The organism is Bradyrhizobium sp. UFLA06-24, from assembly GCF_054967145.1.
In genome coordinates this window covers 1-57671 of sequence record NZ_JADFUE010000034.1, presented here as the reverse complement: position 1 = coordinate 57671, position 57671 = coordinate 1, and the positions used below count along the sequence as shown (strand labels likewise).

At 64.6% G+C, this 57671-nt stretch carries 47 protein-coding genes, 3 tRNA genes and 1 pseudogene (1 of these 51 running past the window's edge); 14 read left to right on the top strand and 37 right to left on the bottom strand.

The features are described 5' to 3' along the window. On the top strand, positions 1–213 hold the 3' portion of the coding sequence (locus tag IF809_RS24645) for a b(o/a)3-type cytochrome-c oxidase subunit 1 (protein WP_453978946.1). 1410 nt of this gene lie to the left of the window's left edge; only the last 213 of its 1623 coding nucleotides appear in the window; the start codon falls outside the window, past its left edge; the stop codon is at positions 211–213. Next, positions 213–1028, top strand: coding sequence for a c-type cytochrome (locus tag IF809_RS24640; RefSeq protein ID WP_462838793.1), 816 nt, complete (start codon positions 213–215; stop codon positions 1026–1028). The genes IF809_RS24645 and IF809_RS24640 overlap by 1 nt, the downstream gene beginning before the upstream one ends. 115 nt (positions 1029–1143) lie before the next feature. Here IF809_RS24640 and IF809_RS24635 read toward each other — a convergent pair whose 3' ends face one another. After that, complete coding sequence (locus IF809_RS24635; protein ID WP_128966192.1) at positions 1144–1614, bottom strand: type II toxin-antitoxin system RatA family toxin; 471 nt, start codon at positions 1612–1614, stop codon at positions 1144–1146. Positions 1615–1620: 6 nt separating this feature from the next. Further along, positions 1621–2577 (bottom strand): lipoyl synthase, encoded by a 957-nt coding sequence (lipA, locus tag IF809_RS24630; protein ID WP_453978949.1) that lies wholly within the window; start codon positions 2575–2577, stop codon positions 1621–1623. Between the two features lie 130 nt (positions 2578–2707). Between lipA and IF809_RS24625 the strand changes: the two genes are divergently transcribed. Further along, positions 2708–3310 carry a DNA-3-methyladenine glycosylase gene (locus IF809_RS24625; RefSeq protein WP_462838792.1) on the top strand — a complete coding sequence of 201 codons (603 nt, stop codon included), beginning with the start codon at positions 2708–2710 and terminating at the stop codon, positions 3308–3310. 2 nt (positions 3311–3312) lie between these two features. Here the strand turns inward: IF809_RS24625 and IF809_RS24620 are convergent, their stop codons facing one another. The 11 genes and pseudogenes from IF809_RS24620 to IF809_RS24570 form a co-directional block, all read right to left on the bottom strand. Next, positions 3313–6189, bottom strand: coding sequence for a valine--tRNA ligase (locus IF809_RS24620; RefSeq protein ID WP_462838791.1), 2877 nt, complete (start codon positions 6187–6189; stop codon positions 3313–3315). Positions 6190–6316: 127 nt separating this feature from the next. After that, the gene (locus IF809_RS24615) at positions 6317–7078 is read right to left on the bottom strand and encodes a PopZ family protein (RefSeq protein ID WP_462838790.1); all 762 of its coding nucleotides are present in this window, start codon (positions 7076–7078) and stop codon (positions 6317–6319) included. Between the two features lie 303 nt (positions 7079–7381). Continuing rightward, a complete protein-coding gene (locus tag IF809_RS24610; RefSeq protein WP_128966187.1) occupies positions 7382–8773 on the bottom strand; it encodes a TolC family outer membrane protein in 1392 nt (463 codons plus the stop codon). A gap of 205 nt (positions 8774–8978) precedes the next feature. Continuing rightward, positions 8979–9641, bottom strand: a complete 663-nt coding sequence (locus tag IF809_RS24605) for a protein-L-isoaspartate O-methyltransferase family protein (protein WP_462838789.1) — start codon at positions 9639–9641, stop codon at positions 8979–8981. A 137-nt stretch (positions 9642–9778) separates the two neighbouring features. Further along, positions 9779–9958, bottom strand: coding sequence for a hypothetical protein (locus IF809_RS24600; protein ID WP_128966186.1), 180 nt, complete (start codon positions 9956–9958; stop codon positions 9779–9781). Positions 9959–10151: 193 nt separating this feature from the next. Further along, positions 10152–10226: transfer RNA gene (locus IF809_RS24595), tRNA-Asn, on the bottom strand. Between the two features lie 135 nt (positions 10227–10361). Continuing rightward, a complete protein-coding gene (locus IF809_RS24590) occupies positions 10362–10550 on the bottom strand; it encodes a hypothetical protein (RefSeq protein WP_462838788.1) in 189 nt (62 codons plus the stop codon). 390 nt (positions 10551–10940) lie between these two features. Continuing rightward, on the bottom strand, positions 10941–12644 hold the full coding sequence (locus IF809_RS24585) for a flotillin family protein (protein WP_462838787.1): 1704 nt from the start codon (positions 12642–12644) through the stop codon (positions 10941–10943). Between the two features lie 11 nt (positions 12645–12655). Then, a complete protein-coding gene (locus IF809_RS24580; protein WP_128966183.1) occupies positions 12656–13324 on the bottom strand; it encodes an OB-fold-containig protein in 669 nt (222 codons plus the stop codon). Between the two features lie 10 nt (positions 13325–13334). Then, positions 13335–14498: a PspA/IM30 family protein gene (locus IF809_RS24575; protein WP_462838786.1), complete on the bottom strand. Its 1164-nt coding sequence runs from the start codon at positions 14496–14498 to the stop codon at positions 13335–13337. A 400-nt stretch (positions 14499–14898) separates the two neighbouring features. Next, a pseudogene (locus IF809_RS24570) lies at positions 14899–15153 on the bottom strand (hypothetical protein); the annotation flags it as partial. Between the two features lie 256 nt (positions 15154–15409). On the opposite strand from IF809_RS24570, the gene IF809_RS24565 reads away from it, so the two are divergent. After that, positions 15410–15601: a hypothetical protein gene (locus IF809_RS24565; RefSeq protein ID WP_462838785.1), complete on the top strand. Its 192-nt coding sequence runs from the start codon at positions 15410–15412 to the stop codon at positions 15599–15601. A 50-nt stretch (positions 15602–15651) separates the two neighbouring features. Here the strand turns inward: IF809_RS24565 and IF809_RS24560 are convergent, their stop codons facing one another. From IF809_RS24560 to IF809_RS24530, 7 genes are all read right to left on the bottom strand, one after another. Next, on the bottom strand, positions 15652–15798 hold the full coding sequence (locus IF809_RS24560; protein WP_462838784.1) for a hypothetical protein: 147 nt from the start codon (positions 15796–15798) through the stop codon (positions 15652–15654). A gap of 187 nt (positions 15799–15985) precedes the next feature. Further along, positions 15986–16059, bottom strand: a tRNA-Cys gene (locus tag IF809_RS24555). 483 nt (positions 16060–16542) lie between these two features. Continuing rightward, positions 16543–17283: a tRNA-uridine aminocarboxypropyltransferase gene (locus IF809_RS24550; RefSeq protein ID WP_462838783.1), complete on the bottom strand. Its 741-nt coding sequence runs from the start codon at positions 17281–17283 to the stop codon at positions 16543–16545. A gap of 37 nt (positions 17284–17320) precedes the next feature. Beyond that, positions 17321–20425: an efflux RND transporter permease subunit gene (locus IF809_RS24545; RefSeq protein ID WP_128966179.1), complete on the bottom strand. Its 3105-nt coding sequence runs from the start codon at positions 20423–20425 to the stop codon at positions 17321–17323. Then, the gene (locus tag IF809_RS24540; RefSeq protein ID WP_462838782.1) at positions 20425–23571 is read right to left on the bottom strand and encodes an efflux RND transporter permease subunit; all 3147 of its coding nucleotides are present in this window, start codon (positions 23569–23571) and stop codon (positions 20425–20427) included. Before IF809_RS24540 ends, IF809_RS24545 begins: the two co-directional genes overlap by 1 nt. A 37-nt stretch (positions 23572–23608) precedes the next feature. Further along, the gene (locus tag IF809_RS24535; RefSeq protein WP_462838781.1) at positions 23609–25018 is read right to left on the bottom strand and encodes an efflux RND transporter periplasmic adaptor subunit; all 1410 of its coding nucleotides are present in this window, start codon (positions 25016–25018) and stop codon (positions 23609–23611) included. Beyond that, positions 25008–26450 carry an efflux transporter outer membrane subunit gene (locus IF809_RS24530; RefSeq protein WP_453978962.1) on the bottom strand — a complete coding sequence of 481 codons (1443 nt, stop codon included), beginning with the start codon at positions 26448–26450 and terminating at the stop codon, positions 25008–25010. The genes IF809_RS24535 and IF809_RS24530 overlap by 11 nt, the downstream gene beginning before the upstream one ends. Before the next feature lie 631 nt (positions 26451–27081). Here IF809_RS24530 and IF809_RS24525 point away from each other — a divergent pair. Continuing rightward, positions 27082–28311: a class I SAM-dependent methyltransferase gene (locus tag IF809_RS24525; protein WP_453990968.1), complete on the top strand. Its 1230-nt coding sequence runs from the start codon at positions 27082–27084 to the stop codon at positions 28309–28311. An 83-nt stretch (positions 28312–28394) separates the two neighbouring features. Next, positions 28395–29429: a cysteine synthase A gene (locus tag IF809_RS24520; RefSeq protein WP_462838780.1), complete on the top strand. Its 1035-nt coding sequence runs from the start codon at positions 28395–28397 to the stop codon at positions 29427–29429. Positions 29430–29483: 54 nt separating this feature from the next. On the opposite strand, the gene IF809_RS24515 is transcribed toward IF809_RS24520, so the two are convergent. The 4 genes from IF809_RS24515 to IF809_RS24500 are packed head-to-tail and all read right to left on the bottom strand — an operon-like array spanning position 29484 to position 33999. Continuing rightward, entirely contained in the window at positions 29484–30221 is a 738-nt protein-coding gene (locus IF809_RS24515; RefSeq protein WP_128966173.1) for an amino acid ABC transporter ATP-binding protein, read from the bottom strand. An 11-nt stretch (positions 30222–30232) separates the two neighbouring features. After that, complete coding sequence (locus IF809_RS24510) at positions 30233–31756, bottom strand: amino acid ABC transporter permease (RefSeq protein WP_462838779.1); 1524 nt, start codon at positions 31754–31756, stop codon at positions 30233–30235. Continuing rightward, positions 31753–32958 (bottom strand): amino acid ABC transporter permease, encoded by a 1206-nt coding sequence (locus IF809_RS24505; RefSeq protein WP_462838778.1) that lies wholly within the window; start codon positions 32956–32958, stop codon positions 31753–31755. Before IF809_RS24505 ends, IF809_RS24510 begins: the two co-directional genes overlap by 4 nt. 24 nt (positions 32959–32982) lie before the next feature. After that, on the bottom strand, positions 32983–33999 hold the full coding sequence (locus tag IF809_RS24500) for an amino acid ABC transporter substrate-binding protein (RefSeq protein ID WP_453978967.1): 1017 nt from the start codon (positions 33997–33999) through the stop codon (positions 32983–32985). A gap of 396 nt (positions 34000–34395) precedes the next feature. On the opposite strand from IF809_RS24500, the gene metC reads away from it, so the two are divergent. After that, entirely contained in the window at positions 34396–35580 is a 1185-nt protein-coding gene (gene metC / locus IF809_RS24495; protein WP_462838777.1) for a cystathionine beta-lyase, read from the top strand. A gap of 133 nt (positions 35581–35713) precedes the next feature. Continuing rightward, positions 35714–37402, top strand: a complete 1689-nt coding sequence (locus IF809_RS24490; protein ID WP_462838776.1) for a Na/Pi cotransporter family protein — start codon at positions 35714–35716, stop codon at positions 37400–37402. A gap of 9 nt (positions 37403–37411) precedes the next feature. Here the strand turns inward: IF809_RS24490 and IF809_RS24485 are convergent, their stop codons facing one another. From IF809_RS24485 to IF809_RS24460, 6 genes are all read right to left on the bottom strand, one after another. Next, the gene (locus IF809_RS24485) at positions 37412–37750 is read right to left on the bottom strand and encodes a lipid-A-disaccharide synthase N-terminal domain-containing protein (protein ID WP_128966167.1); all 339 of its coding nucleotides are present in this window, start codon (positions 37748–37750) and stop codon (positions 37412–37414) included. Then, positions 37747–38481, bottom strand: a complete 735-nt coding sequence (locus IF809_RS24480) for a glycosyltransferase family 2 protein (protein WP_128966166.1) — start codon at positions 38479–38481, stop codon at positions 37747–37749. The genes IF809_RS24485 and IF809_RS24480 overlap by 4 nt, the downstream gene beginning before the upstream one ends. 65 nt (positions 38482–38546) lie before the next feature. Next, entirely contained in the window at positions 38547–39380 is an 834-nt protein-coding gene (locus IF809_RS24475) for a phosphatase PAP2 family protein (RefSeq protein WP_462838775.1), read from the bottom strand. 1 nt (position 39381) lies between these two features. Then, positions 39382–41124 (bottom strand): ArnT family glycosyltransferase, encoded by a 1743-nt coding sequence (locus IF809_RS24470; RefSeq protein WP_462838774.1) that lies wholly within the window; start codon positions 41122–41124, stop codon positions 39382–39384. 50 nt (positions 41125–41174) lie between these two features. Continuing rightward, positions 41175–43307, bottom strand: a complete 2133-nt coding sequence (pbpC, locus tag IF809_RS24465) for a penicillin-binding protein 1C (protein WP_462838773.1) — start codon at positions 43305–43307, stop codon at positions 41175–41177. Between the two features lie 8 nt (positions 43308–43315). Further along, positions 43316–48520: an alpha-2-macroglobulin family protein gene (locus tag IF809_RS24460; protein WP_462838772.1), complete on the bottom strand. Its 5205-nt coding sequence runs from the start codon at positions 48518–48520 to the stop codon at positions 43316–43318. Positions 48521–48924: 404 nt separating this feature from the next. Here IF809_RS24460 and IF809_RS24455 point away from each other — a divergent pair. Both IF809_RS24455 and IF809_RS24450 read left to right on the top strand, forming a co-directional pair. Then, a tRNA-Arg gene (locus IF809_RS24455) sits at positions 48925–49001 on the top strand. Between the two features lie 199 nt (positions 49002–49200). After that, positions 49201–49410 carry a hypothetical protein gene (locus IF809_RS24450; protein ID WP_244659333.1) on the top strand — a complete coding sequence of 70 codons (210 nt, stop codon included), beginning with the start codon at positions 49201–49203 and terminating at the stop codon, positions 49408–49410. A 55-nt stretch (positions 49411–49465) separates the two neighbouring features. Here IF809_RS24450 and IF809_RS24445 read toward each other — a convergent pair whose 3' ends face one another. The 6 genes from IF809_RS24445 to IF809_RS24420 form a co-directional block, all read right to left on the bottom strand. Continuing rightward, the gene (locus IF809_RS24445) at positions 49466–50743 is read right to left on the bottom strand and encodes a hypothetical protein (RefSeq protein WP_462838771.1); all 1278 of its coding nucleotides are present in this window, start codon (positions 50741–50743) and stop codon (positions 49466–49468) included. A 185-nt stretch (positions 50744–50928) separates the two neighbouring features. Continuing rightward, positions 50929–51147, bottom strand: a complete 219-nt coding sequence (locus IF809_RS24440) for a hypothetical protein (protein ID WP_128966160.1) — start codon at positions 51145–51147, stop codon at positions 50929–50931. 237 nt (positions 51148–51384) lie between these two features. Next, positions 51385–51537, bottom strand: coding sequence for a hypothetical protein (locus tag IF809_RS24435; protein WP_209968242.1), 153 nt, complete (start codon positions 51535–51537; stop codon positions 51385–51387). A gap of 249 nt (positions 51538–51786) precedes the next feature. Then, positions 51787–52572 carry a hypothetical protein gene (locus IF809_RS24430; RefSeq protein ID WP_462838770.1) on the bottom strand — a complete coding sequence of 262 codons (786 nt, stop codon included), beginning with the start codon at positions 52570–52572 and terminating at the stop codon, positions 51787–51789. A gap of 198 nt (positions 52573–52770) precedes the next feature. Further along, a complete protein-coding gene (locus tag IF809_RS24425; protein WP_128966159.1) occupies positions 52771–53007 on the bottom strand; it encodes a DUF2273 domain-containing protein in 237 nt (78 codons plus the stop codon). Positions 53008–53075: 68 nt separating this feature from the next. Then, the gene (locus tag IF809_RS24420; RefSeq protein WP_128966158.1) at positions 53076–53312 is read right to left on the bottom strand and encodes a hypothetical protein; all 237 of its coding nucleotides are present in this window, start codon (positions 53310–53312) and stop codon (positions 53076–53078) included. A gap of 265 nt (positions 53313–53577) precedes the next feature. On the opposite strand from IF809_RS24420, the gene IF809_RS24415 reads away from it, so the two are divergent. Then, entirely contained in the window at positions 53578–53925 is a 348-nt protein-coding gene (locus IF809_RS24415; RefSeq protein ID WP_453978979.1) for a DUF6481 family protein, read from the top strand. Positions 53926–54086: 161 nt separating this feature from the next. Here IF809_RS24415 and IF809_RS24410 read toward each other — a convergent pair whose 3' ends face one another. Then, positions 54087–54329, bottom strand: a complete 243-nt coding sequence (locus tag IF809_RS24410) for a pentapeptide MXKDX repeat protein (protein WP_462838769.1) — start codon at positions 54327–54329, stop codon at positions 54087–54089. A gap of 324 nt (positions 54330–54653) precedes the next feature. On the opposite strand from IF809_RS24410, the gene IF809_RS24405 reads away from it, so the two are divergent. From IF809_RS24405 to IF809_RS24395, 3 genes are read left to right on the top strand one after another with little or no spacing between them, the layout of a single operon-like run. Next, complete coding sequence (locus IF809_RS24405; protein ID WP_462838768.1) at positions 54654–55676, top strand: TRAP transporter substrate-binding protein; 1023 nt, start codon at positions 54654–54656, stop codon at positions 55674–55676. Then, a complete protein-coding gene (locus IF809_RS24400; RefSeq protein WP_462838767.1) occupies positions 55673–56227 on the top strand; it encodes a TRAP transporter small permease in 555 nt (184 codons plus the stop codon). The genes IF809_RS24405 and IF809_RS24400 overlap by 4 nt, the downstream gene beginning before the upstream one ends. Then, complete coding sequence (locus IF809_RS24395) at positions 56224–57582, top strand: TRAP transporter large permease (RefSeq protein WP_462838766.1); 1359 nt, start codon at positions 56224–56226, stop codon at positions 57580–57582. The genes IF809_RS24400 and IF809_RS24395 overlap by 4 nt, the downstream gene beginning before the upstream one ends. The last annotated feature ends 89 nt before the right edge of the window (positions 57583–57671 follow it).

The following is a 57671-nucleotide window of genomic DNA, read 5'->3' as shown; positions in this document are numbered from 1 at the left end:
CGCGGCATGCGTGCGCCTCAGGCCGATGCCGGCCCTTATCGTTTTGCGCTGGCCGTGCACCAGCCAACGACCGTGCCGGTCGCACTCAACACGCACGCCCTGTGGGTGGCGCTGATGATCGCGCTGACCATTACCAATTACGGCTATCCGATCCTCAATCTCGCGACCACGGCTGGGACGTCGGTGCCGGCGGTTTACGTGGGAGCGCAGTGATGAGCACCCGCGACCTCTTCACCTTCAGCAACCGCCATTTCAGGATCGGTGTCGGCGTTACTGCCGCTATTCTGATCGTGACGGCCATTGCGGGATTCATCGTGCTGCCGTTCGCGCAGCCCTGGGTCCAGTTCGCCAATGTCTGGGATGCGATCTGCAGCGCGGCCGGCCTGCCGCAGCGCGCGCCAAATGTTGCGACTCCCGAGCAGAGCAAGCATCTGTCCGAGGTCGTGCTTACGTCGCACACGCTCCCGCGCCCGAGCCAGGAGGCGATCGGCCGCGGCGCCACGCTGGCGCAGCGCTGCGCCATCTGCCACGGCCCGACCGGCATCAGCCGCGCCGATTCCCCCAACCTCGCCGGCCAATACGCCGCCGTGATCTACAAGGAGCTGCACGATTTCCGCTCAGGCGCGCGGACCAATGCGGTGATGTCGCCGTTCGCCGTCAACCTGACCGACCAGGAAATCGCGGATCTCTCAAACTATTACGCCTACCTGCCGCGGCTTCCGGCCTATCACCCGACGCCGCAGCTGCCCAAGCCGAACATCGTCATTTACGGCGCCCCCATGCGCGGCATCGCCCCCTGCGGCTCCTGCCATGGCAGCCTCGACAACAAGACCGGCAGCCCGTGGCTCGAGGGGCAATCCGAGGCCTACATGAAGGCGCAACTCCAGGCCTTCGCGTTGGACGAGCGGCGCAATGACATCAGCCAACAGATGCGCAACATCGCCCGTGCCATGACGCCGCAGGAGATCGAGGCGGCGGCGGCGTATTACGCCTCCCAGCCGCCTGACGTGGTGAAGGCGGTGGATTGAAGGAGGTCTCTCCACGTCATTGCGAGCAATCCAGAATCCTTCCGCCGAGGGATTCTGGATTGCTTCGTCGCAAGCGCTCCTCGCAATGACGGTGAGGCTGCCGGTGCCCGCGTAACTACGACGACGCCAGCTTCGGCCGGCCATAGATCGCATCGGCGCGCTTTTCAAACGCGGTGGAGAACCGCGCAAACGCCGCGTCGAACATCGACCCCATCAGCATCGCCAGCATGCGGCTCTTGAACTCGTAGGCGAGGAAGAAACCGACATCGCAGACATCGTCGCCTTTGGGCTCGAAGGTCCAGCGGTTTTCCAGATTGCTGAACGGGCCTTGCAGATATTCGACCAGGATTTTCAGATTGGCACGGTCGAGCGTGACGCGGCTGGTGAAGGATTCCCTCACCAGCTTGAACGACACCGTCATGTCGGCAACCAGCACCTCGGTGCCATCGGGCTTGGCCATGCGCTGGCGGATCTTCAGCGCGCTGCACAGCGGCACGAATTCCGGGTAGCGCTCGACGTCGGCGACCAGATCGAACATCTCGGATGCGCTGTGATTGACACGGCGCTTGCTCGAAAATCGGGGCATATCCGTTCAGCGGGCCGTCGCGGCCCGGGCAGCTTTCAGTCTCGCGAAATCCTCGCCGGCGTGATGCGACGAACGGGTGAGCGGGCTGGCCGACACCATCAGGAAGCCCTTGGTGTAGGCGACCTTTTCATAGGAGCTGAACTCGTCCGGCGGCACGTAACGCATCACGGCGTGATGCTTGCGCGTCGGCTGGAGGTATTGGCCGATGGTCAGGAAATCGACGTCAGCGGAGCGCAGATCGTCCATCACCTGCTGCACCTCGTGGCGCTCCTCGCCGAGGCCGACCATGATGCCGGACTTGGTGAAGATGGTGGGGTCGAGCTCCTTGACCCGCTGCAGCAGCCGGATCGAGTGGAAATAGCGCGCGCCGGGCCGCACCGTGAGATAGCGCGACGGCACGGTCTCGAGATTATGGTTGAAGACATCAGGCTTTGCCGCAACGACGACCTCGAGCGCCCCCTCCTTGCGCAGGAAGTCGGGCGTCAGGATCTCGATCGTGGTCGAGGGACACGCGGCCCTGATCGCACGGATGGTCTGGGCAAAGTGCTCGGCGCCGCCGTCAGCGAGATCGTCCCGGTCCACGGAAGTGATGACGACGTGGGCGAGGCCCAGCTTGGCTGTCGCCTCGGCAACATGCTGCGGCTCAGCCGCATCGAGGGCATTCGGCAGCCCGGTCTTGACGTTGCAGAAGGCGCAGGCCCGGGTGCAGGTGTCACCCATGATCATGAAGGTCGCGTGCTTCTTGTCCCAGCACTCGCCGATATTCGGGCAGCCCGCCTCCTCGCACACCGTGTGCAGCCCGTTGGACTTCACGATGTTGCGGGTATCGGCGTAGCCGCGGGTGTTGGGCGCGCGGACGCGGATCCAGTCCGGCTTCGGCGGCGAAGCGGAATCGGGGCGGTTCACCTTTTCGGGGTGGCGCGGGCGCAGCGGGTTCGTGACGGTATCGACAATAACGACCATGATCTGTCCGGTCTGTTCAGGTCCTACCTAGTCGGTCTGGCTCCCTGCCGCAACCCGGCTCGCGCCGCTTCAGGGAACATGGCAGATATGGGCAATATCTTGCTCAGTTCTCAGGCGATTCTCACCTCGAATGGCTCCAGTGTCGAAACCTTCCACGCCGCGGCTGGGCAAAGCTCTGAAGCGGGCCTTTTTCGACCGCGACGTCCGCGACGTCGCCCACGATCTGATCGGTGCCACCATGCTGGTCGACGGCGTTGGCGGGATCATTGTCGAGGTCGAGGCCTATCATCATACCGAACCCGCCGCACACTCCTACAACGGCCCGACGCCGAGGAACCGGATCATGTTCGGTCCGCCCGGCTTTGCCTATGTCTACCGTTCCTACGGCATCCACTGGTGCGTGAACTTCGTCTGCGAGGAGGAAGGCTCGGCCAGCGCTGTCTTGATCCGCGCGCTGGAGCCGACCCATGGCCTCGCCACCATGCGGCGCCGCCGCCATCTCCAGGATGTGCACGCGCTGTGCTCGGGCCCGGGCAAGCTGACCGAGGCGCTCGGCATCACCATCGCGCACAACACCCTGCCCCTGGACCGACCGCCGATTGCGCTGCATGCACGGACGGAAGATGTCGAGGTGGCGACCGGCATCCGGATCGGCATCACCAAGGCCGTCGAGCTACCCTGGCGCTATGGCGTCAGGGGCTCGAAATTCCTCAGCAAGCCGTTTCCGAGATAGGCCTACGAGGCCTGCTTGAGCCGCTCCAGCGCCTCGAGCAGCTTGGCCTTGCGGGCCAGCGCCGCCTCGCGCTTTTCGCGCTCCTCCTCGACGACCTCTTCGGCCGCGTTGGCGACGAATTTCTCGTTCGCCAGCTTCGACTCGGCACGCTTGATGTCGGCGTCGGCCTTCGCGATCTCCTTGTCGAGACGCGTGCGCTCGGCGGCGACGTCGATCACGCCCTTGAGCGGCAGTGCAGCCACCTCGCCGCGTACGAGGAGCTGGACTGCGCCGTCAGGCGCACGATCGGCAAACGATATCTCGGATAGACGCGCCATGCGCTTGATGACGTCGGTCCAGCGCGGCGCACGCTCCTTGGTCTCGGCGGAAACGCCCGCGAGGACCAGTGCCGTCAGCGTTGCCGGCGGGATGTTCATCTCGGCGCGCACCGAGCGTATCTGCGTGACGAGGTCGATCACCCAGCCGATCTCGGCTTCCGCTCTGGGATCGGTGAAGTCGGCATGGTCGAAGATCGGCATCACGAACGCCGGCGAGACCAGCGGATCGGTCGGGCCTGCCGCGGCGGCCAGCATCGCGAGTTGCTCCGCGGTCGGCCCAGCCGGCTTCAGCGGCCATGGTGCCAGTGCGAGCAGGCCCTCGCGCTTGCCCGTCACCTCCCAAAGCTCTTCGGTAATGAAGGGCATGAAGGGGTGCAGCAGCTTCAGGATCTCGTCGCGCGCCCAGGCGACCATGGCGCGGGTCTCGTCCTTGGCCGGACCGTCCGGCCCAAGCAGCACGGGCTTGGCGAGCTCGACATACCAGTCGCAATAGACGTTCCAGACGAAGCGGTAGATCGCGCCGGCCGCGTCGTTGAAGCGATAGGCCTCGATCGCCTCCGTCACCTCACGGGTGGTGTGCGCGGTCTCATGCGCGATCCAGCGGCTCAGCGTCTCCTTTGCCTTCGCCGGTTCGAAACCATCGGGCACGATGCACTGGTTCATCTCGGCGAAGCGGCAGGCGTTCCAGAGCTTGGTCGCGAAATTGCGGTAGCCCTCGACACGGCTGGTGGCGAGCTTGATGTCGCGCCCCTGCGCCGCCATGGCGGCCAGGGTGAAGCGCAGCGCGTCCGCACCGTATTCGTCGATCAGGTGCAAGGGGTCGATGACGTTGCCCTTGGACTTCGACATCTTGGCGCCCTTCTCGTCGCGGACGAGGGCGTGGATATAGACGGTCGAGAACGGCACCTCCTTCATGAAGTGCAGGCCCATCATCATCATGCGGGCGACCCAGAAGAAGATGATGTCGAAGCCGGTGACCAGCGCGTTGGTCGGGTAATAGCGCTGCACCTCGGGGGCATCTTCGGGCCAGCCGAGCGTCGAGAACGGCCACAGCGCCGAGGAGAACCAGGTGTCGAGCACGTCCTCGTCGCGCGTGATGAAGCCTTCGCGCTTGTTGCGGTCGAGCGCCATCTCGCGGCCCTGCTCGGCCGTGATGACTTCCTGCTCGACGTAGTAGCCGAGCGCGTGGCTGATCGCCTCCTCCTCGGTTTCCGCGACGAAAACCTTGCCGTCCGGGCCGTACCAAGCCGGGATCTGATGGCCCCACCAGAGCTGGCGCGAGATGCACCAGGGCTGGATGTTCTCCATCCACTCGAAATAGGTCTTTTCCCAGTTCTTCGGCACGAAGCTGGTCTCACCCGAACGCACCGCTGCGATCGCGGGTTTTGCGAGCGTCTTGGCGTCGACGTACCACTGGTCGGTCAGGTATGGCTCGATCACGCTGTTCGAGCGATCGCCGTGCGGGACCATGTGAGTGTGCGGCTCGATCCGCTCGACGAAGCCGAACGCTTCCAGCCGCTCAACGATGAGCTTGCGCGCCGCGAAGCGATCGACCTTGTGAAACTCCTCGGCGAATTGCGAGGCACCTTCCGGCAGGTCGTGCAGATAGTCCTCGTTATCGACGAGGTCGAGGCAGCCTTCCTTGTCGAGCACGCTGATCCGTCGCAGGCCGTGGCGATTGCCGACCTCGAAGTCGTTGAAGTCGTGCGCCGGCGTCACCTTGACCGCGCCCGAGCCCTTCTCCGGATCGGAATATTCGTCGGCGACGATCCTGATCTTGCGGCCGACCAGCGGCAACACGACGTTCTTGCCGACCAGCTTGCGATAGCGCTCGTCCTCGGGATGCACGGCAACGCCGGTGTCGCCGAGCATGGTCTCCGGCCGCGTCGTGGCGACCACGATGAAGCTCGACGGATCCTCGGGGCTGAAGGTCTTCCCTTCGATCGGATAGCGCAGATACCAGAGGTGGCCCTTCACCTCGGTCTGCTGCACTTCGAGATCGGAGATCGCGGTGAGCAGCTTGGTGTCCCAATTCACCAGCCGCTTGTCCTTGTAGATCAGGCCGTCGCGATGCAGCTCGACGAACACCTTGACCACGGCCTTCGACAGACCCTCGTCCATGGTGAAGCGCTCGCGCGACCAGTCGCAGGAGGCGCCCAGGCGTTTGAGCTGGTTGATGATGGTGTCGCCGCTCTCGGCCTTCCACTGCCAGACCCGCTCCAGAAACTTGTCGCGGCCCATCTCCCGGCGGCCGGGCTGCTGGCGCTCCATCAGCTGCCGCTCGACGACCATCTGGGTGGCGATGCCGGCATGATCGGTACCGGGCTGCCACAGCACGTCGCGGCCGCGCATGCGCTCGAACCGGCACAGGATGTCCTGGAGCGTGTTGTTGAGCGCGTGGCCCATGTGGAGCGAGCCCGTCACGTTTGGCGGCGGGATCACGATGGTAAAGGGCACTGCGTCGCGGCGATCGGGACGACCGGCCTTGAAGGCAAGGCTGTCCTCCCACACCACGGACATGCGGGCTTCGATATCGGCGGGCTGGTAGTTTTTCTCGATCATGGGCTGTTAGAAAGCCGCGCGCGGGGTTCAAGTCAACGGAAAGCTCAGCGGCAAAGGAGCCTTCCGGCCCGACCAGCAGGTCAAGTAGGGCACAGGAGCAGGGCTTTATCGGGGCTGCGGCGCCTGTTCAGCGGCCGCCGCGCGAAACCCGCTCAATCTCGGCCTTTACGATGCGTTCGACGAGGCCTGGCAAATTATCGTCGAGCCAGGATTTCAGCATCGGGCGCAGCATCTCCTTGACCAGATCCTCCAGCGTCCGCGCATTGCTGCTGAGCACGGTATGGGCCAGGGAGTTGAAGGCGGATTCGACGGCCGAGACCGTCGATTGCGCCAGGATCGGTTGTTGCGGGGGCAGCGGCGGCGCATCGAAGTCCACCGGCGCATAGGAGGGTGCCGGACGCGGGGGCGGCGATTCGGCGAATTCCAGATCGTCGCGCGGCTCGACCTTTCGGAAGCTTGGCGGCGGCGGCGCCGGTGTCGGCTCCGGATCCATCGCCATCTCGTCGGTCAGCTCGAGCACGTCGGGTTCGGGCTCAGGCTCGGGTTCCGGCGCACGCACCTCGGGCGCGGGCGTGGCCTCGTCGAGCCCCGCCAGCAGCGCGTCGATGTCGTCCTGGCTGTTGGGGCCGGCGTCCGCTGCAGGCGCAGGAGCTGGCGCGGGCTTTGCGGCCGGCGGTGGCACAGGCTTTGCCGCGGCAGGTTTTGCAGGCGCGACCTTGGATGCTGGAGCGTCGGCCATCTGTGGCTTCGCTGCGGGTGCGGCGGGCGCCGGTGCGGGCTTGGCGGCTTCCGCCGGCGGCGGCTTGGCCTCATCGTCGGCAATGATGCGCCGGATCGAGGCCAGAATCTCCTCCATGGAGGGTTCTGTGACCTTTGCAGGCTGCGTCATCTCCGACTCCACATCATCAACGCCCTCGCATGCGTTGTTTTACACCAAGCACGGCAGGATTGGCCGGTTCCGGATATGCGCCCCGACATTTTCGTCGCGACAGCCAGACTTGTCCCCAGATCACAGCTCTACGTGAGGCGGTGCGCCCCTGCCCCGTCACTCAAGCATTACGCATGCAACATCGGATGCGGAGCGAATCGACCCGCAGCTTCTTGGCAAGGCTATGTCAGGGATTTTGACGATTGCAAGCAAAGCCCCGGTCGGCCTCGGCTATTAGCCAGGTCGACCGGAGAACAACGGGACTCAGCGTCCGTCAGGCGTGCGCACGCCGGCCCAGCTGTCGCGGACCTGCTGATAGTGCACGCTCGGATCGTAGACGGTGGTGCTGAGGCCGAGCACTTGCGGTGCGAGACGACCGACCGCGTTCAACACGGAATAGGACGCCACCACCCGGTCGTGCTGTGCAGTGACGAGCGCAACGCGCGCGTTGACCAGTGCCTGCTGCGCATTGAGCACGTCCAGCGTGGTGCGCTGACCTGCCTTGGCCTCTTCACGCACACCATTCAGCGCGATCTCGGAGGCCGTCACCTGCGCCTGAGCGGACTGCACCTGCGCCTTGCCGGCTTCCAGCTGGCCCCAGGCCTGCACGACATTGGCTCGGGTCTGATCGCGGGTGGTTTCGAGGTTGAGGCGCTGTTGCGCCAGATTTTCCTTGGATTGGCGGATCAGCGCATATTCAGCGCCGCCCTGAAAGATCGGCACGGAGGCCGTCGCGATCGCGGAGGCGGTATTGGTGCGGAAAACCGTTAGGGTCTGCTGGTAGGCCGTGCTGACACCAGCCTGGACCGTGACGGTCGGCAGCAACGCGCCCTCGTTAATCTTGACCTGGAGATAGTTGACGTCGATGCCGTACATCGCGGCCGTGACGTTGGGGTTCTCCACCAAGCTGAGGTTGACGGCGGAGGCGATCGAATTAGGCAGGAAGCGATCGACCGGCGAGCCCGGAGCAAGATTCGACGGCTCATTCCCGATGATCCGGCGGAAGTTCGCGCGGGTCGTCGTCAGATTTGATTCGGCGGTCAGGGCCTGGGTTCTGCCGGCGGCCAACTGAGCTTCGGATTGCGCCACGTCCGTGCGCGTGACCTCGCCGACGTTGAAACGATCGCGCGTCTGCTTGAGCGTCTGCTCGAGCACACGCACGTTGCTGCGTTGAACCTCGAGCGTTGCCGCGTCGCGCAGGTAGTCCATGTAGGCCGTCGCGGCCTGTAGCAGAACCGTCTGCTCGAGCACGCGCAATGCCTCGCGCGCTCCGGAGACTTGGCTCTCTGCCACACGAGTCTGGTTGGCGGTCCGGTTGCCATTGTAGAGCGTCTGGTTGACGGTCAGACTGGCACTGTTGGGCTGAAGGGGCGGGTCGCTGTGGATCGGCAGGCCCTTCTGGACCGCCTGGATGTCCTGATACTGATATCCGGTGCTGAGGCTCAAATTAACCTTGGGACGATAGCCTGACAGGGCCTGCGGCACGTTCTCGTCGGTCGAGCGCACCTGGGCGCGCTGTGCGTTCAGCTGCGGATTGTTCTGATAGGCGCGCACCAGCGCAGCCTCGATCGTATCCGCCAAGGCGGGCGTCGGCCCGGCAAGCGCCAGCAACAGGACCGAAACCGCTGCTCCGGTGAAGAGCTTCACCCCATGCATCCCTGAAATTCCGTTCATTCTCACGCCAGGCTCGTGCCCGCGAGCCGGGTTACCGTATCCGAGTGGAGTCGTTGCCCCGCAGCAACATAGGACGCGGTCGAGCGCGACGGAACTACCTCCGGGTATTTCTCAGTGGAAACTCTTCACGTGCAGCATCCCGGCCACACTTCTGATTCAGAACGGGATTTTAACGGGGTTTCGGCGGTCAGAAGACGAACGCGGCGGCCCGTTCCAAACCGGGGAGCACCGGGGCTGCCGCATCGAACAGCGGCCGATGGCCGAATTCGCCGTGGGAACGGGTCACGATCATGGCCCGCGCCGGACGGGATTCGGCCGAGACGCCCACAAGGCGCCCGCCTTCCCGCAACTGGCCGAACAGCCGTTCCGGCGTCACTTCAGTCGCGCCGTTGAGCACGATCACATCATAGGGCGCGGCGGAGGGGTCACCTTCGGCACACGCAGCAGCTTTGCAGGTCACGTTGGTGAGCCCGAGTCCGACGAAGGCGTCCTTGGCTTTCGCGACCAGAGCCGAATCGCTTTCCGTTGCGGTGACCTGGCGAGCAAGCTTGGCGGTCAGCGCGGCGAGATAGCCCGTTGCGCAGCCGACGACCAGCACGTTGTCGCCCTCGCCGATCTCGGCGGCTTGGAGCAGCTTGCCGGTCAACTGCGGCTTGAGCAGGCAACGCTTGACGCCACCCTCGCTCACGTCGAGATCGAGGTCGAGATAGGCCAAGGCCTGCCGGCTCGCCGGCACGAATACCTCACGCGGAACCGTGAGCATGGCATCGAGAATGCGGCGATCGGTGACGTCATTGGTGCGCACCTGGCCATCGACCATTTTTTGGCGCGCGGTCGAGAAACCGGACATTTGCGGACCCTGCAAGGCGGACGATGCCGCGGAGGTGAATTGGCGGCATCTTTGGAACAGGCTCCGCGAAAACGCAACACGTCCGTTGGCCAGACAGCCAACCCCAGTGCCAATGCGAAAATCGGGGACGAGATGGCCTATTCGATCGGGACAGCCAGGCGCCCGATCAGGGCCGCTACTTCGTCCAGCCGCGCCGAATCGGGGGTCTCGACCGCACGGGCGAGACAGGCGAGGCACTCGTCATCGCTCAACTCTGGAATATCCGCCGGTAGAATCGAGGGGGCCCCGGGGGCACGGTCGATCTTGATGTCGGGCATGGGAATCAGCTCCGTGAGAGTCCGGCCCTGACAAAGTCGATTTCAATTGAGTCGATTTGGTGCCCTGCCGCGCACATCCGTTTGAACGCGATTCTGGCTCGATTTCGGCCCTGACTGCCCTGAAAAATCGATCGAATAGCCTCGCGCGCCGCTTTAGCGGACACTCACAATCCATTGATTACAAGGCAGAATTTGGCTCCCCGGGCTGGATTCGAACCAGCGACCATCCGATTAACAGTCGGATGCTCTACCGCTGAGCTACCGAGGAAAAAGGCGAACCCGTCGTTCGCGCGCGGCTGCGTATAACAAAGCCGATTGCGCTTGCAAAGGACGAATTCACCGTCATTCGCAAAGCAACGGGGAACGACTTATCGCACCCTCCCCGCGCTCAGGTCAGATCGCGCTACTCGGCGATGAAAGACGTGGTCTTCGTGCCGGGGTCGTAGCGCAGCCGAAGCGCCGTCATCTTGCAGAGATTGACGTTCTTCCAGAGCACGGCCTCGTCATAGTTCTGCCAGTCAACGCGGATGTTCCAGACGCAGCCTTCGTCATCCTCGTCGAACTCGACATAGGTACTGGCCTGATTCTGCAAAACCTTGTCGAGCTCGTTGTCCCTTCGTCCAGACAATCGTCCGGTGCGTTGAAGCCCAGGAACTTGATGGCGTACCGGTCTCGTTGACGACGGTGACGTTGCGGGCGTCGGCGGCGATCGATGGCGCGGCGGCGATCGCAAAACCGATCGCGATCAGTCCAGACAGAAAATACTTCATGTGAAATTCTCCGGATCGAAACAGGCCCGGCGCCTGACGTTGATCGGCGCAGGCGCCGCGGCAACCAACGGCGTTGCCTTGAAGGAATCGTCCGGAGAGCGATCGAGAGGTTCGAAACGCCCTCGATCCAAACTCCGGCTCGTTGCGCGACGCGAGACGCGCAACGAGCCAGTTCATAACGTTTCGAATTCTCCGCAGCAATGAACCGGCATTCATAGATCGGCGGAGTTTGTTTTATCCGGCGGTGTGGGCGCAGGCACCGCGGCCCCATTGCTTTTCCCTGTCACCGCGCCGACCAAAGCTTTCACGGGATCGTCGCCCGGCGCAAAACCGCTCTGGCGCAGGATCTCGTCGATCATCGGGCGCAGGGCGTGCACCTTGAGCAATTCGCCGGCAAGCCCTTCGCCGAAGCCGACGCCGCCGCCCGCGGCTCCGTTGGCGTTGCCGCCAAACGCGCCGCCGGTGTGCAGGATACGAACGTCTTTCAGATTGGCAATCGGCCTCACCATCTCGGCCAGCGCCGACGGCATCGTCTCGATGCGCTTCTTGGCGATCTCGAAATCGATGACGTTGCTGCCGAGCTTGTTCTGCGCCTCGTTTTTCATGGTGATGACGGCGGCTTCTGCCTCACCGATGTTCCTGACGCCGACCGCCTTGATCTTGTTGGACTCGGCTTCCGCCGTGGCCAGCGTCTTGACGGCCTCGGCGCGGTCGAGGGAGGCCCTCTTCTCGGCTTCGGCGGCGACGATCAGCTCGGTCGATTTGCGCTCGGCTTCGGTGCGGGCAGCCAGCACCTGCGTCAGACGAGCACGGTCGGCGACTTCGACGGCGCGTGCGGTCACGACCTTTTCTTCCGCGGAGACGGCGAGCGCTTCGGCGGCCTTGGCCTCGGCAACGGCCTCCGAGGTCTGCTTGCTCTTGGCCGCGATCTGGATTTCGTTCTCCTGCGTCGCGATCTGGATCTCGCGCTGGGCGTCGGTCTTACGTTTGTTGATCGCAAGGTCCGACTCGATGACCGCGGTTTCCTTGACCTGTTTGGCGCCGGCCTCCTTCTCGGCGACGGCACGGTCGGTGTCGATGCGGGCGTTCTCCTCAGTCAGGCGCGCGGTCTGCGTCGCGGTTGCGACTTCGGCGCGGGTGCTCGCGGTCTTGTTGGCAATATCGCGCTCCTGCGACAGCTCCGCTTCCTTCTTGGTCCGTTCGATTCCGAGCGTCTGCTGCCGCGCCTCCAGATCCTTCTGGGCGATCGCGACCTCGTTGTCTCGGACGATGGCATTGCGGTCGCGCCGGCGGGTCTCGGTGATGGTCTTGAGCTGGGTGAGACCTTCGGCGTCGAAGAAGTTTTCGGGGTTGAAGAACTTGACGTCGGTCTGGTCGAGCTTGGTCAGGGACACCGACTCGAGTTCGAGGCCGTTCGATTTGACGTCGGACTCGACCGTGGACTGCACATGCTTGACGAAATCCGAGCGCTTCTCCTGGAGCTCCAGGATGGTCATGGTCGCGGCCACCGAGCGCAGGCCGTCGACGAACTTGGCTTCGACCTGGTTGCGCAGCGCTTCCGCATCGTTGGTCAATGCACCCAGGGTCTGGCTCGCGAGCGCGATGCTCTCCTCATCGGGGCGGACGCGCACGTAGAATTCGGCGACGATATCGACGCGCAAACGATCCTTGGTGATGAGGGATTCCCGCTCCTTGCGTTCGACGGTGAGCCGCAGCGTCTTCAAATTGACGCTGGCGTAGGAGTGGAAGATCGGCAGGATCATGGCGCCGCCGTCGAGGACGACTTTCTTGCCGCCGAGGCCGGTACGGACGAAGGCCTCGTCGCGCGTCGCGCGCTTGTAGAGGATAGTGAAGACGATCCCGAGGACAACGATCAGCGCGACGCCGATCATGGCCGGGACTGCGATGTCGAACATGACTTTCTCCGCTAATGGACTTGCTGGCTTAGACTGGCTTTGGACGGTTTGAGTTCATCATCGGCCTTCACCGCGACGAAACGCGTGTCGACGCGATCGACCAGGAGCACGAGGGTCCCCTGCGGCAATGGCGCGGAGTCGGGCGCAGCCACGGCCAGGACGAAATGCCTGTTGCCGTGGATGTCGGCGACGCTGACGCGGCCCGGCGGCCCCTGGTCGAGCGGGCCGACGACCACCTCCCCGACCCGGCCGACGAGATCGCCGAGGCCGACCGCGTAGCTCTCGTCCTTGGGAATGACCCGCGCGATGCCGCCGCTGGCGGCGCGGACCAGCGGCACCGAGACGACGATCGCCGCGAGCGAGGCGATCGAGGCGGGCAAGGGACCGGCCACCATCCGCGCGACGTCCTGGATCAGGAAGCCGGTGATCGAGAAGGCGCCGAGCGCCAGCAGCAGGAAGATCAGCAGCGGCACGCCGCCGACATTGACCCAGGAGATGGCATTGATCACGCCGTTATCACTGGGATGGCTGAAATCGATGCTGGTCCCGAGCATCTCGCTGAGCGAGGCGCCGACCAGCATCGTGACCACTTCGAGCGTGCCGACGATGAGGATCATGGCCGCCGCGATCGCGAACGGCCGGACCTCCGGCGACATGACGTGTTCGAGCAACGCGCTCATGACACGAACCTCAGGAGCGCGACTTCAACCGCGCGAGCCTCGCCGCAATCTCCTTGTCGCGATGGAGCGCGCTCAGTTCGTCGATGTCGCTCGAATACGGAATGCCCGGTGGCACGCCGGTGACGCGCGCGACCACCCTGCCCGCGCGCAACGCTTTCGCCGCCGCGGAGCCGCCGCTGCGCTTGCGCGGCGAATTCGAAGCCTGGTGGCTCGCGGCCGCCTCGCTTTTTTCCAGATCAACGCGGCGCTGCTCGGCATCCTGGAGCGCCGAGAGCACGGCACGCAGTGAGGTCACGCATTGCTCGATCTTCTCGTTGTTCTCGTCGATGGCTCGGGAAAGCACCTCGAACTGCGCCTCCAGATCCATCTGCCGGGCGATGCCGGCGCGGGCGAGATCGTCGCGGCTGTCGGCGACCGCGCCCTCGATCTTGGCGGCGAGATCGGTCATCTCGCGTTCGATTTCGGTGCGACGCGCGTTGAGGCGGTATTCCTCCGCGCGCGCAGCCGCGAGCGCATCACGCGCCTCGCTCTCGGCGCGCTCGATCTCGCGGATGGCCTGGCCGACCACTTTCAGCTTGTTGTTGCCTTCCGCCTGCTCGATCGCGTCATAGGCGATGCCGGCGATCAGACGTCCGACCCGGGACAGGAAATTCTCGGGAGCGGCTGCGATGGTATCCATGGCGTTCTCCTCCTCTGGCAGACTGTTCGGCGTGACGCCGTAGTGAACCTCGAAACCGTCGTCGGTGCGGATCAGATGCGCGGGCACGCTCTGGCCCCAGCCCTCTGCGTAGCCGGCATAGTCGAAGGGCACGCTGAAACGCCCTTGCACGGTTGCAATCGAAATGGTCGCAGGGCCCTTGATCTTGGCGAGCTTGTCGTCGAGCGGCAGCCGCCGGCCCTGCGCCGCGCGATAATCGGCGCGGTCGCGCAGGCCCAGCGTTACCAGGCGGGACGGCAGTGCGGTTTCTTTCCGGATCGGCTCATACGCATGGGCATGCAGCAGCACGACGTTGGAGCCCACATTATGGGTCCGTGCGACCTCATCCAGGATCTGCATCATACGGTCATACGCCCTGAACGTCGCCTCCATGGCGGCCTTGGCGACCGGGTCAGGGGCAAGCCTGTAGCGAAGCGCCGATGGCGCGTTTCGAGGTGACGGGCTCATGGAAAGCACTAAAGCACCATTTTGGTGCTTTACAAGAGGGAGGCTTGATCACGTTCCACTGATCCTGAGGCACTCCAAGGTTAGTCGCTGTCGCCTGTGGCCGCGTTCAAGGCGGGCCCGTCACTCTGGATCACCGCCGATCAAGATATATTGCACGCAGGGGTTGCAGTTGACCTAGGTGCCGCGGGCGAATTCGGCTTCGCTCATCGCGCGACGGTGGCCCCGACCAGTGAGTTTGGCCGACAGGTTCAACTGGGTCATGACTCTGTCAGATATGATTCTCACGACCACTACATCTGCGTCGGATACGCACAGATCCACAGCTTATCCGCAGCATATCCACATCAGGTGTAAGACGGATTTGCATCAGATCGCAAAGCACTTGCTGCGCACAAATCCACAGGCGGCTTCCCCCGGCCCAGTCGAACACCGCGCGGCGCCCTCAGGCTGGAGAGTTTGCGCCGCAGGCACGCCGTGATGGCCGGACATCAGGGATTTCTCCAGCGCAGAGTCGATAGACGTCAGCCCTGCACGCCCGCCGTGGCTCCGGCGTGCCCTGTTGGCCATGGGCTGTAGGCGAAAACAGCGCCAGGAACAGCCCGACCGTCGAGGCGCGACGCGCCCGGCTTCTCACACCCGCAAACCGCAAGAACCTCGCCTTCATGACCGGTCTCCTGTCTGCCTGCACACAGCCTGCCTTTGGCCGGTGTGGGTACAGACGTAAGAGGAATAAACGTCGGAAGATGTGATCTCTTTCACACTGGCGCGGCCGCGTAGGAACCTAGAGTTCCCCAGGGGATTTTCAGGAATAGCTAACCAATCGGAGCCCGATCGCCCGATCGTTAAAATGCGAACGATCGGGTCAATCGAGAAACAAACCGGCTTTGCGACAGTGCGCCATCCGTGGTCCGGAGGGTGTGATGAGCGAAGCCGAATTCAATTTGATGCTGGATGCGGTCCGTGACGCCATGACTCATGAAGAATTCGCGCCCGCGCTGGAGGAGTTCGTGTCCCATACATGGACCTTCGATGCGACGCCCAAAGCCGCCAACGACAATGAGGGCGCCTGGCCGCTACTGCCCTTCCCGGACGGCTGGTACGCGGCCTCCTGAGTCCTCTGGCCAAGCCTTAAAACCCGGCCGCGCACGACCGGATCCTGCGATCAATTCTTGACGCTTTCCTCGCCGCTCTGGGTCGCCCGATCGTGGGCGGCAGGCGGAAAGATGCTGTCATAGATCGCGCGCGCCTCGCGAATGAGGCGAGCCCTCTCCAGCTCGGACTTCGGGATAAATCGGACGATCTCGCCCACGTGCTCTCCAGCTCGTTGTTGGGACTGCATCACCCAGTTGATGCGAACCCTATGCCAACCGACCTGAATCGGGGGTTTCCAACCACCCCGGGCGAACCCGGTGGGCGCGCTCCGCGCGCAGGCGCCATCGACAAGCGTGACAGCATGTCCGCAAGCCTATTTTTGATTATATATCAATGAGTTGCTATGGAGGCCACGACCAGAATTGAACTGGTGTACACGGTTTTGCAGACCGTTGCGTAACCACTCCGCCACGTGGCCCCATTGTCGAAAGGACGAGTTTGTCAGTGGGTAAGGATGACCTGGGCCATTCTCAACGGTCTGCGCGAAACGCACAAACGCTGACGAAAACGGTACAAGTTCCCCGAGAAGTCCCCACGCCCTCGGAGCGGTCCGAAGGTGCCACTCGAATATAGGGCCGCGTCCGGCCGGTCAACCCAGCGTGCGAAAGTCTGGCCAAGCTGCCGACTTCCGATAGCGTTCCAGTAGTTGACCCGGCATGATCTCTGTCGCCGGTGGCCGTACCCTGCCGGGCATGATGTCCGCCCCGGTCAAAGCCGACCCACCGATTCTGATCTGCTCGCGCTGCCGACGTCCGATGACGTTCTTAGCGACCCTCCCGGCCATCCTCGATCTGCCCGCAGTGCACGCCTTCCAGTGTCGCCCCTGTCTGCGCGTCGAGACGATCCCGCTGTCACCCTAAGGCGTTCGGCGTGCCTCGTTGCCCGCGCGTCCTCGGCGTATTCAGGACCGTTTGCCGCGGCGAAAATCGCCCCGGCGGCCCTTTGCTGCCGGCTTTGGCGCCAGTTCCGGCATCTCGGCCTGAACTTCGCGGTAGCGCGCCAGCATCCGTTCGAAGCTCGCATTCAGCGTCTCGGCGATATCCGGGCGCTTCTCCAGTCCGGCCAGCAGCATGGCCGCGGCTTCGATGGTCGACAGCCCGTCCTTGCGCGGCTCGCGGCGCAAGCGCCCGTAGCGCGACGGATGCGCCGGGTTGAGGATGACGCGCTGGCACTTCAGCATCCACGGATTGCGCCACCACAGCGCCTTGGCCTGGCTCCAGGTGCCATCGAGCAGCACCACGCCTTCGAGCTTTCCCAAGGCGGTGCGCTGGTTGTCTGCGATCTCGCCCTTGCGATTGAGCGCGACGATCTCGCCCTCCGCCTCGAGATCGGCCGCGCGGGCCGAGCCAAGATAGAGCACGGCCCAATGCGAGGCGTTCTCGATCGGATGGCCCAGCGCCTTGGACAGGCTCGGCCAGGACAGTCCAACCCGCAACGTCGCATCCGGGAAATGTCTGGCGAGCAGCCGTGCGGTACCCAGCGCCCTGTCCTGCTCCTGCGGATGCTGAAGGATCAGGAGCGACAGCTTGTTCTCGATCGGCGTGACACTGTCGCAGATGCAGAGCGGCATCGGCTTCTGGCAGTGCGGACATTCGGGGATCGGCTCGGGCGCTGCGGCCGTGATCTCAGCAGGTTTCGACATAACCGCCGCTATACGCTTCGCATGGCGGTTCAACAACCTATTCCGCCGGTGCCGCCAGCGCGCGCGGCTCGGAGCGCCGTCGCAGGCGATCGATCAGCAGGTAGATCACCGGCGTGGTGTAGAGCGTCAGGATCTGCGACACGAACAGGCCGCCGATGATGGTGATACCAAGCGGGCGGCGCAGCTCCGTGCCCGGCCCGGTCGCGACCACCAGCGGAAGGCCGGCGAACAACGCGGCCATGGTCGTCATCAGGATCGGGCGGAAACGTGCCTGGCACGCCTCAAAGATCGCTTCCGCCGAGGACAGGCCGCGCTGGCGCTCGGCATCGAGCGCGAAGTCGACCATCATGATGCCGTTCTTCTTGACGATGCCGATCAACAGGATGATGCCGACGAACGCGATCACCGTCAGCGGCGTGTTGGTGATCTGCAGCGCAAGCAGCGCGCCGAGGCCGGCTGACGGCAACGTCGAGATGATCGTGAGCGGATGGGCGAGGCTCTCGTAGAGCACCCCGAGCACGATATACATCGCCACCAGCGCGCCGAGGATTAGCAGCGGCTGCCGGCCGCTGGTCTTGGCGAAGTCGCCGGCATTGCCGTCAAAGCTGCCGCGAATGCCCTCGGGCATATGCAGCTCGTCGACCGCGCGCTGGATGTTCTGCGTTGCCGCCTGGAGCTGCACATCGGGCAACGTGTTGAACGACACGGTGGTCGAAGGCACCGACTGCGAATGGTAGACCGCGAGCGCGGCAAGCCCGCGCGTCGCATGCACCACCGCGGAGAGCGGCACCTGCACATCGCCCGCGCCCGCGACATAGATGCGATCGAGGTTGGACGGATCGACCTGGAATTTCGGATCGATTTCCAGCACCGTCATGTACTGGTTGCGCTGAGTATAGATGATCGAGATCTGACGCTGCGAGAAGGCGTTGTTCAGCGCATTGTCGATGTCCTGGACCTTGACGCCGAGGCTCGCGGCCTTCTGACGGTCGATGTTCAATGTAAGCTGAAGGCCGCCGGGATCACGGTCGCTGGAAACATCCGTGATGCCCTCGACCGTCTCCATGCGCTTGGCCACGATCGGCGCCCATTTCTGCAGCAGATCGAGATCGGTGCTGGAGAGCGTGTACTGGTAGTTTGAATCGCTCTGCCGGCCGCCGGCGCGAACGTCCTGCGCGGCGAACATGAAGAGGCGGATGCCGGGGACCGGAAACAGTGCCTTCCGCAGCCGATCAATCACCACCTGGGTCGAGACGTGATCCCGCTCCTCCGGCGGCTTCAGGCTGATGAACATGACGCCGCGGTTCGAGGTCGCGCCCCCCGGCCCGCCTCCGCCGCCGACGGTCGACCCGATGCCGGCGACCGCCGGATCCTGCATCACGATGTCGGCGAGGCGCTGCTGGAGCGTCAGCATCGACTGGAACGAGATATCGGCCGAGGCGCGCGTCGCGCCGATGACGAAGCCGGAATCATCCGTCGGGAAATAGCCCTTGGGCACCTTGGCGTAGAGCAGCACCGTCAGGCCGATGGTGGCGAAGAACACCAGCAGCGTCAGCAGCGGGAACTCGAGCACCGCGCGCAAGGTGCGGGCGTAAAAGGAGACGATGCGCGACAGCGAGCCTTCGATCAGGCGGTCGAACAGCGTGGCAGATCCTGAGGGCGTCTGCCTGATGTAATGGGCGCAGATCATCGGCGTGACCGTCAGCGAGACCAGCGTCGAAACGACGATCGCGAAGGTCAGCGTCAGCGAGAACTCGCGCAGCAGCCGACCGACAATGCCGTCCATGAAGATCAGCGGGGTGAACGCGGCGATCAGCGACAGGCTGATCGAGACCACGGTGAAGCCGATCTGCCTGGCCCCTTCCAGCGCGGCCCGCATCGGCCGCATGCCGTGCTCGAGATTGCGGAACATGTTCTCGATCATCACGATGGCGTCGTCGACCACGAAGCCGACCGAGATCGCCAGCGCCATCAGCGACAGATTGTCGATCGAGAAGCCGGCGACCCACATCCCGGCGCAGGTGCCGGCCAGCGCCAGCGGCACCGAGATGCCGGCGGCGATGGTCGGCGTCACGCGGCGCAGGAACACGAACACCACGACCATCACCAGGATGGCGGTTGCGAGCAATGTCCACTGCATGTCCATGACGCTGGCGCGGATCGTCGAAGTGCGGTCGACCAGCGTGGAGACATCGACGCCGGCCGGGATCCACTGCTTCAGCGCGGGGATCAGCGCCTTGACCCGGTCGACGGTGTCGATGACGTTGGCGTCGCCCTGCTTGGTGATCTGGATCAGCACCGCCGGCTGCTTGTTGAACCAGGCGATCGAGCGCGCGTTGCGGACGCTGTCCTCGATGTCGGCGACATCGGAGAGCCGGACGAAATTGCCGTTCGCACTCTTGACGACGATGTCGCGGAATTCTTTCGCCGTGCGCATCTGCCGGTTGAGCGCGAGCGTCTCGCTCTGACGCTCGCCGTTGAAGATGCCGACGGGACCGAGCGGGTTGGCGTTGACGATCGCGGTCCGGACGTCGTCGGTGGCGATGCCCGCATTCGACAGCGCCACCGGGTTGAGCTGGATCCGCACCGCCGGCTGGTCGGCGCCTGACACAGTCACGTCACCGACCCCAGGCACCTGCGAGATGCGCTGCGCCAGCACGGTATCGGCGACGTCGTAGATGGCGCTGGCGGACAACGTCTTCGAGGTCAGCGCCAGCACAAAGACGGGCGCGCCGGCCGTGTTCGCTTTGCGAAAGCGCGGCAGCGCTGGCAGATCGCTTGGCAAATCCACCAGCGCGGCGTTGATGGCGGCCTGCACGTCGCGCGCCGCCTTGTCGATGTTGCGGCCGATGTCGAACTGGAGCTGGATGTTCGACGTGCCGAGCGAGCTCGTCGACGTGATCTGGTTGATCCCTGCGATCTCGCCGAGCCGCCGTTCCAATGGCGCAGCGACGGTTGCGGCCATCACCGACGGATCGGCGCCGGGACGGCTTGCCGAGACGAAGATCGCGGGGAAGTCGACGTTCGGAACGGATGCGACCGGCAGGAACTCGTAGGCGACGCCGCCCAGCAGGAACAGCCCGATCGACAGCAGCGTGGTTGCGACCGGGCGGCGAATGAACGGCTCCGAGATCGATGCCATCACTGCATCCCCTCGGTCGCGCCGGCCGTGGGCGCGTCGGGCTCCGGCGGCGGCAAGGCCTGCTCGAGGCGGCGGTTGATGCGATCGAGCGCGAGGTAGATCACCGGGGTGGTGTAGAGCGTCAGCAGCTGGCTCAGCAGCAGGCCGCCGATGATGGAGATGCCGAGCGGAAAGCGCAGCTCGGCGCCGGTGCCGCTCTCGATCGCCAGCGGCAGTGCGCCGAACAGCGCGGCCAGCGTCGTCATCATGATCGGGCGGAAGCGCAACAGGCACGCCTGCACGATCGCCGCATGCGCCGGCATGCCCTGCCCGCGCTCGGCCTCGAGCGCGAAGTCGATCATCATGATCGCGTTCTTCTTGACGATGCCCATCAACAGGATTATGCCGATCAGGCCGATCACCGAGAGGTCCTGCCCGCACAGGATCAGCGCCAAGATGGCGCCGACGCCGGCCGAGGGCAGCGTCGAGAGGATGGTGATCGGGTGGATGTAGCTCTCATAGAGCACGCCCAGCACGATGTAGATCGTGATCACGGCGGCGAGCAGCAGCCAGGGCTGGCCGGCGAGCGCCTTGGCGAATTCGGCGGCATCGCCTGCGTAGACGCCGACGATGCTGTTGGGCATGCCGATGCGGGTCTCGATCGTCTTTACCGCTTCGACGGCATCGCCGAGCGCCGCGCCCGGCGCGAGATTGAAGCTGAGCGAGATCGCCGGGAATTGCGCCTGGTGCGAAATCGCGAGCGGCGCCGTGGTGCGCTTCAGCGTCGCCACCGCGGAGAGCGGCACCTGGGCGTTCGGCGCGCCGATCGTGGCACTCGCCCCGCCCGGCAGATAGAGTTTCGACAGGATCGAGGGATCGCGCTGGTACATCGGCAGCGCTTCCAGCACCACGCGGTACTGGTTGGCCTGGCCGTAGATGGTCGAGATCTGCCGCTGCGCAAACGCGTCGTTCAGCGTGTCGGTGATGGCCTGCAGGCTGACGCCGAGCTGGCCGGCACGGGTGCGATCGACATCGAGCTGCGCGCGCAGGCCACCTTCCTGCGCCTCAGAAGAGACATCGCGGAACAAGGGCTCGCGCCGCATCTCGTCGACGAGCTTTCGCGCCCATTCGGAAACCAACGTCGCATCGGTGCCGGTCAGCGTGTACTGGTATTGCGAGCGGCTCGACTGGGTCGAAATCTGCACATCCTGCACCGGCTGGAAGTAGACGGTCATGCCGGGAATGCCTGACACACGCTCTTTCAGCCGGGTCACGACTACGGCGACATCGTCACGCCGCTCGCCGCGCGGCTTCAGCGTCATGACGAGGCGCCCGACATTGGTGGTCGGATTGACCGACCCCGCACCGATGACCGAGACCACACCTGTCACGTCGGGATCGGCCTTGATGGCGTCGGCGGCCTCAGCCTGCCGCTTCTGCATCTCCGCGAACGACACATCCGGGCCCGCCTCCGTCACCGCCGTGATCGAGGCCGTGTCTTGAAGCGGCAGGAAACCCTTTGGCGCGACAACGTAGAGGATCAGGGTCGCGACCAGCGTCGCGAAGGTCACGACCAGCGTGGCGCGCTGACGCTCCAGCACCCAGAGCAGCGTGCGGTGGTAGAATTCGACGGTACGGTCGATGAAGCGGCTGATGGCAGCAAGGCCCGGCACCGCAAGCTCCTGATGCGCATGCCGAAGCAGCCGCGAGCACATCATCGGCGTCAGCGTCAACGACACCACCGCAGAGGTCACGACCGCGATAGTCAGCGTCAGCGCGAATTCGCGGAACATGCGTCCGACAAGGCCCGACATGAACAAAAGCGGGATGAACACCGCGATCAGTGATACCGTCAGCGAGATCACGGTGAAGCCGATTTCGCTGGCACCCTTCAGCGAGGCCTGCATCGCGCTGTCGCCATTCTCCATGTGGCGGACGATGTTCTCGATCATGACGATGGCATCATCGACGACGAAGCCGGTGCCGATCGTGAGCGCCATCAGCGACAGATTGTCGAGGCTGAAGCCGGCAAAATACATGATGCCGAAGCTCGTGATCAGCGACAGCGGCAGCGCTACGCCCGCGATCAGCGTAGCGCGCAACGAGCGCAGAAACAGAAGCACCACCAGCGTCACCAGCACCACGCTGAGGACCAGCGTGAACTGCACATCGTGGACCGAAGCGCGAATGGTGACAGTGCGGTCGGAGACGATGGTGAGATTCACGCCCGCCGGAATGGCACGCTGAACCCTCGGGATTTCGGTTCGGATCTGTTTGACGACGTCGATCACATTGGCGCCGGGCTGGCGCTGGATGTCGATGATGACGGCCGGCGTGCCCTGGTACCAGCCGCCGGTGCGGTCGTTCTCGAGCCCGTCGACGATCTGCGCGACGTCGCCGATCGTCACCGGCGAACCGTTGCGATAGGCGATGATGATCGGCCTGTAGGCGTCGGCGGCGGCGATCTGGTCGTTGGCGGCGATGATGTAGGATTGCTGGGCGCCGTCGAGCGAGCCCTTGGGCCCGGAGACGTTGGCATTGGCGATCGCGGCGCGCAGATCCTCCATGGCGATGCCGTAGGCCGCAAGGCGCGCCAGATCGGCCTGGATGCGCACGGCCGGCTTCAACCCGCCGAGCACGGAAACGCGGCCGACGCCGGATATCTGGCTGAGACGCTGGGCCAGCAGCGTGTCGGCGATGTCGCTCATGGCGCGCAGCGAGATCGTGTCCGAGCGTAGCGCCAGGGTCATGACCGGCGCATCCGCCGGATTCACCTTGGCGTAGGTCGGCGGATAAGGCAGCGTCTTGGGCAGGACGCCGGCGGCGGCATTAATCGCCGCCTGCACGTCCTGGGTAGCGCCGTCGATGTCGCGGTTGAGGTCGAACTGGAGCGATATCTGGCTGACGCCGAACGAGCTGGTCGAGTTCATGGCCGTCAGCGACGGGATCTGACCGAGCTGCCGTTCCAGGGGCGCCGTGATCAGCGAGGCGATCACGTCCGGGCTTGCACCCGGCAACTGTGTCGTCACCTGCACGGTCGGGAAGTCGACCTGGGGCAGCGCGGACACCGGCAGCGCGAAATAGCCCAGCAGCCCGCCGATGAGCAGCGCAATGCCGAGCAGCGAGGTCGCGATCGGACGGCGAATGAAGGGTTCGGAGACACCCATGGGTTACGCCTGCCGCTTCAAGCGGCTGTTGTCGGGATCATGGCTGCTTGGCTCCAGGTCCCGATGCACTCGGACTTGCCCCTGGCCCCGGTGCAGGTCCAGTCTGGCCCTTCTGGTCGCCTTCGCTGCTCTTCCGCTTGGCACGGAACTCGCTGTCCTTGCTCTGGCCGTCCTTCTGGCCGTCCTTTTTCTGAGCATCCGGCGCACGCGTGCGCTTGCGCGGGGCGAGATCGGCCGACGGCGTCTGCTCGTCACGGCCGATGATGACCTTGGAGCCGTCGGACAGATTGGCAAAGCCCGTGGTGACGACCTTGTCGTTCGCCGTCAGACCGGTCGCGATGACCGCGTCGTGCTCGTTCTGCTGAGTCACCGTCACGGGCTTGGCCGAGACGATGTCACCCTCGCCGATGACGTAGCTGAAGGTGCCGATCGGTCCGCGCTGCACCGCCGATGTCGGCACCACCAGCGCCTGCGTCAAGGTCTCGACCTTGAGGCGGACATTGACGAACTGGCCCGGCCAGAGCTGGTAATTGGCATTGGGGAATTCGGCCTTGAGCTTGAGCGTGCCGGTGGTCTGGTCCACCTGGTTGTCGATGCCGGTAAGCTTGCCGGTGTCGATCACCGTGACGCCGTCGTTGCCGAACACATCGACCGACAGCGCGCCTTTCGCGGCGGCCGCATTGACGCGCATGATCTGCTGCTGCGGCAGGCTGAACCACACCGCGATCGGCTGCAATTGCGTGATGACGACGAGGCCGGTGGTGTCGGCCGCGTGGATGATGTTGCCCTGATCGACCTGGCGCAGACCGACACGGCCCGAGATCGGCGCGACGATCTTGGTGTAGCTCAGCGTCGCCGCCGCATTGTCGATCGCGGCCTGGTCCGCCTTGACCAGCGCCTCCGTCTGCGCGACCGCGGCGCGCTGGGTGTCGGCCTGCTGCTTGGAGCCGGCGTTGGACGCGGCGAGCTGCTCATAGCGCGTCAGGTCGATGCGCTGGTTGGCGAGCTGGGCTTCGTCCTGCGCCTTCTTGGCGACGGCCTGGTCATAGGTCGCCTGATAAAGCGCCGGATCGATCTCGCCGAGCACGTCGCCTTTCTTGACGTCCTGGCCTTCAGTGAACTTCACCGCGATCAGCTTGCCGTCGACCTGCGAGCGCACCGTGACCGTGTTGAGCGCCCGGATCGCGCCGACGCCGTCGAGATAAACAGGAACATCCTGGACCCTGGGCATTGCCGCCAGCACCGGCACCGGCAGATCCGGGCGCTGCTGGCCACGACCGAAGCCGGCTTGCTGCTGCGGCTGCTGGTGCCACACGGTCCAGCCGAGATAACCGAGGCCGCCCAGGATCGCGAGCGTGATCAGCGTCATGAGGAAGCCGCGGCCGCGCGATTTTTTCGCCGTCCCGCCTTCTTGAGCGCCTTGCTTCGTATCCGGCTTAAAGAGCATTGACCGGCTTCTCCATTCGCGGCTCCCAGCCGCCGCCGAGCGCCTGATACAGGCTGACAATGGCAAGAAGGCGCGCGAGTTGCGCCTGTGACAGGGCGTCTTCCGCTGTGAACAGGGTCAGCTGGGTGTTGAGCACAGTGACGATGTCGGCGGTGCCGGCGCGCAATTGCTGCTCCGACAGGTCGAAGGCCCGGCGCGAGGCGTTGAGGACATCACGCTGCAATTGCAGCTTGATCGTGGTCTGCTTGATCGAAAACAGCGCATTGTCCACGTCGGTGAAGGCCTGGACGATGGTCTTGCGGTAGGTCTGCAGCAACTCGTCCTGTCGTGCCTTGGCATATTCGAAATTGCCGAGGATCTTGCCGCCGTCGAAGATCGGCTGTGTCGCGCTGCCGACCAGCTGGAAGAAGGCCGCGTGCGGCTGGAACAGGGAGACCAGCGCCGAGCTCTGATAGCCGCCATTGCCGGTGAGCTGGATGGTCGGGAAGAACTGCGCGCGGGCATTGCCGATATTGGCGGTGGCTGAGGCAAGCTGGGCTTCTTGCCGGCGGATGTCGGGTCGCTGCGTCAACAGCTCCGACGGCAAGCCAGGCGTGACGCGCGGGATCGCAATCCTGTCCAGCGAGCCGCCCGCGAGGCGCACGCTCTCCGGCGGGCGCGACACCAGCACCGCCAGTGCATTGGTGTTCTGGTCGAGGGTCTGGCGCAGCGGCGGCACCAGCGCCTTCTGGTTCGCCAGCACGCTCTCCTGTTGGGCGACGTCGAGATCGGTTCCCGTCCCCGCCTTGCGGCGCTCGCGAATGGCATCGAGAATGCGCTGGGCACTGGCGATGTTGCGCTGGGCCGTGCGCAGCCGGTCCTGCGAGGCGAGCACCTGGAAATAGGCATTGGCAACGGCGGCAAGCGTCGTCAGCGCGACGGTGTCGCGGTCGAAGCGGCTGGCATGGGCGGTCTCCTCCGCCGTTTGCAGCGCGTCGCGGTTCTGGCCCCAGAAGTCGAGCTGGTAGCTGGCGCTCAGCGAAGCCTGGTAATTGACGACCTCGCGGCCGCCATTGGTCAGTCCCGAAGCCGAGGAGCCGGAGGTGCGCGAATAGGTCTCTTGTCCCGTCCCCGACAGGCTCGGCAACAATGCCGCGCCTGCCTGCCGCGCCTGCGCGTCGGCCTCGACGATGCGCGAGACGGCGGCGGCGATGTCGAGATTGACGGTTTGCGCCTCCTCCATCAGCTGCGTCAGCTCCGCCGAGCGGAAGCCGCGCCACCAATCCAGCGATGGCGGCGCATCGACCTTCCCGGCGTATTTGTATTGCGCGGGCACATCCAGTGCGGGATCGGGCAGGTCTTGGGTCAGCACGCAGGCACCCGAGCTCGACGCAAGGCACACCACCGCGGCCGCACGCAGCGTCCGGGATGCCGATCCGATCAACTGCCGCATGGCTGGAATCCGCTGTGTCACTTCCAACCCTCTACCGGGCTGATCGTGCCACCGCCGCGCGGCCGGATCGCCGATTCGCGGGCGGACGGCCGGAGGCCTCTCTGAAACTCGTTCACAGCGTGATGCTTTCTGCGCAACCTGAAACCCATATTAGCCGGGCGCGGAACTGCGGGACAGTCCCGCACTTGCGAAGCACACGGCTCGATGAGGCGATGCCGGGGTCATTGGAATGAAGGATATCCCTGTCTCGCAATCACTTCTTCCACTTCCGAAACATCCGGAAACGCGGGTCAAGCTTACCAAGATTTCATGTGATATTGCAGCCACACTTGCCCCGAAGCCGCCGAACCGGAGCTGGGCTCCACCGAAACCTGCACCGCAACGCACCTTAGCTGCGTCACGCCAGGCAGGCCACTTCCACAATGCGCATCGGGGTCGTCAGAACGGGAATTGCCGGCAATGCGGCAGCCTGCACGCTTTCCCGGCGCGATCCACTAACGGTCCTTGGCACGCGGCAAAACACGTCCCTATATTATTGATCGCTGACCGTTTGCCGGGGCGCGCTCGGGTGCAGCGATAGGAGCGGGATGAGCGCGCTCGGACAGTATCCGTGGGGGTCGTGGATCTGCCGATGCCGAATGCTATCTCGGTGACACCTGATGACGTCGATACAGTGCTTGCGGACCTGCCGCGCATCGTGCGCCTTGCGCTCACCTTCGGCTCGCGACTGCGGCGGGGCACCCTCGATGTCACTCTGCCCGATGGGCGCGTGATCAGGCTCGGCGGAGTTGAGCCGGGTCCAAAAGCGGTCATGCGCCTGCACAATTACGGCTTCGCCTCGCGCCTGATCAAGGGCGGCGACATCGGCATTGCCGAAGCCTATCTCGCCGGCGACTGGGATACGCCTGATCTCACGCAATTTCTCTACCTATTCTGCGTCAACCACGACCTGATCCAGGCCATGCTGCGCGACAAGCCCTTGATGCGGTTCGTGCAGATGATGCGGCACTGGTTCAACCGCAACACCCGTCGCCAGGCACGGCGCAACATCCACGCCCACTACGACATCGGCAACGCGTTCTACGCGGCTTGGCTCGATCCGAGCATGACCTATTCGTCCGCCTTGTTCGAAGAATCGACCGCAGATCTCACGGCCGCGCAGACCAACAAATATCGCCGCCTCGCCGAGGCGATCGATCTGAAGCCAGGCCAGAAGCTGCTCGAGATCGGCTGTGGCTGGGGCGGCTTCGCCGAATTTGCGGCCAAGACTTTTGGCGCGCGCGTGGTTGGGTTGACGATCTCGACCGAGCAGCGCGACTTTGCGCAAAAGCGCATCTTTGAGGCGGGCCTCGCCGAGAAGGTCGAGATCCGGCTCCAGGACTATCGCGACGAGCGCGATCGTTACGACCGGATCGCTTCGATCGAGATGATCGAGGCGGTCGGCGAGCAGTTCTGGCCGCGCTATTTCGCCCAGTTACGTGACCGGCTGCTGCCCGGCGGGTTGGCCGGCATCCAGGCCATCACGATACAGGACAAGCTTTTCCAGGGCTACCGGCGCGAGGTCGACTTCATCCAGCGCTATGTCTTTCCCGGGGGCATGCTGCCCTCGCCGGCGATCTTGAAGTCGCTGGGAGAGCGGTTTGGCGTTCCTGTTATCCGCGAGCGCATCTTTGGACAAGATTATGCCAAGACGCTCGCCACCTGGCGAAATAATTTCCGTGCGGCGTGGCCAGGTCTCGTGCCGCTCGGTTTCGACGACCGGTTCCGGCGGCTGTGGGAGTACTATCTCGCCTATTGCGAGGCCGGATTCCTCTCCGGCAACATCGACGTCCGGCAGGTCATCTTCGCAAAGCAGCAATAAGAGTTTGCGCCCTCGCCTTGTGTGGCCGGCGACCCTACTTTAGGGTCGCGCCCATATCTTGAACCAGCCGGTAATTGTCTGACATGACCATCAAAAACGACGTTGTCGACGCCATCGGCAACACTCCGCTCATCAAGCTCAAGCGCGCCTCCGAACTGACCGGCTGCACCATCCTCGGCAAGGCCGAGTTCATGAATCCCGGTCAGTCGGTCAAGGATCGCGCCGGCAAATGGATGATCCTGGAAGCCGAGAAGCGCGGCGAGCTGAAGCCGGGCGGCCTTGTGGTGGAAGCGACCGCCGGCAACACCGGAATTGGCCTTGCGGTCGTAGCCAGCGCGCGCGGCTATCGCACGCTGATCGTAATTCCGGAGACGCAGAGCCAAGAGAAGAAGGACTTCCTGCAGCTGTGCGGCGCCGAGCTCCTGGAATCGCCGGCACTGCCCTACTCCAATCCGAACAACTATCAGCATGTCGGGCGCCGCTTGGCCGACGAGCTGCGCAAGACCGAACCGAACGGCGTGCTGTTCGCGGATCAGTGGAACAACCTCGACAATGCCAAGGCGCATTACGACTCGACCGGTCCCGAGATCTGGGAGCAGACCGGCGGCAAGATCGACGGCTTCGTCTGCTCGGTCGGCAGCGGCGGCACGCTGGCCGGCACCAGCCGCTATCTGAAAGAGAAGAACAAGAACATCCGGATTGCCTGCGCCGATCCGCATGGCGCCGGCATGTTCGAATATTTCAGGACCGGTGAAGCCAAGGCGACGCCCGGTGACTCCATCACTGAGGGCATCGGGCTCGGCCGCAAGACCGCGATCGTCGAGAGTGCGAAGGTCGATGATGCATTCCTCGTTCCCGATGCCGAAGCCGTCACTGTGATCTACGAGTTGCTCCAGCACGAAGGCCTGTGCCTCGGCGGCTCGACCGGCATCAACATTGTCGGCGCGATGCGGCTGGCAAAGCAGCTTGGGCCGGGCAAGACCATCGTCACCGTGCTCTGCGATTCCGGCAGCCGCTACCAGTCCAAGCTGTTCAACGCCGACTTCATGCGCGCCAAGAACCTGCCGGTGCCGGAATGGCTGGAGAAGCGCAGCAACATCAAGTTGCCGTTCGTCTAGCGCCTGGCGGTCGACGCCAAGCCGCTCACACCAGATCGGACGCGCTCCCGGACTTCAGCGCAGGATCTGGCTCAGGAACAGTTTCGTGCGGGCGTGCTGGGGCGTGGCGAAAAACTCGTTCGGCGTGTTGGCCTCGATGATCTGGCCGGCATCCATGAACACGACGCGGTTGGCGACCTCCCGGGCAAAGCCCATCTCGTGGGTCACGACCAGCATGGTCATGCCCTCCTTGGCTAGGTCGACCATGGTGTCGAGGACCTCCTTGACCATTTCGGGGTCGAGCGCCGAGGTCGGCTCGTCGAACAGCATCACCTTCGGGTTCATCGTCAGGGCGCGCGCGATCGCGACCCGCTGCTGCTGACCGCCTGACATCTGCCCGGGAAACTTGTTGGCCTGGTGCGGAATCTTGACCCGCTCCAGGAATTTCATCGCGGTCTCCTCGGCATCCTTCTTGGGAATGTTGCGCACCCAGATCGGCGCCAGCGTGCAATTGTCCAGCACGGTGAGATGCGGAAACAGATTGAAGCTCTGGAACACCATGCCGACTTCGCGGCGCACCGCATCGACATGCTTGAGGTTCGGCCCGAGCTCGATGCCATCAACGACGATCTCGCCCTCCTGGAATTCCTCCAGCGCGTTGATGCAGCGGATCAGCGTCGACTTGCCTGAACCCGACGGACCGCAGATCACGATGCGCTCGCCCTTCTCGACCTCGAGGTCGATGTCGCGCAGCACGTGAAAGTCGCCATACCATTTGTTCAGGCCGGAAATCTTGACGATGGGGTCGGACACGGTGAGCTCCATCAGTTGCGGCGGTGGGCATTGAGGCGGCGCTCGCCGAAGAGCGAGTAGCGCGACATGCCGAAGCAGAAGCCAAAGTAGATGATTCCGGTGAAGGCGAAGCCGGTGAAGGCGGTCGAGGGCGTGGTCCAGACCGGATCGGCGAAAGAGGCGCGCAGCGAGCCGAGCAGATCGAACAGCGCGACGATCGAGACCAGCGAGGTGTCCTTGAACAGCGAGATGAAGCTGTTGACGATGGCGGGGATGACGTGGCGCAGTGCCTGCGGCAGCACGATCAGCGAAGTGGTCTTCCACCAGGACAGGCCGAGCGCGGAGGCCGCCTCGCCCTGCCCGCGCGGCACCGCCGCCAGACCGCCACGCAGATTCTCGGCCTGATAGGCGCCGGTGAACAGCGACACTCCGATCAGTGCGCGCACCAGGCCGTCGACGGTGAAATTGCCCGGCAGGAACAGAGGCAGCATGTAGGTCGCAAAAAACAGCACGGTGATCAACGGCACGCCGCGCCAGAATTCGATATAGATGATCGAGAAGATCCGGATCAGGGGAATGGTCGATCGCCGGCCGAGCGCCAGCGCAACGCCGATCGGCAATGACGCCACGATGCCAGTGATCGCGATCACCAGCGTCACCAGTAGCCCGCCCCACAGCCGCGTGTCGACGATCGGCAAGCCGCCGTGATCGAGCCCCATCAGCTTGATCACCGCGGCCATCGCGGCGAACGTGGCGAGGCTGGCGATCAGCGGTCGGGAACCGGTGCGCGCGCCGCCACCGAGCACGAACAGGATCGCCGATACGATCACGGCCGTGATCAGGAAGTCGAGCCAGGGCCCCTGTCCTGCCGCCTGCATCTGGTCGCGCAGCCAGGTCAATGGAAAGATCACCCAGTGCAGCAACGTGCCGACCAGCCCGGTGATGCTGCCGATCGCCCAGAGCAGCGGGCCGGCGGCCGAACTCTTGCTCAGACCGACCAGAACCTCGCCGACGCCGCTGATGCTGTCGGCGAACAATTGCAGCAGGCCCGCCACCCAGCTCACGCCGAAGCCGGTGATGCCGCCGCCATGCAGCAGGAAGAATGCCACCACCGGAAAGGCGAAGAAGAACAGCCCGGCATTCAAGCCCTTGGCCGGCAACTTCGGAATGAGCAGCGGCAACAGCAGCACTGCGCCGAGCGCAAAGGTCAGGTTGACCCGCCAGAGTTCGGCCTCCGGATAGAAGCCGTAGAAGAGCTGCGTGGACTTGGCCTGGATAAAGGGCCAGCAGGCGCCGACCGGATGGCCGGCATTTTCGGCGAGGCAGGCCGTGCGATCCTTGCCGCTCCAGACCGCATCGACCAGCAGGAACTTGATGGTGGGAACGACGGTGTACCAGACCAGCAAGAGGCCGAGGATCGTCAGCAGGATATTGGTCGGCGAGTTCAACAGGCGCGTGCGCACGAAGCCGACGAAACCGGTGGTCGTCACCGGCGCGGGGCGCTCGGCAACCAGATCCTGCCGGACAAAGGAGGACGAGGCGGCCAGATCGCTCATGCACTCAGGCTCCGGCTAAGGCGCCAGCCGTAGATGCTCATGATGGCGCTGGTGGCGAGCGAGATCAGGAGATAAACACCCATCGTCATGACAAGGATCTCGATCGCCTGTCCGGTCTGGCTTAATGCCGTGCCGGCGAACACCGAGACCAGGTCGGGATAGCCGATCGCGACCGCAAGCGACGAGTTCTTCGTCAGGTTGAGGTATTGGTTGGTGAGCGGCGGCACGATCACGCGCATGGCCTGCGGCACCACGATCAGCCGCAAGGTCGCGCCGCGACTGAGGCCCAGCGACGAGCCTGCCTCCATCTGCCCCTTATGGACCGACAGGATGCCGGCGCGGACGATCTCGGCGATGAAGGCCGCCGTGTAGGTCGACAATCCGACCGTCAATGCGACGAGCTCCGGAATGATCCGCGCGCCGCCGGCGAAATTGAATCCCTTCAGCTGCGGAAATTCGAACGTGACAGGTGGACCGAACGCAAGCATCGTGACAACAGGCAATCCGACGAGCAATGTCAGCACGTACGGCCAGATCCGGATCGCGCGACCTCGAGCAAACAGCGCCCGCCGCGCATAGCTGCGCAAAACCAGCGAGGCGACGATGCCGAGCGCCACCACGGCGAGGAACGGAACGAGGCCGGGCTGCCCCTCCGGGGACGGCACGATCACGCCCCGATTGTTGAGGAAGATCGCATTGAAGATCGAAAGGCTCTGCCGCGGCGCCGGCAATGCGGCGAGCACGGCGAGATACCAGAACAGGATCTGGAACAAGAGCGGCAGGTTGCGGATGGCCTCGACATAGAGGCCGCCGACGCGCGATACCAGCCAGTTCGGCGACAAACGGCAGATTGCAACGACGAAACCGATCAAGGTCGCAAAGAAGATGCCGACCACCGAGACCAGCAACGTGTTCAGGATGCCGACCAGGAAGACGCGGAAGTAAGTGTCGGACCCCGAATAGGAGATCAGGGTCTGATTGACGTCGAAGCTGGCGCTGTTGTTGAGGAACCCGAAACCCGCAGCGATGTGCTGGGCTTCCAGGTTGGTGCGGGCGTTCGAGATGACCTCATAGACAATCCAGGCCAGGATCGCGCCAAAGACGAGCTGGACGGCAACGCCGTTCCAGCCTGCCTTGCCGCCGAGCGCGCGCTTCAGCTTCAGCGCGAGTTGCGGTGGCGGTTTCCGGGCCTCGACGCCCATCGGCGCAGCCTGCGCGTCGACCGATCAGCGGATCGGCGGCGCGTATTGCAGGCCGCCCTTGGTCCAGAGATTGTTGAGACCACGGCTGATCTTGAGCGGCGAACCGGCCCCGACATTGCGATCGAACGACTCGCCGTAATTGCCCACCGCCTTCACGATCCGGATCACCCAGTCCTTGGTGAGGCCAAGCTGTTCGCCGAGATTGCCGTCGGTGCCGAGCACCCGCTTCAGCTCCGGCTTGTCGGACTTCGCCATCTCGTCGACGTTCTTCTGGGTGATACCGAGTTCCTCGGCCGTGACCATCGCGAACAGCGTCCATTTCACGATGTCGAACCATTGATCGTCGCCGTGGCGCACCATCGGTCCCAGCGGTTCCTTCGAAATGATCTCGGGGAGCACGACATGATCGGCAGGGTTCGTCAGCTTCAGGCGGCTGGCATAGAGTCCGGATGAATCGTCGGTGAAAACGTCGCAGCGCCCGGACTCGTAGGCCTTGATCGCTTCGTCGATCGTGCCGAACGCGATCACCTCGTACTTCATGTTGTTGGCCTTGAAGTAGTCGGCGAGGTTCAGCTCGGTGGTGGTGCCGGTCTGGACGCAAACTGAGGCGCTGTTGAGCTCCAGCGCGGAATTGACCTTGAGCGACTTCTTCACCATGAAGCCCTGCCCGTCATAGTAGGTGACGCCAGTGAAATTGGCCCCGAGCGAGGTATCGCGCGACACCGTCCAGGTGGTGTTGCGCGACAAGACGTCGATCTCGCCGGATTGCAGCGCCGTGAAGCGGTCCTTGGCCGACAGCGGCACGAACTTGATCTTGGTCGGATCGTTCAAGACCGCCGCCGCGATCGCGCGGCAGACGTCGACATCGATACCGGTCCAGTTGCCCTTGTCGTCGGGCGAGGAGAAGCCGGGCAGGCCCTGGCTGACGCCGCAGGACAGCATGCCGCGGTCCTTGATGGTCTTGAGCGTTTGCGCGTCGGCGGCCTGGGCAGAGAGGCCGGCGGCGAGAGCAAGAGAGAGAGCCAGGGTTACGCGTTTCATGGGCTGAAGGCCTTTCAAGATCGTCTCAACGTCAGGAATGTTGTCTCAGGATCGTCTCTGCCGGGGCAAATCCTAGGAAAGACCTGCCTTGCAAGAGTCATGCTGGAAAACCTTGCCGAACACTCGCCCATCCTGAGAGGCCATACCCTAATCCCCGCCGCAGGCGCCCGCCTTTGTGGCTGTGGCGCAAGGTCCGGTCAGACGATGGATCGAAGGTCGCGGCTGCCCCTCAACATGCGGCGACTGAATAGCACCTGCGCATCACAGAACGACTGGCGAGCCGGGTCAAGGGGTTGACGGGACTCTTCTGTGTTCTGTTATTAACATCTGCGGCCTTCGGGCCGTCCCGACCGTGCGATCCGCGCCGGCGGCAACGCGCTTTTTGAAAGCAGACGCATGGATTCCTCGCCCCCCCTCCAGCAGCAGGCCGAAACCCGGCTGGTCACCTCCGGCCGCGACACCAAGGCACAGAAGGGGTTCGTCAATCCGCCAGTGTTCCACGGCTCGACCGTGCTCTATCCGACCGCCGAGGACCTACATGCCCATCGCGGCGAGTTCACCTATGGCCGCCACGGCACCCCGACCACGCGCGCCTTCCAGGACACGCTGATGGCGCTGGAGGGCCCGCAATGCGCCGGCGTCGGCATCGTGCCGTCGGGGCTTTCGGCGATCTCCACCACCCTTCTCTCGGTGCTGAAGACCGGCGACCATCTTCTGGTCGTCGACAACATCTACCGGCCCTCACGCAATTTTTGCAATGGCATGCTCGCCCGCTACGGCGTCGAGACCACCTATTTCGATCCACTGATCGGTGCGGGCATCGAAAAGCTGTTCAAGCCCAACACCCGTGCCGTGCTGGTCGAGGCGCCGGGCTCGCAGTCGTTCGAGATGCCCGACATCCGCGCCATCGCCGAGGTCGCGCATGCGAAGGACGCGCTCGTCATCGACGACAACACGTGGGCAACGCCGCTCTACCACCGCTCGCTGGAGCAAGGCGTCGACATCTCCATGCAGGCCGCCACCAAATATATCGGCGGCCATTCCGACATCATGTTCGGCACCATCTCGGCCAACGCCAAGGCCTGGCCGCAGATCACGGAAGGCATCCGCCTGCTCGGCGTCTGCGCCGGACCTGATGACGTCTTCCTGGCGTTGCGTGGTCTGCGCACGCTTTCAGTGCGGCTCGCGCAGCATCATCGCTCCGGCCTCGACATGGCGCGCTGGCTCGCCGCCAGACCCGAGGTCGCGCGCGTGCTGCATCCGGGGCTCGAGACCGATCCGGGTCATGCGATCTGGAAGCGCGACTTCACCGGCGCCTCGGGCCTTTTCAGCATCGTGCTGAAGCCGGCTCCGCAGCAGGCCGTCGACACCATGCTCAACACGCTCAAGCTGTTCGGCATGGGCTTTTCCTGGGGCGGCTTCGAGAGCCTTGCGATTCCCTTCGACTGCGACGCCTATCGCACCGCGACCAAATGGGCGCCGGGCGGTCCGACACTGCGCCTTCACATCGGGCTCGAGAGCGTCGACGATCTCAAGGCCGATCTCGATCGCGGCTTCGCTGCCCTCAAAGCGGCAATGTGAGCCTGCTCACAAGGCAATGCGCCTGCGGAACGTACAACTGGCGCAGACGTTAACGCGGCTGGGCCAACAAATGGTTTGAACCTCAAGCATTTGGCGCTAGCCTCACCAATCGACTCTCATCCGGACACGGAGCATGGGAACGTTGGTTCTGCTCGATCTGATGGGCGGCGTGGCGTTGCTGCTGTGGGGCCTGCACATGGTCCAGAGCGGCATCCTGCGCGCCTTCGGCCCCGATCTGCGACGCCTGCTTGGCAAGGCGCTCGGCAACCGCTTCAGCGCATTTGCCGCGGGCCTCGGCCTCACCGCACTGCTTCAGAGCAGCACGGCGACCGCGCTGCTGACCAGCTCCTTTGCCGCCGAGGGCCTGCTCAGCCTCGTGGCCGCGCTTGCTATCATGTTGGGAGCCAATGTCGGCACGACGCTCATCGTGCAGGCGCTGTCGTTCAATATCGCAGCCATTGCGCCCGTGCTGTTCGTACTAGGCCTCGTCGCCTTTCGTTCCGGCCCGCGCTCGCGGATCAAGGATATCGGCCGGCTTTGCATCGGCCTCGGCTTGATGCTGCTGTCGCTGCACATCCTGCTCGATACACTGGCGCCGGCGGAGAACGCGCCGGGTGTGCGCGTCGTGATGTCGGCGATCACGGGTGACCCCATCCTGTGCATCATCGTCGCCGCAGTGCTCACATGGGCCGTGCATTCGAGCGTCGCCAGCGTGCTGCTGATCATGTCGCTGGCCTATTCGCAGTTCATCACGCCCGATGCGGCGCTGGCGCTGGTGCTGGGGGCCAATCTCGGTAGTGCCGTCAATCCTGTGTTTGAAGGCGCAAGGCGCGACGATCCCGCTACCTATCGTCTGCCGGTGGGCAATCTCGTCAATCGCGTCATCGGCATTGCACTGGTCCTGCCGTTCCTGGGCACGATCGCGAGCCATATGCACGCCTGGCAGCCCGACCTCGCCAAGATGATCGCGGCGTTTCACATCGCTTTCAACGTCGGCACGGCCGTCATCTTCATCGGCCTGCTCGATGGCATGTCGCGCCTGCTGACCCGCCTGCTGCCCGATCGTGTGCAGGAGACCGATCCGGCTCGGCCCCGATATCTCGATGAAAGCGCGCTGGAGACACCCTCGCTCGCGCTCGCCGATGCTGCCCGCGAGACGTTGCGCATGGGCGATCTCGTCGAAACCATGCTGCGCAAGGTGATGGCTGCGATGATGACGGGCGACCGCTCGCTGGTCGACCAGGTCTCGAAGACGGACAATCTCGTCGACAGCCTCGACGAGGCCATCAAGCTCTACGTCACGAAGCTGACCCGCGGCAGTCTCGACGAGAGCGAGGGCCGGCGTGCGATGGAGATCATCTCCTTCGCCATCAACCTCGAACATATCGGCGACATCATCGACAAAAATCTGAGCGAGCTCGCCACCAAGAAGATCAAGCGGCGCTTCCAGTTCTCGCCCGAGGGCGCGGACGAGCTCGCCGCCTTCCACAAGCGCACTATGGAGTCGTTGCGAATCGCGTTCGGCGTGTTCATGTCGGGCGATGCCAACGAGGCCCGCAAGCTGCTGGTGGAAAAGACCGCGCTGAAGAACACCGAGCTTGCCGCCGTCGAACGCCATCTCGACCGCCTGCGCGAGGGGCGCCCGGAGACCATCGAGACCACCTCGCTGCATCTGGACGTGCTGCGCGATCTCAGGCGCATCCACTCGCATATCTGCTCGGTCGCCTATCCCGTGCTGGATGCAGCAGGAGAGCCCTACCGCCGGACCGAGGCGGATACATCAGCCCTGCCCGCCTCAGGCGCGACGGCGCTGCCGCGTTAGGGCTTCCGATCACCGCTCCAGCGTCTTCGAGGTGCGGCCGCGGTTCTTGATGATCAGCATGATGTTGCGGACATAGATGACGGTCGCCAGCGCCTGCCCGAGGATGATGACGGGCTCGCGCTTCACGACCCCGTAGACCAGCGTCATCAGGCCGCCGCCCATCGAGCAGAACCAGAACGCCATCGGCACCACGCTGTTGCCGGCGCGCTCGCTCGCGATCCACTGCACCAGGAAGCGCGCGGTGAAGAACAGCTGTGCAACAAGGCCGAAGGCCAGCCAGAAATCGAACTTGGCGACGAAGACGTCGTAGAGATAATTGCTCAGCGCCTGGCCGTACTGGATGATCATGCCTTCACCTCGGTCACTTCAGGCGTCGGTTTCTTGCGGCGGATCAGCCACCACACCCCGGCGAGATCCATGATCCCGATCCATAGCCGGTCGAAGAATCCGTAGTTGGATACGCCGGAATGGCGCGGCCGGTCGATCACATCGACATAGGCGATGTCAAAGCCTTCGCGGCGGATCAGCGCCGGCAGGAAGCGGTGCAGCCCGTCGAAATAGGGCATCATCAGGAAGACTTCGCGCCGGAACGCCTTCAGCCCGCAACCGGTATCGCGCGTGCCATCCTTCAGGATCGCGTTGCGGACCTTGTTGGCGACGCGCGACTGGAATTTCTTGAAGCCGGTGTCCTTGCGCCCGACGCGCTGACCCGCGGCGAGCCCGACATGGGCGCCCTTCTCCACCGCCGCGATCAGATCGGGCAGGAAGGCGGGATTGTTCTGGCCGTCACCGTCGAGCGTCGCCACGATCGAACCGCGCGCCGCGCGCACGCCGCTGCGCACTGCCGCCGACTGGCCGCCCGATTTCGTGTGGCGCAACTGCCGCAGATTGTCCCGCTGCGCCATGATCGCCGCGAGCCGCTCGCCGGTCGCATCGGTCGAGCCGTCATTGACATAGATGATCTCGTAGGCCCAGCGGCCATCGAGCGCGGCCGTGATCTCCTCGATCAGGGGCGCAATGTTGTCGGCTTCGTTGCGCACGGGGACAACGATGGAAACCGAAGGCTGGGACGACGACAAATCGAGCGCTCGTGGTTGGATGGCCTGCGACCTCTGGAACCGACGGCCCCGGCAGGCAGCCGCTTTTATGGGGCTGACGGGCTACGGGCAACCCTTTTGAAGCGCCCCGGAAGCGGCACGATGGTGCCGTCCGCCTGGATGGCAAAAGCGAGCCGGCGGGCCGCAAACCAGTAGCGGACCGCCATGGCGCCGACCATGCCGACCAGCGCGCCCGCCGTGACGTCGCTCGGGTGGTGTGCGAGCAGGACGAGGCGCGTCAGCAAGATCACGATTGCGTAAGTGAACATGACGGCGCGCAGGCGCGGCCAAAGTGCCGCGACCGCAAACGCCAACGCGAACGCCGTCACCGCGTGGCCCGACGGCAGGCTGGTATAAGCCCCCGTCCCCTCGAAGGGGATGAAGTTGAAAGGATCGGCCTTGCCGCCGACGAACGGCCGCCCGCGGCCGATGAGATATTTCAGGATCTCGGCGACGAACACCGAGACGGCAACGGACAGAAACAGATATTGCAGCCTCGTGCCAAGGCCGAGCAGCAGCGCGCGGCGCGTGCCGTGCATCCCGGCGGCCACGAGCGCCACGATCACCAGCGCAATGCCCAGCACGGAGAGCACATTCACGTCCTTGCCGAAATCGGTGAGGATCCGGATCGGCCAGAGCGCCGGCGTGCCGCGCGCCGGCATCAGCTGGATCTCGGTCCGGTCAAAGGCGAACATCAGCACGATGATCAGCGCTGCGCCCGCCGCGCTGAGCCAAAGCGAATGCCGCGCCAGTTTTCGCGCAGCCGCGGCGCGGCGCGAATGCGTCGGGGCGCGCACGAGCTGCGCCAGCGCGTGCCCGGTGACGGTGAGCACCTGCAGCGGGTAACTCGCACGCGGCGCGATGGAGGTGGAGCCCGACATCCTATTCGGTGCCCTCGGAGCGGAAGATCGAGATCGAGATCGCGCGTCCTTGCGAGAAATTATAGCCGTCGATGCGCGCGCCGACCTTGTAGCGAAGCCCGATCGCCTCGGCGCGCTGCGCGAAGCTGCGCTCCGAACGCTGCTCGATCAGCGCAAACCGACAACTTCCCTGCCGGAGGAAATCGGCGGCGCCAGATCCGTCGGTCAGCAGCGTCTGCGTTCCCGTCAGGAAGACGAGGCTCGGCTCGTGATAGCCGGCAGCTGCCGCCCTGGGGCCGACGCAGGTCACGTTGCGCAAGGCGCGCGCGATCTCGATGCTCGGAAACAGCGGTGTCAGCGACGGCAGCACGATGCCGTAAACCACGACGGCCAGCATCAGCGCGGCGGCCAGGGCGTTGAGCAACGAGCGCTCCGCGCGGTTGTTGTCGTAAAGCCACCAGGCGAACAGGCCGAAGATCAGCGAGGCCGCGATGAAAGGCCAGGCCACGAAAGCCGGCTGCCGGGTCAGCATCACGGCGCCGATCACCGCAATGATCGAGCCTGCGGCAGGAACCGCGAACCACCAGGCCGAGCCGCGCGCCAGCCAGGAGCGCGAGAGCACGTTACGCTCCAGCGCTCCGGCGGTGAGGATCGCAATCGCAGGATAGAGCGGCAGCACATAATGCGGCAGCTTGGTCAGGACCGCCTCGAATACGATCCAGGACGGGATCAGCCAGGCCAGCAGGAACTGCGCGCCGGGCTCGCGCCGCGCCCGCCATACCGCGGGTGCCGCCATCGCCGCGAGCGGAGCACCGGGCCAGAACGTGATCCAGAACAGCGCCAGGTAAAGTCCGGGCGGCGCCCCATGGGATTCCTGCGCAGCGAGCTTGCTCAGCATGTCGCCGCCGACGGAATCGGCGAAGAAGGCATCGCCCGCGCGCCAGAAGATGGCGACGAACCAGGGCAACACCAGCACCAGCATCCACATCAGGCCCCAGACCGGACGCAAGCGCCACAGCCAGGAGGCATCGCGGTCCTGGATCGCGAGCGCGACGATGGTCAGGCCCGCGAACATCAGGATCAATGGGCCCTTGATCAGGATGCCGACAGCGAGCGCGGTCCAGAAGATCGCGGGCCAGCTCCACGGCGGATGGGTCTCGTCCTCGGCGCGCTGCCAGGACAGATAGGCCCGCGCCATCGCGCCCATCGCAGCGACCACCGAGAACAGCAGCACGGCGTCGGTCTTGGCCAGACGCGCTTCGACACCGAGCAGCACGGATGCGGACATCAGCAGGGCAGCAAGCACTGCGGCTCGCCGCGTCACGAAGCCGAGCGCCGTCCAATAGGTCATCAGCACCGCGCCGATCGCCCCGGCGAGCGACGGCAGCCGATAGACCCAGATCCGCAATTCAGCCTTTGGCAGCTTCAGCGCCGTCGCGACCTCGACGGCCGCGGATTGCAACCAGTAGATGCCGACCGGCTTCTTGTAGCGCACGTCCTCCTGGAAGCGGATATCGACATAATCGCCGCTCTCGACCATCTGCTTGGTGGCCTGCGCGAAGCGGGCCTCATCGCGATCCACCGGCGGGATGGTGAAGAATCCCGGCAGAAACAGCAGGAGCGCGCTCAGCACCAGGAAGCCCAAGGCGCGGGCGTGGCTGGCAGTGACGAAGTCGAGCATCCGCACGAGCCCACTGCCCGGATTCACGGGCGTTTTCGGCTCTCGGGGCGCTCCAAAACGGGGAGTCGGGTAGGTCTCGGCCATTGGTTCCGCTTACGCTGAAACCGCCATCGCCACAACCGCTTAAGCCACCGTCATTGAATTCGAATGACAACTGTGTCCGCGGCGCCCGTGGCGTCGATCACGGTCAGCCTGGCAAAGCCCGGGCCGGGCGGATCGATCAAGCGCTGGCGCCGTCCGTCGATCTCGCCGCGCGCGGTGCCGTTGACCATCACGGTCATCGGCAATACCCCGCCGGCGACCTTCACGGGCATGGCCGCGCCTTCAGTGCCGCCTGAGCGATCCACGTCGATCCTTGTGCCATTCAACGGGAACTGGATGTGCAGGGCCTGCTCGCCGCCGGTCCGAACCAGTTCCCCGACGGGTCGGAACCGTCGCAACGGCAACGGCAACTTGGCGTTGCTGGCCACAGGGGTTCCCCGCGGCGGCTTCGGCAGTGGAACCAGAGTTTTTCCGCTGCGTGCGAAGGCATCGAACAGGATGGGCGCCGCGGCGACGCGGCCGATCAGACCGGGAACCGGTGCACCGTCGGGCCTGCCGACCCAGACCCCGATGGTCATCCGGCCGTCGAAGCCGACCGACCAAGCGTCCCGATAGCCATAGGAGGTGCCGGTCTTGAAGGCAATGCGGTTATGCGCGGCGTTCTCCGGCGGCGGGGTTCCCAGCAGCACGTTGCCGACCTGCCAGGCCGCGACCTGATCCAGTAGCCGCAGCGGCTCGCGATCGTCCTTGGCCGTCATGACCTCGCGCAGCGGCTTGGTGGTGCCGAGCCGGGGGAAACCTGCATAGAGCTGCACGAGGTCCTGGAGCGTGACGCCGACGCCGCCAAGCCCCATGGCGAGCCCCGGTGCCTCGTCTTTGGGCAGGACCAGATTGCCGCCGGCCTGTCGCAGCCGCGAGGCCAGACGGCTCGAGCCGACCCGGTCGAGCAGCACGATCGCCGGCACGTTCAGCGACATCTGCAGCGCCTTCTTCACCGGCACCGTGCCCTGGAAGGTCATGTCGAAATTTTCCGGCGCGTACGAGCCGAAGCGCACCGGGCGGTCGTCGATCAGGCTGTCGGGGTGAACAAACCCGTCTTCGAAGGCGAGGCCGTAGATGAACGGTTTCAGCGTCGAGCCCGGCGAGCGGATAGCGCGGGTCATGTCGACCTGCCCTGCCCGGCTCTCGTCGAAATAATCCGCCGAGCCGACGCGGGCGAGCACGTCGCCGCTGTCGTTGTCGACCACGATGATGCCGACCGAGACGTTCGGTCCCAGCGCGATGGCGCGGTCGCGCGCCAGCGGCTCCAGCACCTTCTGGAGATTAGCGTCCAGGGTCAGCCTGATGACCGGCGCATCCTTGAAAGTCGCCAGCGCAGTGTCTGAGGCATGCGGCGCCAGGATCGGCATCGGCTTGCGCAGCTTCGGAATGGGAACTGCCTTCGCCTGCCTGGCGTCCTCCGCACTCACCACATGGTCCTCGACCATGCGGTCGAGCACACGATTGCGCGCGGTACGCGCGATATCGGGATGGCGGTCGAGCCGGCGCGTCTCCGGCGATTGCGGCAGCGCCACCAGCAACGCAGCCTCGGCCAGCGACAGCCGCTTCGGCTCCTTGCCGAGATAGGCGATCGATGCGGCGCGGATCCCTTCAAGATTGCCGCCGTAGGGTGCGAGCGCGAGGTAGAGGTTGAGAATCTCGTCCTTGCTCAAGCTGCGCTCTAGCTCGATCGCGCGGACGATCTGATGCAGTTTTGCGTAGAGCGAGCGCTGCCGCCGCGGCTCCATCAGACGGGCGAGCTGCATCGAGATGGTCGAGCCGCCGGACACGATGTGCCCGCGCGTCGCAAGCTGGATCGCGGCGCGGCCCAGCGCCAGGGGATCGATGCCGTCATGGGCATAGAAGCGCTGGTCCTCGTAGGCGAACAGCAGCTTGAGATAAGTCGGATCGACACTGGCTTTGGCATCGACCGGCAGCCGCCAGCGTCCGTCCGCCATGGCATAGGCGCGCAGCAGCTTGCCGTTGCGGTCGATGACCGTGGTGGAAACACGGCGCGCTTCCTCAAGCGGCAGCGGGCCGAGAGAATAGACCCAGCCGACGAAGCCGATAATTGCGAGGATGAATGCGAGCGCGAGGGCAGAGAGAACGCGATAGCCCCTACTCCGCATTCCGTCATGGCCGGGCTTGTCCCGGCCATCCACGCGATCGTTCAGCGGCTTGTTCATTCCATCACTCACTTCGCCGCCCGCACCTCGACGGTGCCCGTGCCGGTGCGGCCGTAGCGCGAGGGATTGTACATGTCCTCGACATAGGCTTGCGGCAGCACGTATTTGCCGGGCGAGACCACGCGCACCACGTAGGCGACAGTGAATACTGCCTTGGAATCCGAGGCGCGATCGATGGCCGCCGTGAAGCGGTCATCGCGGAACTCGGTATTCTCGGGCTCCGCACCGTCCTCGATCCAGTCCAGCGTGCCGCTGTCGCCCGACGAGACCAGCTTCGGGTTGTCGATCTCGAGGCCTGCCGGCAGATAGTCGGACACCATGATGTGGCCGTACTCAGGCTTGGCTTCCGTAACCTTCAACACCACGGCGAAGCGATCGTTCTGCTTGACCTTGCTGATATCGGCGGGTTTGCCGTCGAGCGTGAAATAGTTCCGCTCGATCTTGAAGCCGTTCGAAGCCGCCGGCTCCGGCGTCACCGGCGAGCCGGACACCGAAACCACCGCCTGCACAGGCGCATCGCCGGTGTTGGTGATCTTCAGCGGTTTGCCGCTCAGCGTGTCCGACTTGTAGCTGCGGTAGAGCGCGGTCTTGACCGGCTGGCCGTCGACCTCGATCGAGAGGTTCTCCTTGGCGAGCGCGCGCGCCGCCAGCACGAGCCACGCATTCTCCTGCGTGGAGGTGTAGGGCGTGAGCCCGCGCGCGGTCTCGACCCGCGCCACGGCTTGCGTCAGCGTCGCCTTCGGCGCGTTGCCCTCGCTCGCGAGCGAGACCAGCGCTGCCGCATCGCGCAGCTGCGAGCCGTAGTCGGTGCGGCCGAACTCGAGCACCGGCTTTGGCGCGAGGCTGTCGAGCGCCGCGCCATAGACCCGCTCTGCGCGGTTGCGGTCGCCGACCAGCGCCAACGCGGCCGCTAGCTGAGACTTCGCAATCGGGGTTGCGAGGTTGTTCAGCTTGGTGTCGGCGAGATAGCGGAGATCACCGATCGGCGCTGCGCCGTTGCGGGCGAGCACGTAGAGGCCATAGGCGAGATCGCGGCCGCCGTCCTTCTCCGGCTCGTTGCCGTTGACGACCGAGTTGCGGATACGATCCAGCGCGTTCTTGAATAGGATGTCCGGCACCACAAAGCCCTTTTCACGGGCGCGGGTGAGGAAATCCGTCACGTAGGCATCGAGCCAAGCGTCATCGCCGCCGGCCGACCACAGGCCGAACGAGCCGTTGGAGCCCTGACGGGCCAACAGCCGCTCGATGGAGTCGCGGATGCGCTGGTCGACCTCGGTGTCCATGGCGAGATGCGCCCCGGCCGCGAGGTCGTTGACGTAAAGCAGCGGCATCGCGCGGCTCGTGATCTGCTCCGAGCAACCATAGGGATAGCGGTCGAGCGCCTTGAGGATCGTCGCCGCATCGAGCGCCGTCGACAGGCTCGCCGAGACCGAGACGCTGCCGGTGCCCGGTACGAGGTCGGAGAACATGTCCGAGGTCAGCGTGAGGCTCTCGCCGTTCGCCAGCGTCCGGATCGAGCGCCGCGCCAGCACCTGCGTCGCCGCCTTGACGTCGAACGCGTAGTGACGCGCCAGCGCCAGGCCGTTCGGCCCCCTGATGTCGACATCGAGCGTCGCCTGCCCCGCCGCGGTCGCATCGAGCGCGAGCGAGAACGAGTTGCGCTGCTTGGCGGCGAGCTTGACGGTGGTGGCGGGATTGCCGGTCATTTTCAGCGGGCCGCCCGTCTTCACCTTGATCACGTAGTCGCCGGCCTGGCCCTCGACATTGTCGACCTCGAGGTTGACCGTGCCGTGGTCGCCGTTCAGCAGGAAGCGCGGCAGCGTCGTGGTCAGCACCACAGGATCACGGATCACGACGTCGGTGTTGGCGCGGCCGAGCTTGGTCGCGCTCCACGCCACTGCCATCACGCGGGCGGTGCCGGCGAACTCGGGTATGTCGAAGCTCACCTCGGCGCTGCCGTCGGCGCCGATGGTCACGATGCCCGAATAGAGCGCCAGCGGCTTCTGCGCGGGCGGTGAGCCCTGCAACTCGGCCGCGCCGGCGTCGCCGCCGGATTTGATCTGGCCGCGCGTACCCGACATGCCGTCGATCAGCTGCCCATAGAGATCGCGGATCTCAGCTGAGAGCTGGCGCTGGCCGAGATAATAATCGTCCGGCGCCGGCGGCTTGTAATTGGTGAGATTGAGGATGCCAACGTCGACGGCGGCGATGACCACCTTGGCATCCTCGCCTGGATTGAGGCCGTCGAGCTTGACCGGGATCTTCAGCATCGAATTCGGCCGGATCAGCGTCGGCGGCGTCAGCTTCACCTGGAGCGTACGGGCCTGCTTGTCGATCCCGAACCATTTCGGGCCGATCGCACGGCCCGGCATGCGCTGGGCGGCCGCATCGAGCGGACGGCGCAGCGTCGCCACCACATAGGCTCCGGTGCCCCAGTCGTTGCCGACCGGTATCTTCACCTGCGCAGTGCCTTCCTTGACGTCGATGGTTTGCGTCGTCAGCAGGCGATCGCCGAGCACGTTGATGGTGAGCTTGCCGGCGGTGCGGGCATTGACCGACACCGTCATGGTGTCGCCTGAAGCGTATTGCGGCTTGTCAATCGAGGTTTCCAGCAGGTCCGGCGTGTCGGCGCTGCCGTCGGAATACCAGCCGACGTCGAATTGCACCGACGTCACCGGGCCGTCGGCATCGTTCGACTTCACGTCGAGCCGGTAGCGGCCGGGGCGCGGCGCCAGCGAGATGCGGGTGGGCTTGTCGGCTGCAATCGTGACGTCGCCGTCAGCAACGCGCGACGTCGACTTGACCGGCTCGTACTCCCAATAATTGTTCTGGCGATACCATTGGTAGCGCGACTCCATCTTCAGGAGCTCATAGCGCAGGCCGTCGCGGGCCAGGGTCTTGCCCTCGGGCGAGACGAACACGACGTCGAAATCGGCCTTGTCGCCTTCCGCGACGTTCTTGTCTGCGAACAACGGCTTGATGCCGATCAGGGCGGTTGCGGGCGCAACGGGCAGCACCAGCTTGCGCTCGACGGCGCGTCCCCCCGTCTCGACCATGCGGACGAGGATCTGCGCTTCCTGCGGGCGGGTCGAGGCCGGCTGCTTGTCGAGTGTCACCGGGAATGTGGCAACGCCGTTGGCGTCGGCCTCGGGAAGGTTCTCCAGCGGCGTACGCTCATTCGAGGTGGTCTCCTCGTCGGCGACGCCGAACTGGTAGCCGGCAAATCCGGGCCGCTCGGCAGCCGGCGCAATCAGCATGTCGCCCTCGAGCTGGAGGCCCGACGCCGGCGCGCCGTACAGGAAATGGCCGTCCGCCTTAAGCTCCACAGGAGTATTAGCTTTGATCAGCTTGTCCTTGGCGGACAAGTCGAATTCGATCCGATCCGGGACATAGTCCTCGACCATGAAGGTGGTCTCGCCGACCGAAGAGCCCTTCGGATCGGTGAACGCGCGCACCCGCCAGGTGCCGGTCGGGACGGCGGAGTTGAGCGGCACGGCAAGCGTGCGGCCACCGGCGCCCTGGTCGGACAGCACGGCGCGGCGGAATTCGACGCCGTCGGGGCGCTCGATCACGAGCGTCAGCGGCCCGCCATTGACGGCATTGCCCTGGCCGTCGCGCAGCAGCGCGGTGAGATAGACGGTCTCGCTGGAGCGGTAGACGCCGCGCTCGGCATAGACGAAGGCATCGGCGCCCGCGGGCACCGCGCGGCCGGCAACCCCGCGGTCGGACAGGTCGAAGGCGGAGGTCTTGAGGCTGAGGAAGGCATAGTCGGCCTTCTCGCCGGTGACCGTCAGCATGGCCGGCGACAGGCCGCCCTCACCGCGCGCGAGCCCCGCCTCGAACAGAACGTGGCCCGCCTCGTCGGTCTTGCGCGTCGCCAAAATCTCATTGTTGCGGGCAACCAGCCGCACCTCGGCCTTGCCGACCGGGTCGGTCGAAGCCAGCGAGTTGACGAAGACGTGGATGCCGTCATTGCCGGAATAGGCGGTGACGCCAAGGTCAGAGACGATGAACCATTGCGTTGCGAGCTGGTAATCGTCGTCCGAGCCCGGCCCCTTGGCTGCGGCCGTCATCACGTAGACGCCGGGCTGGAGCTCGCCAAGCGCTTCGTCGACCGGAAATGCCGTGGTGACGTCCTGGTTCAGCGTCATCGCCGTCGCCAGTTCGCCGGACCAGACCTTGACGCCCCGCTCGTTGCCGAGATCCGAGAGCTGATATTTCGACAAGGTCTTCTGGAAGTCGCTGTCGACCACCGTGTTGATCAGGTTGCGGTCGCCGATGCGGAAGACGTTGATGTTCACCGCGGGCGTGTTGACGCTGACGACGGGAATGCCGCGCTGGCCGGTGCGCGGCAGCACATAGGCGCGGCTGGTGAAGCGCACGAACGGTTTGCGGTCGCGCACATAGATGTTGAACTCGGCCGATTTCGGCAAGCCTTCCTTCACCGAGGACGGCAGGCCGGCGCGCAGATTGATGTTGTAGCGCTCCCCGTGCTTCAGCCCGTCGACGCAGAGCTGCTTGCCTTCGGCCGACAGCGCCGGCTTGTCCTGACCCGCCAGCGCCAGGAAGGGCGCGAAGTCGGTGCGCTTGGCGAGCTCCTCGGAGAACTGGAAGCAGGCGCGCGGGCTCGCCGAATCCGAGTCCACGGTGTAGTCGAGCAGCCGGAAGCCGTGCTCGTCGCGCAGCTTCTCGTATTGGCCGCGGACGTCGGCGACCTCCTTGGTATCGAGCGACAGCCGCAGCGAATCCAGCGCCGGCCGGAACAAATGCCGTTCGGCCAGCGCCCTGCCGAGCACGGCGAGCGCATCGGCCTCCTCGCCCGGATTGCCGGCACGCATATAGGCGATGTAGGCCGCGGTCGAGGCGCGCTCCAGCAGGAACGTCTGTTCGCTCGAGCTCTTCGGCATAATCTGGAAGATGGCCCTGGCGAGCCGCAACCAGTTGCCGGCATCCTCCGGCGTGGTCGCGGCGATCTGGCCGAGCACCGACAGGCCCGTGCGGAAATCGAAGCGCTTGAAAGCGGCGTCGGCGTCGGTGCGCAGCGTCGCATTGGTCTTGGCGACTGGCCCCGCCTCGCTCTTGATCTGCGCCTCCAGCTTGATCGCGGAATCGGCGAGATCGTCGCGCTTGAAGGCTTTTTCAGCGGCGTGCGCGGCGCTCAGGCCGAACGCCAGCGCGGCGCAGAGGGTGACGGCGCGAACCAGACCGATCATGATTGGACTCCCGGAAATCGCGGACAAAGGCCGCGGCGGCGATGAAGTGCGCGGAAAGGTGACAGACTCAAGGCGATGGAACCAGAGGTGCAAAACGTCGCATTCGCCATGGCAAGTCACGCCAAGAGGAGACCGATCAAGATACCGCCGCGCGCGCCGTCCTGTGGCGCAGCCGATACCCGACCAGTCGGCCGGCGACCGTGTCCCGGAAGCTGGCCAGCGTTGCCGGCGACGTGATCCGTCGTCCAGTCCGCTGCCGCTCAACCCGGCACCCTGACACTTCACCGTTCCGTTTTGTCGCGCCACAGAGGAAAACGGTTCGGTTCAGACTTGGCGAAACGCCGGATTTTTCCTATTGGCATGCTATATGAACAGCCGGCCCCCAGCGCGGGGCGGTTCAGGACGGTCCCGTAGCTCAACTGGATAGAGCATCAGATTTCTACTCTGAGGGTTGCAGGTTCGATTCCTGCCGGGATCGCCAAAGCCTCAGCCTTGTCGACATGCGACGGCGTTCATCATGAACGCGCCACGCGATCCCTTCCTTGCCGATCCCATGTCTTTCACGAACGCGTGGGTTGGCTTTCTCCGGTCTTTGAACCGGACGGACGCGTCCTATCTATGCGCGGCGGGCTAGCTTTGCCCGAGAAGGACCGTCGATGCCGCGAACTGAACTAACGAGAATGGGAATCGCCCTTGCGGTGGCGGTCGTTGCAATGTCGTTTCTGGCGCTCGACGCAGTCGTCGACGTCAACTCCGGCGCGATCAAGCAGCGCATCGAAACGGCGCAGGCTTCCATTGTCCATGTTGCCATGAGCCCTCATGACCTCGCCTCCGCCGTCCAGGCCTGGACGCATCGCGACCATGAGAAGCAGCCATCGGCGATCGAATAATGCCTGCGCGGCAACAAATCGGCCGGGCAAATCGACGATAGGCCGGTCGTGACGATCATAGCCGGCATTGATTCGATCGCCACCACTCCGCGATCGCCGCTGCAAGGTCATTCCACGGCCTGGTCGGCAGATCCGGCACCGCGACCCGGACGCTGTACCGGTCCGTGGTGGCGTCGTGAAACCATTCGGTCGCGGCAAAGTCGAAGCCGAAGCTGCCGGCGTGGCGGATGGCATGACCTTTTCGGCTCAGATCGTGACTCATGGCCTCGGCGGCTTGCCGCGCACTTGCCTCGTTGAGGGGACGGCCGGCGCGGAGCGTGACGTAGAGGCCATGGGTGAAGTGGAGTTCGGCCGCGAGCGAAGCAAGCTCGCGCGCGAACAGGCGGGCGGCATGGCGACCATTGCGCAGGATGGCTGCGACACGGGTCTTCGTTAACGCCCAATACGCATCACTGCCGACAAAAGGCGGGAAGTGCGCCGGCAGCGCCGCGCCGCCGAGAAGCCGAACCGCATTGCTTGTATCCGCGGCAAGCCGTTTGATCATCGAACGGCGTGGCTCAGCGCCCTGCCCGCTCCAGCTGACGAAAACCGCAGAACCGAGCCTGCCGTATTCCGCACCGAGCGAATCCAGCTTGTTATGACTTCGCACCATCACGACCGGAAGTCTGGATCGCTTCGCCCAGCGCAGCACGCGCCGGATGCGTCCTGAGCGGCCGGCAAAGCACGTCGTGTCGAACACCAGAAGATCGAGGCCAGCCCCGTCGCAGTGCAGAACGGCTTCGAACGCGCCGGCAGAGATGCACGAATCCAGCAGCAAGATGCGCGGCGTGCCGGTTCGGCCAAAGGCATCCGGCAGCGGCAGTTTCAGGGGAACGAGACGCAAGCTCGGAACAAAGCGCTCGATCAGCTCCAACGTCTCACCGTAGGAGCCCGGCAGCACCAGGATATCTCCATGGGCGAAAGTCGATGCGGATGCGAGCAGCAGCGTCGAGATCGCGGCCATGCCCGAAGCGGAGTAGATCGTCGCGCTGATGCAGCCGTGCTCGAGTTCATAGAACGAAGGGCCGGTGACAGTGAGATCTGCCCGCTGGTAGTCATAACTGAAAGCGAACGGACCGCTGGTGGGACAGGCCGATGCCGACCACGCCGTCTCCGTCGCTTTCCAGTCCTGCAGCGCATGCTCCGCATGCAGCATGGCAGTGAGCTGGAATTTTGTCTTGATCACCTCATCCACCGATCGCGGACGGGGCAAGCGTCGCGGGTTCTTCAGGCAATCGTTCAGCAGCCCGATTTCCCTGTGCTTGCGATCGAGATAGGCTTCAATGGTCTCCATGCGCGTCTTGATGCAACGATGGGAAAGCTTCCATCGCTCTTCAACGCTTGGCGTGTGCAGGAGGTCCAACGGCGGCTTTTTGTTCGTTCACGATCCGACTCCGCTTCGTTCCCCGAGCACGAATCGAGACCGCGAAATCGGCGTATCGAGGAGTCTTAACGCCGCGTTTCTGCAGCTTGAGTTTATCAAGCCTCGAGCGGCACGAGCGCAGGCCGCATCCGATACGCATCGATCGCGGCATTCGAGAGCAGCAATCTGCGCCGCTCGCCGCGAATCATCATGCGATCGATCCTGTTCAGGATGAAGCGGGCCGCATCCTTGCGCTCGCCCGTGAGCAGACCGGACTGGTCGAGATATTTCCAGGCGATCTCGAAAGACTGTGCGCGCAATTCAAGGTCGGTCATGTCGGGCCAACGGCGGCCGGGAACAGATGTTCCTTTGCGAGCTTCAGCCGAGCGAAACAACCGCCAGCCGCCACGCGGAACGGAATCGCGACCAGCGTGTTGTCTGCGATGAAATAGAGTGGTGCCGACCCGCCAGCCCCGGTCGGCTTTGAAGGGCCCCGTGCTTATCCCCCCGAGCACGGGGCTTTCTCATGGCTCGTCACAACGCCCGGACCGGGCAGACCATCAAGATAGAAATCAGTCTCTCCGCTCGTCGTCGCGACGATCGCGGGCGAGCTGATGCCAAGCCAGCGCCAGCTCGATGAGTCGTTGCCGGTCGGCGCCTTCGGACGCCGCCGCACGCTTCATCGCTGCCTCGGCTTCAAGCTGCGGGTCGTACTTCGTGCACATCGACGGAGATTCTAGCCGCCCGATATGGACAAGTGCGTGGCAAATTCGTCCGTATGATTGCGGAGGGCAAAAGTGGCATCGCTGCGCTTCCGCACGATATTACCGCGACGAGTTTTGCGAGCGACCGGCGCGAGATCACGGCGCCGGCGATGTTCGTGTTTTCCTCATTCCGGAGCGATCCCGGCCCCTCAACGAAAACGAGGCGGGCACCGGGCCAGCCTCGCTCACGTCGGATTGCGCGCTCAAGGTTCAGTAGCAAGCGCGCGGATCGGCCTGGACATACTGGCCGCTCGGATAGCGGTAGTAGCAAATGCCCTCGGCCCAATAGTAACCCGGGCGCGAAGCGGCCGTAGCACCCGCGATCGCGCCGGTCGCGCCGCCGATGACGGCGCCAGCGGCTGCGCCCGTGGCGTTGCCGGACAGCAAGCCACCGAGCACCCCGCCGACGATGGCGCCGCCGAGCGCGCTCGCACCCGGATCGGCCGGCGGCGGTGGGGGCGGCGGCGGTTCATAGGCGACCGGCGGACCGGGCGGTGCGTAAGCCACCGGCACGTCGTCGATATACTCTTCGGAGATGTAAGCAGGCGGACCATCCATCCGCTCCGGATAATAGTACCAGACACCACCGACGTCCCACCACCAGCCGGAGCGGCCGTTGTGGACTTCATGCCGCCAGCGTCCGCCTTCCCAGGCAAGATTGCCACGATAGGCATGTCCGCCCCAGTCGCGCGTCGGCGCGGGGCCGCGCGCCATGGTGCGCCCGGGTCTCGGAGCCGGACCACCGACTGCGTGGTGGCCTGGAGCCGGTGCCGTATGGGCCTGGCCACCGGGCTGCGGCGCGGGTCTCGCGGCCTGCTGCGGCGGAGGTCCCTTGCGCGTATTCTGGTTGGTCTGGGGCGGCGTGCCGGCACCCTGCCCCGGCGGCTGGGCAGCGCCCTTCGGCGGACCCGCGTCCTGCGCTTGCGCTGATAGCGCCAGCAACGACATGGCCGAAACCATGGGAATGATGATCTTCATGCGGCCGGACGCACTCATTGGTGCTACCCCCTACTTTCAGAAATTGCCGTGGTCCACGCGCGATAGACGATTCTGATCGCACCTGGCTGATGCCGGCTGACAAAGCTGACCTGCCGAAGCGACCGGTCAAAACTGACCTGCCAATCCGGCTGTGTCCCGTTACAAATGATTAAGATCACGGCAATTTTTCGTTCGGCGACGACTCACCAAACCAGTCTAGCGGGCCGGCTCGATCACATTGCAATTGCTGCGCCCGGACATCAGGCAGTCCTGCATCTTGCTCGCCGCCGTGAGGTCGCGGGCGAGCCACAGGCCGATCCCGAGGATGACGGCCGCGATGATCAGTCCCGCGATGGCGCCGCGGCGGCTGTCCCCGGATGGGGGCTTTGGCGGCCCGCTGGGCTTCTCGATCGGATCAGACTTGGAGGCAGGATTGGATTCAGGCTTGGGCATGGGAGGTCTTGTCGCTCCGGTGAGGCCCTGTAGCACCTCTGCGACGTCCCGTCACATCCACGCAGCCCTCACCCCCTGGTCGGTTTCAGCGCCTCTTTGCGCGAGGTCTCGACCGCCGGGATCGCGTGCTGCGCGCGCGGTGCGCAACTCGTGAGGATGAATGCGGTCTGGGTGCACTCCCAATTGGCTCCCAAAACGGTGCTCTCGATGGGTTGCGGGCGGCCAGCCAACAGCAGCGCACCGGCGACAGCCACCGCGGCGGCCGTGATTGCAAGGGCCTTCGGGCTCAGCCGGAAAAAGATCATGCCCGTGCTCCGTCTCGTTGGGGCGGACGCTAAGCGCCGCCGCTGGGTGTCCTTATGAGGGACATCACAATTCGGCAGTTTTTCCGGGCTACGAAGGATCGGCTGGGTAAGCGATTTCGTTGACCTGATCGGCTGCGATTATGGGTGGCTTCACGACGCGCGGCGATGTACACGCTTCTGCGTCGTGTGGAGCCTGCTTGTGCCCAGCCGACGTACCAACAGGCAGTGATGTAGGATCGAAAGCGAGGATGACAAGGCTCGTCGAATGAGTGGATTTAGGGAACCCGGCTTCGCAGACCGGCAAAAGGCGGCGCTGGAAGCCCGCAAAAATCTTTTGAACAAATTCAAGTCGCAGCCGGGCCCTGACGATCCTGCTGTGGTGGCAAAGCGCGCCGAGCGGGAGGCGCTCGCGGCTAAGCGCGCTGAAGCAAAGGCTGCGCGCGAGGCTGAAAAGGCCGAGCAGAAGCGCCTCGAGGAAGAAGCCAAGGCTGCCGAAGCGGCACGCCTTGCGCGGGAGGCCGAGGAAGCGGCTGCCAAGGCCGCAGCGCTCGAGGCCGAGCAGAAGGCCAAGCGCGACGCGCGTTACGCCGCCCGTAAGGCCAAGCGGAAGTAAGCGTCAACAAAATTTGACCTGAAGCGCACCTGCTTCAGGTCAAATCATGATAGATCAGCCGGGTCCCCGCGAATGCGCGGACCCGATGATGGAGCGTGGGCCAAGCCCCGCAGAGCGCATGCCGGGCTCGTCTTGTTGGACGACCGGGCGCCGGCAGACGATCAGTTCTTCTTCATCATCCCGTCGTCCTTCTTCATGCCGTCCTTGGACATGTGATCCTTCTTCATGCCGTCGTCCTTGGACATGGTGTCCTTCTTCATGCTGTCTTTGGACATTGTGTCCTTTTTCATCATGCCGTCGTCCTTGCCCATTTTGTCCTGAGCAAAGGCAGCCGGCGACAGCGCAAGGCCGAGCGAGAGAGCGGCAGCCGAGACGCCGAGCACGATGCGGGTGCGAATGGTCATGAGAAATAATCCCTTCGAGATGGTGTTTGTCAGCGACGTGTGCCGCTACCGAGTCTCGACGGATCGACGCCCGTGCTTGTTACGTCAGACCTCAGATCTTTTTGCGTGTCGTCGGGCGCGCCTCGCGCGATCGTCGCAGCGTTAACGATGGCACGATGACGCCGGCGCGTGCAGCGCAGCAAGGCCAACCCTTGCCGCGGCATTACGTCTCGAACTATCAGATGAGAGAACTCGAGGTCGAAGACCGGCTAGGATGGGCCTCCGCACCGGTCTCATCACCCATTCAGATCACTTCAAAGAAGAACCGTCCAAGGGGATCACACCATGTTCACGCGCCGCCATCTGCTCGCGACCGCCGTCGCCGCACCCGCCATTCTCCGTTTCGGCATTGGCACCGCGCACGCCGCAACCACGCTGAAGATCTCGCACCAATTCCCCGGCGGCACCATCGACAAGGGCGATTTCCGCGACCGGCTCTGCCGCATGTTCGCGGCCGAAGTCAGCAAACGCAGCAACGGCGACATCGCCGCCGAAATCTATCCGAACTCCTCGCTGATCAAGACCAACGCGCAGTTCTCGGCCATGCGCAAGGGCGCGCTCGACATCTCTCTCTATCCGATGCCCTATGCCGGCGGCGAATTGCCCGAGACCAATATCGGCCTGATGCCCGGCCTCGTCACCACCTATGACCAGGGCATGCGCTGGAAAAAGGAGCCGGTCGGCAAGGCGCTGACCGACTTCCTTGCCGACAAGGGCATCATCCTCCTGAGCTGGGTATGGCAGGCCGGCGGCGTCGCCAGCCGCTCCAAGCCGATCGTGGCGCCGGAGGACGCCAAGGGCATGAAGGTGCGCGGCGGCTCGCGCGAGATGGACATGGTGCTGCAGACCGCCGGCGCCTCGGTGCTGTCGGTGCCCTCCAACGAAATCTACGCGGCGATGCAGACCGGCGCCTGCGACGCAGGCATCACCTCCTCCACCAGCCTGATCTCGTTCCGCCTCGAAGAGGTCGCGAAATCGCTGACCTCGGGTGCGGGCGCGTCCTACTGGTTCATGCTCGAGCCCCTGATGATGTCGAAGGCGATCTTCGACAAGCTGCCGAAGAACCAGCAGGACATCCTCGTCGCCGTCGGCGCAGAGCTCGAAGCCTTTGGTCGCAAGGGCGCGCAGGATGACGACATCGAGGTCGCCAAGGTCTACGAGAAGGCCGGCGCCAAGGTCTCGGCGCTCGATGCCGCGACCGTCGGCAAGTGGCGCGACATTGCGCGCGACACCGCGTGGAAGGATTACGGCGCCAAGACCGCGACGGCTGCGAACCTGCTCAAGCTCGCCTCCGACGTCGCTGCATGAGCCACGGTCCGCTTCCGGATCGGGACGATCAGATGAATTCTGCCGCAAGGACCGGCCTTGCGGCAGCGCTCGATCGCGGCCTCGCCGTCCTCAATCGCATCATCGTCGTGTTTGCCGCGCTGGCGCTGGTCGCGGCCTGTGCCATCCTGAGCTACAGCGTGCTGAGCCGCGCGTTGTTCAAGGCCGCCAATTACTGGCAGGATGAAGCCGCCGTGTTCCTGCTGGTCGGCGCCACCTTCATGACGGCGGCCTATGTGCAGCAGAACCGCGGTCACATCGGCATCGAGGCTTTCGTCGGGCTCCTGTCGCCGCTGGCAAACAGGATCCGGCTCTGGTTCGTCGACGTCGTGACGTTCCTGTTCTGCGCGTTTTTCACCTGGAAGTCCTGGACGCTGGCGCATGAGGCCTATGTCGACGGCCAAGTCTCGAATTCGATGTGGTCGCCGCCGCTCGCCATTCCCTATTCCCTGATGGCGCTCGGCATGAGCCTGCTCTGCGTCCAGATCCTCGTGCAGCTGGCGCTGCCTTTCGCAGGAGCCCGGCGTCCATGAGCGTCTTCGGTATCGGTATAGCTTACGGAGTCGCGACGCTGCTCGTGATGTTTTCGGGCATGCCGATCGCATTCGCGCTCGGCGCGGTCGCAGTCGTGTTCATGGGCATCTACATGCCCTCGGCATCGCTCGATACGGTGACGCAGAACGTCTACGAGGAGATGGCCTCGATCACGCTGCTGTCGATCCCGCTGTTCATCCTGAAGGGCGCGGCGATCGGCAAGTCGCGGGCCGGCCAGGATCTCTATTCCGCCCTGCATGCCTGGCTGCATCGCGTGCCCGGCGGCCTCGGCGTTGCCAACGTCTTCGCCTGCGCGCTGTTTGCGGCGATGGCGGGCTCGAGCCCTGCAACCTGCTCGGCGATCGGCTCGGCCGGCATTCCGGAGATGCGCAAGCGCGGCTATTCCGGCGGTTTCGCGGCCGGCATCATCGCCGCCGGCGGCACGCTTGGCATTCTGCTGCCCCCCTCCATCACCATGATCCTGTTCGCGGTGGCTGCGGAGAAGTCGCTGGGACGCCTGTTCCTCGCCGGCATCGGCCCCGGCTTGCTGCTGGTCACGCTGTTCGGCGGCTACGCGGTGATCCGTTTCCGCCAGGAATACGCCGCGGCTGAAGCCGCCTACAAGAAAGGCGGCCCGGAAGCTGCCATCCTGACCCGCGACGAATATACGCTCGCCGAACGCTTCAGCGTGCTGCCGCGCGTCATCCCGTTCGTGCTGCTGCTGACAGGCGTGATGGCGGCGCTCTATGGCGGCTATGCCACGCCGTCGGAGACGGCCGGGCTCGGCGGCCTGCTGGCGCTGGGCCTGATTGCGGCGATCTATGGCGTGTGGCGGCCGAGCGATCTTGGCCCGATCATGAAATCGACGATCCGGGAATCCACCATGCTAATGATGATCATCGGCATGTCGCTGCTCTATTCCTATGTGATGAGCTATCTGCACATCTCGCAATCGGCGGCCGAATCCGTCGTCGCGATGCACCTGCCGCGTTGGGGGCTGCTGTTCACGATCCTCGTCATGGTCGTCGTGCTCGGTTTCTTCCTGCCGCCGGTCTCGATCATCCTGATGACGGCGCCGATCATCCTGCCGCCGCTCCGCGCCGCCAATTTCGACATCATCTGGTTCGGCGTGGTCATGACCATCGTCATGGAGATGGGGTTGATCCATCCGCCTGTCGGCCTCAACATCTTCGTCATCCGCAATGTCGCGCCGGACATCTCGCTCAGCGAGGTGATCTGGGGCACGCTGCCCTTCGTGCTGTTGATGATGGGCGCGGTGCTCCTGCTCTGCCTCGTGCCGGAGATCTCGACCTGGCTGCCGGACCTGGTGATGGGGCCGGATGGGAGCAGGTAGCGACATTCCCCATCGTCATTGCTGTGCATGTTCACTAATTCGCTGATCGAATTCATCCTGTTCAGGGAGGATTCCGATGCGAGACAACA

Bases quoted from the DNA above. Each gene is read 5' to 3' on its own strand.
- metC (WP_462838777.1), top strand. From the start codon at position 34,396: ATGGATTCCTCGCCCCCCCTCCAGCAGCAGGCCGAAACCCGGCTGGTC.
- IF809_RS24640 (WP_462838793.1), top strand. From the start codon at position 213: ATGAGCACCCGCGACCTCTTCACCTTCAGCAACCGCCATTTCAGGATC.
- IF809_RS24450 (WP_244659333.1), top strand. From the start codon at position 49,201: ATGGGAATCGCCCTTGCGGTGGCGGTCGTTGCAATGTCGTTTCTGGCG.
- lipA (WP_453978949.1), bottom strand. From the start codon at position 2,577: ATGGTCGTTATTGTCGATACCGTCACGAACCCGCTGCGCCCGCGCCAC.
- IF809_RS24440 (WP_128966160.1), bottom strand. From the start codon at position 51,147: ATGACCGACCTTGAATTGCGCGCACAGTCTTTCGAGATCGCCTGGAAA.
- IF809_RS24500 (WP_453978967.1), bottom strand. From the start codon at position 33,999: ATGAAACGCGTAACCCTGGCTCTCTCTCTTGCTCTCGCCGCCGGCCTC.
- IF809_RS24545 (WP_128966179.1), bottom strand. From the start codon at position 20,425: ATGGCATCGATCTCGGAGCCGTTCATTCGCCGCCCGGTCGCAACCACG.
- IF809_RS24535 (WP_462838781.1), bottom strand. From the start codon at position 25,018: ATGCTCTTTAAGCCGGATACGAAGCAAGGCGCTCAAGAAGGCGGGACG.
- IF809_RS24585 (WP_462838787.1), bottom strand. From the start codon at position 12,644: ATGTTCGACATCGCAGTCCCGGCCATGATCGGCGTCGCGCTGATCGTT.
- IF809_RS24415 (WP_453978979.1), top strand. From the start codon at position 53,578: ATGAGTGGATTTAGGGAACCCGGCTTCGCAGACCGGCAAAAGGCGGCG.
- IF809_RS24520 (WP_462838780.1), top strand. From the start codon at position 28,395: ATGACCATCAAAAACGACGTTGTCGACGCCATCGGCAACACTCCGCTC.
- IF809_RS24510 (WP_462838779.1), bottom strand. From the start codon at position 31,756: ATGAGCGATCTGGCCGCCTCGTCCTCCTTTGTCCGGCAGGATCTGGTT.
- IF809_RS24620 (WP_462838791.1), bottom strand. From the start codon at position 6,189: ATGATCGAGAAAAACTACCAGCCCGCCGATATCGAAGCCCGCATGTCC.
- IF809_RS24430 (WP_462838770.1), bottom strand. From the start codon at position 52,572: ATGAGTGCGTCCGGCCGCATGAAGATCATCATTCCCATGGTTTCGGCC.
- IF809_RS24485 (WP_128966167.1), bottom strand. From the start codon at position 37,750: ATGATCATCCAGTACGGCCAGGCGCTGAGCAATTATCTCTACGACGTC.
- IF809_RS24610 (WP_128966187.1), bottom strand. From the start codon at position 8,773: ATGCATGGGGTGAAGCTCTTCACCGGAGCAGCGGTTTCGGTCCTGTTG.
- IF809_RS24530 (WP_453978962.1), bottom strand. From the start codon at position 26,450: ATGCGGCAGTTGATCGGATCGGCATCCCGGACGCTGCGTGCGGCCGCG.
- IF809_RS24460 (WP_462838772.1), bottom strand. From the start codon at position 48,520: ATGATCGGTCTGGTTCGCGCCGTCACCCTCTGCGCCGCGCTGGCGTTC.
- IF809_RS24435 (WP_209968242.1), bottom strand. From the start codon at position 51,537: ATGTGCACGAAGTACGACCCGCAGCTTGAAGCCGAGGCAGCGATGAAG.
- IF809_RS24445 (WP_462838771.1), bottom strand. From the start codon at position 50,743: ATGGAGACCATTGAAGCCTATCTCGATCGCAAGCACAGGGAAATCGGG.
- IF809_RS24490 (WP_462838776.1), top strand. From the start codon at position 35,714: ATGGGAACGTTGGTTCTGCTCGATCTGATGGGCGGCGTGGCGTTGCTG.
- IF809_RS24400 (WP_462838767.1), top strand. From the start codon at position 55,673: ATGAGCCACGGTCCGCTTCCGGATCGGGACGATCAGATGAATTCTGCC.
- IF809_RS24605 (WP_462838789.1), bottom strand. From the start codon at position 9,641: ATGTCCGGTTTCTCGACCGCGCGCCAAAAAATGGTCGATGGCCAGGTG.
- IF809_RS24505 (WP_462838778.1), bottom strand. From the start codon at position 32,958: ATGGGCGTCGAGGCCCGGAAACCGCCACCGCAACTCGCGCTGAAGCTG.
- IF809_RS24635 (WP_128966192.1), bottom strand. From the start codon at position 1,614: ATGCCCCGATTTTCGAGCAAGCGCCGTGTCAATCACAGCGCATCCGAG.
- IF809_RS24600 (WP_128966186.1), bottom strand. From the start codon at position 9,958: ATGCCCGACATCAAGATCGACCGTGCCCCCGGGGCCCCCTCGATTCTA.
- IF809_RS24410 (WP_462838769.1), bottom strand. From the start codon at position 54,329: ATGACCATTCGCACCCGCATCGTGCTCGGCGTCTCGGCTGCCGCTCTC.
- IF809_RS24395 (WP_462838766.1), top strand. From the start codon at position 56,224: ATGAGCGTCTTCGGTATCGGTATAGCTTACGGAGTCGCGACGCTGCTC.
- IF809_RS24405 (WP_462838768.1), top strand. From the start codon at position 54,654: ATGTTCACGCGCCGCCATCTGCTCGCGACCGCCGTCGCCGCACCCGCC.
- IF809_RS24425 (WP_128966159.1), bottom strand. From the start codon at position 53,007: ATGCCCAAGCCTGAATCCAATCCTGCCTCCAAGTCTGATCCGATCGAG.
- IF809_RS24525 (WP_453990968.1), top strand. From the start codon at position 27,082: ATGCCGAATGCTATCTCGGTGACACCTGATGACGTCGATACAGTGCTT.
- IF809_RS24550 (WP_462838783.1), bottom strand. From the start codon at position 17,283: ATGTCGAAACCTGCTGAGATCACGGCCGCAGCGCCCGAGCCGATCCCC.
- IF809_RS24475 (WP_462838775.1), bottom strand. From the start codon at position 39,380: ATGTCGGGCTCCACCTCCATCGCGCCGCGTGCGAGTTACCCGCTGCAG.
- IF809_RS24420 (WP_128966158.1), bottom strand. From the start codon at position 53,312: ATGATCTTTTTCCGGCTGAGCCCGAAGGCCCTTGCAATCACGGCCGCC.
- IF809_RS24470 (WP_462838774.1), bottom strand. From the start codon at position 41,124: ATGGCCGAGACCTACCCGACTCCCCGTTTTGGAGCGCCCCGAGAGCCG.
- IF809_RS24625 (WP_462838792.1), top strand. From the start codon at position 2,708: ATGGCTCCAGTGTCGAAACCTTCCACGCCGCGGCTGGGCAAAGCTCTG.
- IF809_RS24615 (WP_462838790.1), bottom strand. From the start codon at position 7,078: ATGACGCAGCCTGCAAAGGTCACAGAACCCTCCATGGAGGAGATTCTG.
- IF809_RS24540 (WP_462838782.1), bottom strand. From the start codon at position 23,571: ATGGGTGTCTCCGAACCCTTCATTCGCCGTCCGATCGCGACCTCGCTG.
- IF809_RS24580 (WP_128966183.1), bottom strand. From the start codon at position 13,324: ATGAGCGCGTTGCTCGAACACGTCATGTCGCCGGAGGTCCGGCCGTTC.
- IF809_RS24565 (WP_462838785.1), top strand. From the start codon at position 15,410: ATGAGCGAAGCCGAATTCAATTTGATGCTGGATGCGGTCCGTGACGCC.
- pbpC (WP_462838773.1), bottom strand. From the start codon at position 43,307: ATGAACAAGCCGCTGAACGATCGCGTGGATGGCCGGGACAAGCCCGGC.